The 55,815-nt window shown below is 72.9% G+C and carries 53 protein-coding genes and 1 pseudogene (2 of these 54 running past the window's edge); 26 read left to right on the forward strand and 28 right to left on the reverse strand.

All coding sequences use genetic code 11. The features are described from left to right. Positions 1–226 carry the start of a helix-turn-helix domain-containing protein gene (locus tag IE274_RS30975; RefSeq protein WP_229909921.1) on the reverse strand. 464 nt of this gene lie to the left of the window's left edge, so only the first 226 of its 690 coding nucleotides appear in the window; its start codon is at positions 224–226; its stop codon lies beyond the left edge, outside the window. Positions 227–359: 133 nt separating this feature from the next. Between IE274_RS30975 and IE274_RS30980 the strand changes: the two genes are divergently transcribed. Beyond that, positions 360–1,340, forward strand: coding sequence for an SDR family oxidoreductase (locus tag IE274_RS30980; protein WP_190119236.1), 981 nt, complete (start codon positions 360–362; stop codon positions 1,338–1,340). Positions 1,341–1,467: 127 nt separating this feature from the next. Here IE274_RS30980 and IE274_RS30985 read toward each other — a convergent pair whose 3' ends face one another. From IE274_RS30985 to IE274_RS30995, 3 genes are all read right to left on the reverse strand, one after another. Further along, entirely contained in the window at positions 1,468–2,304 is an 837-nt protein-coding gene (locus IE274_RS30985; protein WP_190119237.1) for an enoyl-CoA hydratase/isomerase family protein, read from the reverse strand. 65 nt (positions 2,305–2,369) lie between these two features. Beyond that, positions 2,370–3,128, reverse strand: coding sequence for a PIG-L deacetylase family protein (locus IE274_RS30990; RefSeq protein ID WP_190119238.1), 759 nt, complete (start codon positions 3,126–3,128; stop codon positions 2,370–2,372). Between the two features lie 60 nt (positions 3,129–3,188). Next, positions 3,189–4,490, reverse strand: a complete 1,302-nt coding sequence (locus IE274_RS30995) for an alpha/beta fold hydrolase (RefSeq protein WP_190119239.1) — start codon at positions 4,488–4,490, stop codon at positions 3,189–3,191. A 204-nt stretch (positions 4,491–4,694) separates the two neighbouring features. On the opposite strand from IE274_RS30995, the gene IE274_RS31000 reads away from it, so the two are divergent. The 4 genes from IE274_RS31000 to IE274_RS31015 are packed head-to-tail and all read left to right on the forward strand — an operon-like array spanning position 4,695 to position 8,849. Then, positions 4,695–5,450, forward strand: coding sequence for a (Fe-S)-binding protein (locus tag IE274_RS31000; RefSeq protein WP_190119319.1), 756 nt, complete (start codon positions 4,695–4,697; stop codon positions 5,448–5,450). Continuing rightward, entirely contained in the window at positions 5,447–6,982 is a 1,536-nt protein-coding gene (locus tag IE274_RS31005) for a lactate utilization protein B (RefSeq protein WP_190119240.1), read from the forward strand. Before IE274_RS31000 ends, IE274_RS31005 begins: the two co-directional genes overlap by 4 nt. Next, the gene (locus tag IE274_RS31010) at positions 6,979–7,635 is read left to right on the forward strand and encodes a LutC/YkgG family protein (protein ID WP_190119241.1); all 657 of its coding nucleotides are present in this window, start codon (positions 6,979–6,981) and stop codon (positions 7,633–7,635) included. The genes IE274_RS31005 and IE274_RS31010 overlap by 4 nt, the downstream gene beginning before the upstream one ends. Positions 7,636–7,685: 50 nt before the next feature. Then, positions 7,686–8,849, forward strand: a complete 1,164-nt coding sequence (locus IE274_RS31015) for an ABC transporter ATP-binding protein (protein WP_190119242.1) — start codon at positions 7,686–7,688, stop codon at positions 8,847–8,849. A 329-nt stretch (positions 8,850–9,178) separates the two neighbouring features. On the opposite strand, the gene IE274_RS31020 is transcribed toward IE274_RS31015, so the two are convergent. The 4 genes from IE274_RS31020 to IE274_RS31035 form a co-directional block, all read right to left on the reverse strand. Then, positions 9,179–10,081 carry an ABC transporter substrate-binding protein gene (locus IE274_RS31020; protein WP_229909938.1) on the reverse strand — a complete coding sequence of 301 codons (903 nt, stop codon included), beginning with the start codon at positions 10,079–10,081 and terminating at the stop codon, positions 9,179–9,181. 140 nt (positions 10,082–10,221) lie between these two features. Continuing rightward, positions 10,222–10,899 (reverse strand): ABC transporter permease, encoded by a 678-nt coding sequence (locus IE274_RS31025; RefSeq protein WP_190119244.1) that lies wholly within the window; start codon positions 10,897–10,899, stop codon positions 10,222–10,224. After that, positions 10,896–11,576, reverse strand: coding sequence for an ABC transporter permease (locus IE274_RS31030; RefSeq protein WP_190119245.1), 681 nt, complete (start codon positions 11,574–11,576; stop codon positions 10,896–10,898). The genes IE274_RS31025 and IE274_RS31030 overlap by 4 nt, the downstream gene beginning before the upstream one ends. A gap of 117 nt (positions 11,577–11,693) precedes the next feature. Next, a complete protein-coding gene (locus IE274_RS31035) occupies positions 11,694–12,059 on the reverse strand; it encodes a cupin domain-containing protein (RefSeq protein WP_190119246.1) in 366 nt (121 codons plus the stop codon). Positions 12,060–12,283: 224 nt separating this feature from the next. Here IE274_RS31035 and IE274_RS31040 point away from each other — a divergent pair, with 224 nt between their 5' ends. The 7 genes from IE274_RS31040 to IE274_RS31070 all read left to right on the forward strand — a co-directional run bounded on the left by IE274_RS31040 (position 12,284) and on the right by IE274_RS31070 (position 21,982). Then, positions 12,284–13,300: a peptidyl-alpha-hydroxyglycine alpha-amidating lyase family protein gene (locus tag IE274_RS31040; protein WP_190119247.1), complete on the forward strand. Its 1,017-nt coding sequence runs from the start codon at positions 12,284–12,286 to the stop codon at positions 13,298–13,300. Positions 13,301–13,454: 154 nt separating this feature from the next. Further along, complete coding sequence (locus IE274_RS31045) at positions 13,455–14,465, forward strand: LacI family DNA-binding transcriptional regulator (RefSeq protein WP_190119248.1); 1,011 nt, start codon at positions 13,455–13,457, stop codon at positions 14,463–14,465. Between the two features lie 228 nt (positions 14,466–14,693). Further along, positions 14,694–16,130 carry an extracellular solute-binding protein gene (locus IE274_RS31050; RefSeq protein ID WP_190119249.1) on the forward strand — a complete coding sequence of 479 codons (1,437 nt, stop codon included), beginning with the start codon at positions 14,694–14,696 and terminating at the stop codon, positions 16,128–16,130. Between the two features lie 9 nt (positions 16,131–16,139). Continuing rightward, positions 16,140–17,096 carry a carbohydrate ABC transporter permease gene (locus tag IE274_RS31055; protein WP_190119250.1) on the forward strand — a complete coding sequence of 319 codons (957 nt, stop codon included), beginning with the start codon at positions 16,140–16,142 and terminating at the stop codon, positions 17,094–17,096. A 12-nt stretch (positions 17,097–17,108) separates the two neighbouring features. Next, on the forward strand, positions 17,109–17,984 hold the full coding sequence (locus tag IE274_RS31060; RefSeq protein WP_190119251.1) for a carbohydrate ABC transporter permease: 876 nt from the start codon (positions 17,109–17,111) through the stop codon (positions 17,982–17,984). A 112-nt stretch (positions 17,985–18,096) separates the two neighbouring features. Continuing rightward, the gene (locus IE274_RS31065) at positions 18,097–19,710 is read left to right on the forward strand and encodes a glycoside hydrolase family 13 protein (RefSeq protein ID WP_190119252.1); all 1,614 of its coding nucleotides are present in this window, start codon (positions 18,097–18,099) and stop codon (positions 19,708–19,710) included. A 49-nt stretch (positions 19,711–19,759) separates the two neighbouring features. Next, positions 19,760–21,982, forward strand: coding sequence for a discoidin domain-containing protein (locus tag IE274_RS31070; RefSeq protein WP_190119253.1), 2,223 nt, complete (start codon positions 19,760–19,762; stop codon positions 21,980–21,982). Positions 21,983–22,039: 57 nt separating this feature from the next. Here IE274_RS31070 and IE274_RS31075 read toward each other — a convergent pair whose 3' ends face one another. Together IE274_RS31075 and IE274_RS31080 are read right to left on the reverse strand one after the other, a co-directional pair. Next, entirely contained in the window at positions 22,040–22,642 is a 603-nt protein-coding gene (locus IE274_RS31075; RefSeq protein WP_190119254.1) for a hypothetical protein, read from the reverse strand. A 76-nt stretch (positions 22,643–22,718) separates the two neighbouring features. After that, positions 22,719–23,708, reverse strand: coding sequence for a helix-turn-helix transcriptional regulator (locus IE274_RS31080; RefSeq protein WP_190119255.1), 990 nt, complete (start codon positions 23,706–23,708; stop codon positions 22,719–22,721). A 113-nt stretch (positions 23,709–23,821) separates the two neighbouring features. Between IE274_RS31080 and IE274_RS31085 the strand changes: the two genes are divergently transcribed. Continuing rightward, the gene (locus tag IE274_RS31085; RefSeq protein ID WP_190119256.1) at positions 23,822–24,613 is read left to right on the forward strand and encodes an NAD(P)H-dependent oxidoreductase; all 792 of its coding nucleotides are present in this window, start codon (positions 23,822–23,824) and stop codon (positions 24,611–24,613) included. Positions 24,614–24,671: 58 nt separating this feature from the next. On the opposite strand, the gene IE274_RS31090 is transcribed toward IE274_RS31085, so the two are convergent. Then, entirely contained in the window at positions 24,672–25,496 is an 825-nt protein-coding gene (locus IE274_RS31090; RefSeq protein WP_190119257.1) for a class I SAM-dependent methyltransferase, read from the reverse strand. A 76-nt stretch (positions 25,497–25,572) separates the two neighbouring features. Between IE274_RS31090 and IE274_RS31095 the strand changes: the two genes are divergently transcribed. Continuing rightward, positions 25,573–26,172 (forward strand): TetR/AcrR family transcriptional regulator, encoded by a 600-nt coding sequence (locus tag IE274_RS31095; protein ID WP_190119258.1) that lies wholly within the window; start codon positions 25,573–25,575, stop codon positions 26,170–26,172. Positions 26,173–26,270: 98 nt separating this feature from the next. On the opposite strand, the gene IE274_RS31100 is transcribed toward IE274_RS31095, so the two are convergent. From IE274_RS31100 to IE274_RS31110, 3 genes are all read right to left on the reverse strand, one after another. Beyond that, a complete protein-coding gene (locus IE274_RS31100; RefSeq protein WP_190119259.1) occupies positions 26,271–27,563 on the reverse strand; it encodes an aspartate aminotransferase type Ic in 1,293 nt (430 codons plus the stop codon). Between the two features lie 203 nt (positions 27,564–27,766). Next, positions 27,767–29,038 (reverse strand): serine hydrolase domain-containing protein, encoded by a 1,272-nt coding sequence (locus IE274_RS31105; protein WP_190119260.1) that lies wholly within the window; start codon positions 29,036–29,038, stop codon positions 27,767–27,769. Further along, the gene (locus IE274_RS31110; protein WP_190119261.1) at positions 29,035–30,594 is read right to left on the reverse strand and encodes an alpha/beta hydrolase; all 1,560 of its coding nucleotides are present in this window, start codon (positions 30,592–30,594) and stop codon (positions 29,035–29,037) included. The genes IE274_RS31105 and IE274_RS31110 overlap by 4 nt, the downstream gene beginning before the upstream one ends. 350 nt (positions 30,595–30,944) lie before the next feature. On the opposite strand from IE274_RS31110, the gene IE274_RS31115 reads away from it, so the two are divergent. Further along, a complete protein-coding gene (locus IE274_RS31115; protein ID WP_190119262.1) occupies positions 30,945–31,778 on the forward strand; it encodes a PIG-L family deacetylase in 834 nt (277 codons plus the stop codon). A 137-nt stretch (positions 31,779–31,915) separates the two neighbouring features. Here the strand turns inward: IE274_RS31115 and IE274_RS31120 are convergent, their stop codons facing one another. Beyond that, a complete protein-coding gene (locus IE274_RS31120; RefSeq protein WP_190119263.1) occupies positions 31,916–33,025 on the reverse strand; it encodes an FAD-dependent oxidoreductase in 1,110 nt (369 codons plus the stop codon). 71 nt (positions 33,026–33,096) lie between these two features. Here IE274_RS31120 and IE274_RS31125 point away from each other — a divergent pair, with 71 nt between their 5' ends. Both IE274_RS31125 and IE274_RS31130 read left to right on the forward strand, forming a co-directional pair. Further along, on the forward strand, positions 33,097–33,777 hold the full coding sequence (locus IE274_RS31125; protein WP_190119264.1) for a TetR/AcrR family transcriptional regulator: 681 nt from the start codon (positions 33,097–33,099) through the stop codon (positions 33,775–33,777). A gap of 173 nt (positions 33,778–33,950) precedes the next feature. Continuing rightward, positions 33,951–34,469 carry a cupin domain-containing protein gene (locus IE274_RS31130; protein WP_190119265.1) on the forward strand — a complete coding sequence of 173 codons (519 nt, stop codon included), beginning with the start codon at positions 33,951–33,953 and terminating at the stop codon, positions 34,467–34,469. Positions 34,470–34,516: 47 nt separating this feature from the next. Here IE274_RS31130 and IE274_RS31135 read toward each other — a convergent pair whose 3' ends face one another. The 4 genes from IE274_RS31135 to IE274_RS31150 all read right to left on the reverse strand — a co-directional run bounded on the left by IE274_RS31135 (position 34,517) and on the right by IE274_RS31150 (position 38,928). Next, positions 34,517–35,716, reverse strand: coding sequence for a GDSL-type esterase/lipase family protein (locus tag IE274_RS31135; RefSeq protein WP_190119266.1), 1,200 nt, complete (start codon positions 35,714–35,716; stop codon positions 34,517–34,519). A 112-nt stretch (positions 35,717–35,828) separates the two neighbouring features. Further along, complete coding sequence (locus IE274_RS31140; protein WP_190119267.1) at positions 35,829–36,416, reverse strand: TetR/AcrR family transcriptional regulator; 588 nt, start codon at positions 36,414–36,416, stop codon at positions 35,829–35,831. Between the two features lie 185 nt (positions 36,417–36,601). Continuing rightward, positions 36,602–38,047, reverse strand: a complete 1,446-nt coding sequence (locus tag IE274_RS31145) for a glyceraldehyde-3-phosphate dehydrogenase (protein WP_190119268.1) — start codon at positions 38,045–38,047, stop codon at positions 36,602–36,604. A 95-nt stretch (positions 38,048–38,142) separates the two neighbouring features. After that, positions 38,143–38,928, reverse strand: coding sequence for a helix-turn-helix transcriptional regulator (locus IE274_RS31150; RefSeq protein ID WP_190119269.1), 786 nt, complete (start codon positions 38,926–38,928; stop codon positions 38,143–38,145). A gap of 87 nt (positions 38,929–39,015) precedes the next feature. Between IE274_RS31150 and IE274_RS31155 the strand changes: the two genes are divergently transcribed. Further along, positions 39,016–39,423 (forward strand): nuclear transport factor 2 family protein, encoded by a 408-nt coding sequence (locus IE274_RS31155; RefSeq protein WP_229909922.1) that lies wholly within the window; start codon positions 39,016–39,018, stop codon positions 39,421–39,423. A 37-nt stretch (positions 39,424–39,460) separates the two neighbouring features. Here IE274_RS31155 and IE274_RS31160 read toward each other — a convergent pair whose 3' ends face one another. Continuing rightward, a complete protein-coding gene (locus IE274_RS31160) occupies positions 39,461–40,402 on the reverse strand; it encodes a chitosanase (RefSeq protein ID WP_190119271.1) in 942 nt (313 codons plus the stop codon). Positions 40,403–40,777: 375 nt separating this feature from the next. Here IE274_RS31160 and IE274_RS31165 point away from each other — a divergent pair. Beyond that, positions 40,778–41,608, forward strand: a pseudogene (locus IE274_RS31165) (formylglycine-generating enzyme family protein); the annotation flags it as partial. A gap of 58 nt (positions 41,609–41,666) precedes the next feature. On the opposite strand, the gene IE274_RS31170 reads toward IE274_RS31165, so the two are convergent. The 5 genes from IE274_RS31170 to IE274_RS31185 form a co-directional block, all read right to left on the reverse strand. Beyond that, complete coding sequence (locus tag IE274_RS31170) at positions 41,667–42,548, reverse strand: glycoside hydrolase family 19 protein (RefSeq protein WP_190119272.1); 882 nt, start codon at positions 42,546–42,548, stop codon at positions 41,667–41,669. A 256-nt stretch (positions 42,549–42,804) separates the two neighbouring features. Beyond that, the gene (locus tag IE274_RS39735; RefSeq protein WP_229909940.1) at positions 42,805–43,107 is read right to left on the reverse strand and encodes a P-loop NTPase family protein; all 303 of its coding nucleotides are present in this window, start codon (positions 43,105–43,107) and stop codon (positions 42,805–42,807) included. Further along, positions 43,068–43,481, reverse strand: a complete 414-nt coding sequence (locus IE274_RS39740; RefSeq protein WP_229909923.1) for an iron chelate uptake ABC transporter family permease subunit — start codon at positions 43,479–43,481, stop codon at positions 43,068–43,070. Before IE274_RS39740 ends, IE274_RS39735 begins: the two co-directional genes overlap by 40 nt. Before the next feature lie 6 nt (positions 43,482–43,487). Further along, positions 43,488–43,715 (reverse strand): iron chelate uptake ABC transporter family permease subunit, encoded by a 228-nt coding sequence (locus IE274_RS39745; protein WP_229909924.1) that lies wholly within the window; start codon positions 43,713–43,715, stop codon positions 43,488–43,490. A gap of 314 nt (positions 43,716–44,029) precedes the next feature. After that, the gene (locus tag IE274_RS31185; protein ID WP_190119273.1) at positions 44,030–44,632 is read right to left on the reverse strand and encodes a TetR/AcrR family transcriptional regulator; all 603 of its coding nucleotides are present in this window, start codon (positions 44,630–44,632) and stop codon (positions 44,030–44,032) included. Positions 44,633–44,764: 132 nt separating this feature from the next. Between IE274_RS31185 and IE274_RS31190 the strand changes: the two genes are divergently transcribed. Further along, positions 44,765–46,216, forward strand: coding sequence for an amidase (locus IE274_RS31190; RefSeq protein WP_190119274.1), 1,452 nt, complete (start codon positions 44,765–44,767; stop codon positions 46,214–46,216). A gap of 126 nt (positions 46,217–46,342) precedes the next feature. On the opposite strand, the gene IE274_RS31195 is transcribed toward IE274_RS31190, so the two are convergent. Together IE274_RS31195 and IE274_RS31200 are read right to left on the reverse strand one after the other, a co-directional pair. Continuing rightward, on the reverse strand, positions 46,343–46,924 hold the full coding sequence (locus tag IE274_RS31195) for a substrate-binding domain-containing protein (protein ID WP_190119275.1): 582 nt from the start codon (positions 46,922–46,924) through the stop codon (positions 46,343–46,345). Between the two features lie 103 nt (positions 46,925–47,027). After that, positions 47,028–48,179 (reverse strand): hypothetical protein, encoded by a 1,152-nt coding sequence (locus IE274_RS31200; RefSeq protein WP_190119276.1) that lies wholly within the window; start codon positions 48,177–48,179, stop codon positions 47,028–47,030. Positions 48,180–48,361: 182 nt separating this feature from the next. On the opposite strand from IE274_RS31200, the gene IE274_RS31205 reads away from it, so the two are divergent. The 3 genes from IE274_RS31205 to IE274_RS31215 all read left to right on the forward strand — a co-directional run bounded on the left by IE274_RS31205 (position 48,362) and on the right by IE274_RS31215 (position 50,935). After that, the gene (locus tag IE274_RS31205) at positions 48,362–49,108 is read left to right on the forward strand and encodes a DUF1838 family protein (protein ID WP_190119277.1); all 747 of its coding nucleotides are present in this window, start codon (positions 48,362–48,364) and stop codon (positions 49,106–49,108) included. 99 nt (positions 49,109–49,207) lie between these two features. Next, entirely contained in the window at positions 49,208–49,861 is a 654-nt protein-coding gene (locus tag IE274_RS31210) for a dihydrofolate reductase family protein (RefSeq protein ID WP_190119278.1), read from the forward strand. Positions 49,862–49,888: 27 nt separating this feature from the next. Further along, positions 49,889–50,935: a methyltransferase gene (locus IE274_RS31215; protein WP_190119279.1), complete on the forward strand. Its 1,047-nt coding sequence runs from the start codon at positions 49,889–49,891 to the stop codon at positions 50,933–50,935. A 56-nt stretch (positions 50,936–50,991) separates the two neighbouring features. Here IE274_RS31215 and IE274_RS31220 read toward each other — a convergent pair whose 3' ends face one another. Further along, positions 50,992–51,870 carry an alpha/beta fold hydrolase gene (locus tag IE274_RS31220; protein WP_190119280.1) on the reverse strand — a complete coding sequence of 293 codons (879 nt, stop codon included), beginning with the start codon at positions 51,868–51,870 and terminating at the stop codon, positions 50,992–50,994. An 88-nt stretch (positions 51,871–51,958) separates the two neighbouring features. Here IE274_RS31220 and IE274_RS31225 point away from each other — a divergent pair, with 88 nt between their 5' ends. From IE274_RS31225 to IE274_RS31235, 3 genes are all read left to right on the forward strand, one after another. Further along, positions 51,959–52,591 (forward strand): TetR/AcrR family transcriptional regulator, encoded by a 633-nt coding sequence (locus IE274_RS31225; protein ID WP_190119281.1) that lies wholly within the window; start codon positions 51,959–51,961, stop codon positions 52,589–52,591. 183 nt (positions 52,592–52,774) lie between these two features. Continuing rightward, positions 52,775–53,383, forward strand: a complete 609-nt coding sequence (locus IE274_RS31230) for a hypothetical protein (RefSeq protein ID WP_190119282.1) — start codon at positions 52,775–52,777, stop codon at positions 53,381–53,383. Positions 53,384–53,491: 108 nt separating this feature from the next. Then, positions 53,492–55,815, forward strand: the 5' portion of a protein-coding gene (locus IE274_RS31235) for a CHAT domain-containing protein (RefSeq protein ID WP_190119283.1). 1,045 nt of this gene lie beyond the right edge of the window; 2,324 of the gene's 3,369 nt are visible here — the first part of the coding sequence; it begins with the start codon at positions 53,492–53,494; its stop codon lies off the right edge, out of view.

Below are 55,815 nucleotides of genomic sequence, written 5' to 3' on the forward strand. Positions count from 1 at the left end.
GCCGGGACAGGGTGCTGACGGAGATGCCGGTGGCCTCGGAGAGCCCGGCGAGGGTGGCGCCGCGCTCCTTGCGGATCTTCCGGAGCCGGGGGCCGACGGCGGTGAGGACCTTGTCGGTGTCGTCGCCGGAGTCGGGGCCGGGAGTGGACCCGGCGGCGTCAGCGGCGTGGACGGTGTGAGCGGAGTGATGCGTGGCGGCGGCGTCGGCCTTCTTTGCGCTTCCCATGCCCCCATTGCAGAATCAGCAAGCCGATATGTCAATCCGGCACCTTCGGGACACGGAGGGCCACCCCCCCGCTCCCCTCGATGCCCCTCGATACCCCTGGAGCTTTGCGCCCCGCCGCGCTATCGATGCGCCCATGACGAGCGACGGCACACAGCGGCCCGCCCCCGGCCGGACACCCGCCGACGGCACCCGCACACCCCCACCCCCCGGCCTCCCCGCCCCACCCCCACCCGGCGCGAGCGCCCTGCCTCCCGGCACCTTCGACGGCACCGTCGTCCTGGTCACCGGCGGCGGCAGCGGCCTCGGCCTGGCGATCGCGGCCGAATTCGCCCGGCTCGGCGCGGACCTGGTGATCGCGAGCCGGAGTGCGCCCCGCCTGGCCGCGGCTCGCGCGGAGCTGGCCGCGCTGGGCGGGCGCGTGGCGACCGCGGTGTGCGACATCCGCGACCCGGCCCGCGTCACCGCCGCGTTCGACGCCGCCGAGTCCGCGTACGGCCTGCCCGGCGTGCTGGTGAACAACGCGGCGGCGAACTTCCCCGTGCCCGCGGAGGAGATGTCCCCCAACGCCTGGCGCGCGGTCCTGGACGCGACGCTCACCGGCACGTTCTTCATGACGCGCGAGTTCGCCCGCCGCCATCTCGCACTGGGCTGCCCCGGCTCCGTCATCAACATCGGCGCGTCCTACGCCTGGACGGGCGGCCCCGGCTTCGCGCACAGCGCGGCAGCGAAGGCGGGCGTGCGGAGCCTGGTCGAGACGCTGGCGGTGGAGTGGGGACCGTACGGCATCCAGGTCAACGGCCTGGTGCCCGGCCTGATGCCGCACGCGGACATGACAGCGGACATCCGCACCGGCCTCGGACCCGACGACGCCCTGGCCACCCGCCAGCCCGCCCTCCGCGTCGGCGCCCCGCGCGAACTCGGCTGGGCGGCCACGTTCCTGGCCTCCCCCTACGCCCGCTTCATCACCGGCCACACCCTGGTGGTCGACGGCGCGAACTGGCAGCGGCGGGCGCTGGTGAACCCGCCGGTGGTGCCGGTGCGGGAGCAGTTGGGCCGGACGTCCCCGGTCGGCCCGGCGTCCCCGGCCGACCGGGGCGGAGGCGCACCGTCCTGACACGGGACGGGACGCGCACCCTCCCGACACAGCGCGGGACGCACGCACCCTCCCGGCCCAGCGCGGGACGCGCGCACCCTCCCGACACAGCGCGGGACGCGCTCGCTCCCGACACCCCACAGCCCCCTCACTTCCCCCCGAACTCCGCCTCCCGCCCATCCGTCTTCGCCGCGAACCCCTCCCCCACGTCCTCCGACGTCAGCGTGACCGACGCGGCCAGCGCCACGCGGTCGAGCGCCCGGCCGAGGCCCGCGTCCGCGTAGGCGTCGATGTCGCGCTTGACGCCGCGTACGGCGAGGGGCGCGTTCGCGGCGATCTCGGCGGCCACCTCGCGGGCGGTCGGGTCCAGGTCGGTGCGGGGGACGACGAGTTGGGCGAGGTGGAGGCGTGCCGCCGTGGGGGCGTCGATGCGGCGGCCGGTGAGAGCGAGGTACTTGGCCCAGCCCGCGCCCGCCTCCCGGGCGATGCGCAGGTCGCCGCCCGCGTCGACGGTGACGCCGAGCTGGGCCTCGGGGAGCGCGAACACGGCGTCGTCGGCGGCGATCCGCACGTCGGCCATGAGGGCGAGTTCGAAGCCGAAGCCCAGGCAGTAGCCCTGCACGGCGGCGACGACGGGCTGCGGCAGGCCCGCGAAGGCGCGGAAGCGTTCGTGGGCCCAGCGGATGCCCTCGTAGTAGTTCGCGGTGCGCTCCGCGGCCGAGCGGCCCGTGATGGCGCCGCCCGGCGCGGAGATGTCAATGCCCGCGCAGAACGCCCGGCCCTCGGCCCGCAGCAGGACGGCGCGGATCGACGCGTCGAAGCGGATGCGGTCGGCGTACAGGCCGAGTTGGCGGGTGGACTCCCAGCTCCAGGCGTTGAGCCGGGCGGGGCGGCAGAGGGTGAGGACGCCGATGCCGTCCTCGACGTCGAGGCGCAGTCGGCGCTCCGCACCCTCCGGGATGTCCGTGCTGACGGTGTCGATCACCCGGTCCGACCTCTTCCCGCGCCGACGGTACGTTTCTGACGTACCGTCAGCCTACGGGCGGGGGCTCAGCGGCTGAAGACCTCGAACGCCACCGCGGGCCTGCCGCCGAAGCGCGGCGCGAGCTGCTCGGCGAAGCCGGTGAGGAACGTGCGGCAGTACTTCTCGGGGTCCTCGTCGGTGAGGACCTCGATGTACGCGCGGTGTTCGAGCAGGGACTGCACGGCCCGCTCCAGACCGGGTGTCGCGTCCACCGCGTGGGTCGGCGCGTTCGTGCCCGCGACGGCGACCCAGCGGACCCCGTTCCACGGTTCGAGGCCCTGCTCGGTCAGCTCGGGGAAGATCCAGCGGTTGCCCGCGTCGGACGCGGCGTCCAGCGTGGCGCGGCCGACGGCGACGTGGTCGGGGGTGTTCCAGGCGACACCGCCCCAGGTGTCGCGGTGGTTGAGGGTGATGACCAGCTCGGGCCTGTGCTTGCGGATGGCGGCGGCGATGTCGCGGCGCAGCGCCGTGCCGTACTCGATCACCCCGTCCTCGTGGTCGAGGAACTCGACGGTGTCCACGCCGACGACGGCGGCGCCGGCCCGCTGCTCCCGCTCGCGCAGCGGCGCCGCCTCGGCGGGCGCGAGGGTGTCGATGCCCGCCTCGCCGCGCGTCGCGAGCACGTACACCACCTCGCGCCCGGCGTCGGTCCACGCGGCGATCGCGCCGGAGCAGCCGTACTCCAGGTCGTCCGGGTGGGCGACGACGGCGAGGGCCCGCTGCCAGTCCTCGGGCATGGGGGCGAGCTGCGTGGGCTCGGCGGCACTGTGCTGCTGGTCCGTCATGGCCGCAGCCTAACCGTGCGCGCCGGGCTCCACGAGGTCGCTTCACCAGGTCACACGAGGTCAGATCTCGCCGCGCACCAGGCCGATGAGCCGGTCGAGGACCCTCGGCCCGCTCACCCGCAGCCCGTCGTGCTCGTACTCGTCGGTGACCCAGGTGCGCAGCCCCCGGATCGTCCGGGCGGTGCCCAGGGAGTGCTCGGTGTCGACGAACAGGTCGTCGTGGTAGACGGCCGCGGCCACCGGGACCTCGTTCGCGGCGAGCCGCGCCGGGTCGTACAGCGCGGGCCAGTCGACGCGTTCGGCCAGGAGGTCGGCCGTCTCGCGCAGCGGGCGCAGGGCGGGGTCGGAGTCGAACATCCAGCGCTGCACGGCCTCGCCGGTGAACAGCGGCGGGGCGCCGTCCGCGAGGCTCTTGCCCGCCTCGAAGCGCGGGAACTCGGCCCGCACCCGCTCGGACGACCAGGCGGTGGGCCGCCCGCCCTGGGCGTAACAGGCCTCGTGCAGCAGGGCGTACAGCGGCGCGGCGGCGTACGACAGGATGCCGAGGACGGCTTCCTGGAAGGCGTCCGACAGGGCGTGGCCCGCCGGGGTCCGCACGAAGGCGTCCTCCAGGAGGTAGTGCAGGCGGTGGGTGCCGTCGCCGGTGCCGAGCAGGATGCCGAGGGACTGGAAGGCCTCGATGGTGAACCGGTAGCCGCCGGGCAGGACGGGCTCGTGCTCGGCCACGTACTCGGCGACGCGGCGGGCCCGTTCGGCGTCCTCGGGGTAACGGGCGTAGTGGGCGAGGGACTTGCGCTCCATGCGCGGGTACGCGGCCCGGTACACGTCGTCGGCGTGGCCGTCGAGCGTCGGCAGGCCGCCGGTGAGCAGGGCCGCCGACAGTCCCTCGGGCGCGGTCGACAGGTAGTGCGTGGCGCAGAAGCCGCCGAAGCTCTGGCCGAGAACCGTCCACGGGGCGCCGCCGGTCACCTCGGCCCGGATCGCCTCGCAGTCGCGCACGATCGCGTCGGCGCGGAAGTGCGCGAGGTAGTCGGCCTGTTCGCGCGGTCCGCCGCGCAGCGGCAGCGTCTGGCGGTTGGCGGGGGTGGAGCTGCCGGTGCCGCGCTGATCGAGCAGCAGCACCCGGTAGTCGCGCAGCGCGCGCCCGAGCCACGCCTGCTTGCCGCTGAACCGGTTGGCGCCGAAGCCGGGCCCGCCCTGGAGGTACACCAGCCAGGGCAGCTCCGCGTCCTCGCGCCCCGCGGCGACACACTCCCGCGCGAACACCTCGATCCGCTCACCACCGGGCTCGTCGTGATCCAGCGGCACACTGAACCGCCGGTCGGTGAGCACGACTCCGGGCTGCCGATAGCTGACGCTCAACGCAACTCCTCCAATGTTCGGGTCGACGGTCCGTGCCGGGCGACCGTCACGGCCCGTCCGGCGATGACGGACGAGCCCTTGAGGCGATCACTTCAGCCCCGTCCGACGGGAAGGACAAAGACCAGGGCACCCCCTCCCCAGAGGCGCCCACGCCAGATTACGCTGCGGGGGAAAGCACCGATGATCTACAAGGAGGAACCAGCGTTGCGCGTCGCCCTCTTCCTGACGTGTGTCAACGACACGCTGTATCCAGACACGGGCCGCGCCGTGGTGAAACTCCTGACCAGGCTGGGTGTGGATGTGGACTTCCCGCTGGCGCAGACCTGTTGCGGCCAGGCCCACTACAACACCGGGTACCGACACCAGGCCGAGCCGCTGGCCCGGCATTTCTCCGATGTATTCGGTGAGTACGACGCCATCGTGACGCCGTCCGGGTCGTGCGGGGCGATGGTGCGGGAGCTGTATCCGCGGATGGGCGAGCGGGCGCGCGCCGAGGGGCGGGGCGACGGGCTCGCCCGGACGCTGGCGCCCGTGGTGCCGAAGACGTACGAGCTGACGGAGTTCCTGGTGGACGTGCTCGGCGTGACCGACGTGGGCGCGTACTACCCACACACGGTGACGTACCACCCGACCTGTCACGGCCTGCGTTCCCTGGGCCTCGGGGACCGGCCGACGCGGCTGCTCGCGGCGGTGCGGGGGCTCGACCTGGTGGAGCTGCCGGGGGCGACGGAGTGCTGCGGCTTCGGCGGCACGTTCTCCGTGAAGAACTCCGACGTGTCGGCGGCGATGGGCACGGACAAGGTGCGGGCCGCCGAGTCGACGGGCGCGGAGCTGCTGTGCGCGGCGGACAACTCCTGCCTGATGCACCTCGGCGGCACGATGGCGCGGCTGCGCACGGCGATGCGGCCGGTGCACCTCGCGGAGATCCTGGCGAGCACGGAGAAGGAGCCCTGGTCATGAGCGGCACGTATCTCGGGATGCCGGCCTTCCCCGCGGCGGCGCGCGACGCCGTCCGCGATCCGACCCTGCGCGCCAATCTGCGCCACGCCACCCACACCATCCGCGAGAAACGCGCGAAGGCCGTCGCGGAACTCGACGACTGGGCGCGGCTGCGCGAGGCCGGACGGCAGATCAAGGACCACACGCTGCGCCACCTCGGCGACCATCTGGTGCGCCTGGAGGAGAAGGTGACGGCGGCGGGCGGCACCGTGCACTGGGCCGCCGACGCGGACGAGGCCAACCGGATCGTCACCGATCTGGTCCGGGCCACCGGCGAGCGCGAGGTGGTCAAGGTCAAGTCGATGGCCACGCAGGAGATCGGCCTCAACGAAGCCCTGGAGGCCGCGGGCATCCGCGCCTACGAGACCGACCTCGCCGAGCTGATCGTGCAGCTCGGCGAGGACCGCCCTTCGCACATCCTCGTACCCGCCATCCACCGCAACCGCGGCGAGATCCGCGACATCTTCGCGCGGGAGATGGAACGCTGGGGCCGCCCCGCCCCGGACGGCCTGACGGACGCGCCCGCCGAGCTGGCCGAGGCCGCCCGGCTGCATCTGCGGGAGAAGTTCCTGCGCGCCAAGGTCGGCGTCTCGGGGGCGAACTTCATGGTCGCCGAGACCGGCACCATGGTGATCGTGGAGTCGGAGGGCAACGGGCGGATGTGCCTGACGCTGCCCGAGACGCTGATCTCCGTGGTCGGCATCGAGAAGGTCGTGCCGACCTGGCGGGACCTGGAAGTGTTCCTGCAGACCCTGCCGCGCTCCTCGACGGCCGAGCGCATGAACCCGTACACGTCGATGTGGACCGGTACGACGGACGGCGACGGGCCCGCCGCCTTCCACCTCGTCCTCCTCGACAACGGCCGCACCGACACCCTCGCCGACGACGTCGGCCGCCAGGCCCTGCGCTGCATCCGCTGCTCGGCCTGCCTGAACGTCTGCCCCGTCTACGAACGGGCCGGAGGGCACGCCTACGGCTCCGTCTACCCGGGCCCCATCGGCGCCATCCTCAGCCCCCAACTGCGCGGCACCGCCAGCGAGATCGACGCGTCGCTCCCCTACGCCTCCAGCCTCTGCGGCGCCTGCTACGAAGTGTGCCCGGTCGCCATCGACATCCCCGAAGTCCTGGTGCACCTGCGCGAACGCGTCGTCCAGGGCGGCGAGTTCACCCGCCACGGCGCGAAGACGACCCTCAGGCCCGCCCGCGGCCACGCGGCCGAACGGGCCGCCATGCGCGCGGCGGGCCTGGTCTTCGCCCGGCCCGGCCTGCTGCGGGCCGGGCAGCGCCTCGCCGCCCGCACCCGCCGCGCACACCCCCGGACGCTGCCGGGGCCCGGCCGGGCGTGGAGCGCGACGCGGGATCTGCCGACGGTGCCCAAGGAGCCGTTCCGGGACTGGTGGCAGCGCACCCAGGGGCATACCACGGGATCCGCGGACGCGTCCGGCGCGGCATCCGCCGAGGGACGCACCGATGACGGGAAGGCGGGCGCATGACCTCCAGGGACATCATCCTGGGCCGTATCGGGCGGGCCCTCGGGCCGGTCCCCGACGAGCCGTACGACACGGCCGTCGACCGGGACTACGCGCGCGTGCACGGCGAACGCACCGCCGAGCAGACCGTCGACCTGCTCGCCGAGAACCTCGCCGACTACCGGGCGCTCGTGCACCGCACGGACCAAGCGGGCCTGCCGGACCTGCTGCTGCGGCTCCTGTCCGGGCGCGGCGCCCGGCACGTCCTCGTGCCGCCCGCCCTGCCGCCGGAGTGGCTGGCCGCCGCCGATCCGGTCCGCGTCCACGACCGGGCCGCGGCCGGTGTCGACGAGCTGGACCGGGCCGACAGCGTCGTCACCGGCTGCGCGGTCGCCGTCGCCGAGACCGGCACCCTCGTCCTCGACGGCTCCCCGGACCAGGGCCGCCGCCGCATCACCCTGATCCCCGACCACCACATCTGCGTCGTCCGCGTACCCGGCCAGGTCGTCTCCTCCGTCCCCGAGGCCCTGGAGCGGCTCGACCCGCTTCGGCCCCTCACCTGGATCTCCGGTCCGTCCGCGACCAGCGACATCGAACTCGACCGCGTCGAGGGCGTGCACGGGCCGCGCACGCTGGAGGTGGTGCTGGTGAGCGGGAGCCCCGGAGCGGGCGCCTGAGCGGTCGCCGCGCGTGTGCGGGGACGATCACGCGCGGTTAGCGTGAGGGAATGATCCGGTTCGAGCAGGTGACCAAGCGTTACCCGGACGGCACCACGGCCGTGGACGACCTCTCCTTCGAGGTCGCCGAGGGAGAGCTGGTCACGCTCGTCGGCCCGTCCGGCTGCGGCAAGACCACCACGATGATGATGGTGAACCGGCTGATCGAGCCGACCTCCGGCCGCATCTACGTCAACGGCGAGGACATCGCCGCCGTCGACCCCGTACGGTTGCGGCGCCGCATCGGGTACGTCATCCAGCAGGTCGGCCTCTTCCCGCACCGCACCGTCCTCGACAACACGGCCACCGTGCCCGCCCTCGTCGGCTGGAAGCGGGCCAAGGCGCGGGCGCGCGCCGCCGAACTCCTCGACCTGGTCGGCCTCGACCCGAAGACGTACGGCACGCGCTACCCCGAGCAGCTCTCCGGCGGGCAGCGCCAGCGCGTCGGCGTGGCCCGCGCGCTCGCCGCCGACCCGCCGGTGCTCCTGATGGACGAACCGTTCGGCGCCGTCGACCCGGTGGTCCGGGAACGGCTGCAGAACGAGTTCCTGAACCTCCAGCGCACCGTCCGCAAGACCGTCCTGATGGTCACCCACGACATCGAGGAAGCCGTACGGCTCGGCGACCGCGTCGCCGTGTACGGGCAGGGGCGCATCGAGCAGTTCGACACGCCGGGCGCCGTGCTCGGCACCCCCGCCACACCGTACGTGGCCAGGTTCGTCGGCGCCGACCGCGGCCTGAAGCGGCTCTCGGTCACCGCGATCGAGGTCGACGACCTGGAACAGCCGCCCGTCGCCCGCCTCGACGAATCCGCCGCGCACGCCGCGGCCCGGCTGCGCGGGGACGACGCCCGCTGGGCGATGGTCCTCAACGAGGGCGGCGATCTGCACGGCTGGGTCGGCGTCGACGAGGTCGCCCTCGCCGGGGACGACGCCACCGTCGGCGACCTGGCGCACCGCATGAACGCCTGGGTGCCCGTCGGCGCACCCCTGAAGCAGGCGTTCGGCGTGATGCTCCAGCACGACGCCGGCTGGGTCGCCGTCGTGGACGGCGCCCGCTTCGTCGGCGTCCTCACCCCGGCGAAGCTGCATGAGGCGCTGCGGCGCTCGGTGGACGCGGATGCCCACGGCGTGGGGCGGGGGGACGTGGAGTTCGACTCGGTCGCCGACGCGTAGCGCCTGGCCGGCGCGGGGTGGGCGGGGGTCCCCTGCGGGGGGCTCTTGGCTGCGCCAGGGCTGGGGTTTGTCTGGTGGCTTTCGTTTTTTGGCTGCGCCATGGCTGAGGGGTGTTTGGCACCGCCGGAATGCTTGTGGGGGGGGTGTTCACCGTTGCGGCGGAGAAGGGAGCCCCGTCCGGGGAGCAGCGGCCAGCGGCCAGCGGGCAGCGGGCAGCGGGCAGCGGGCAGCGGGCAGCGGGCAGCGGGCAGCGGGCAGCGGGCAGCGGGCAGCGGGCAGCGGGCAGCGGGCAGCGGGCAGCGGGCAGCGGGCAGGCGTAACTGCGGGAGCTACAGCAGGTTCTTGGTCTCCAAGTACTTCTTCGCCACGTCCTCCGGCAGGCGGCGCCAGCTGTCCACCTGTCTGTTGAGGTCCGCCAGGTCCTTCGTCGTCAGGACCGTGTTGAGGCGGGCCAGGGCCCGGGAGACGCCCTTGCTGCCCGCGCGGGAGCGGTTGACCACCGGGACGATGTAGTCGGCGTTCTGGAGGTGCTTGTCGTCGGCCAGGAGGACCAGGCCGAACTCGTCGAGCGTGGCGTCCGTCGTCGTGGTGAGCACCATCTGGTCCTGGCCGCTCTCCACCGCCTTCTTGGCCTGGGTGGTGCCGACGCCCTTGGGGTCCACGCCGGTGACGTCGATGCCGTAGACCTTCTTCAGGCCCGGTTCGCAGTACGGGCGCTGTACGCATTCGTCGCCCGCGGCGAGCCGGACCTTCAGGCCGGACTCGCCGAGGTCGCTGAGGGACTTCAGGCGGTGCTCGCGCGCGTACGCCGCGGTGACGGCGAACGCGTTCTGGTCCACGGCCCGGCCGGGGTCGAGGACGGTGAGGCCGCGGGGTGCGGCGAGCTTCCGCAGGGCCTTCATGGTGGTGTCCAGGTCGGGCGAGCCGACGGGCTTGGCGTCGGCGCCGTTGACCTTCGCGTTGAGCCAGTCGGCGAACGTGGCGGCGTACTCGGGTACGACGTCGATCTGCCCGGACTCCAGGGCGGGTTCGTACAGTTCGCGGTTGGCGACGGACAGGATCTCGGTGCCGTACCCCGCCTTCCTCAGCAGCAGGGAGTACATCTGCGCGAGCAGGTCGCTCTCCGTGAAGCCCGCGGAGCCGACGACGAGGTGCTTGCTGTCGCCGGGCGGCGCCGTGACCGCGTCCTGGTTCTCCAGGGTCGGGCCCGAGTCGCAAGCGGAGGCGAGCAGCGCGGCGGCCGCGACGAGGACGCCGCAGCGGAGGCGGCGAGCCGGGCCGCGCCCGCCGCTCGGCCCGCGCGCACGACCCACACGGCCCACTCGGCCCACTCGGCCCACTCGGCCTATGGGGCTCACTGCCCTCACCCCACTCACCCCTTCCCCGTCTTCCGCGCCCACCCGGGCGCCAGCCGCTCGACGGCCTCGAAGACGCCCTCGACCAGGAGGGCGAACACGGCGACGAGCACCGCGCCCGCCACCACCTGCGGCGTGCTGGCCAGGTTGAAGCCGGCCGTGATGATGCGGCCGAGGCCGCCGCCGCCCGCGAGCGCGGCGATGGTCGCGGTGGCGACGAGTTGGACGGCCGCGATGCGGACGCCGCTCATGATCAGGGGCAGGGCGAGCGGCGCCTCGACCCGCCAGAGCATCTGCCGTCCCGTCATGCCCATCCCGCGCGCGGCCTGCACGACGCTGCGGTCGACTCCGCGCATGCCGACGTAGGCGTTGGTGAGGAGCGGTGGCACGGCGAACAGGACCAGGGCGACGACGGTGGGCCCCTCGCCCCACTTGCCGAGCGGGGTGAGGAGGAGCAGCACCAGGACCGCGAAGGTCGGCACGGCGCGGCCGACGTTGGAGATGTTCACGGCGAGCGCGCCGCCCCTGCCGAGGTGGCCGAGGACGAGGGCGACGGGCAGCGCGATGAGGCAGCTGATCAGGAGGCAGACGACGGTGAGGACGAGGTGCTGGCCGAGCCGGTGCCAGATGCCGTCGTCGCCCGCCCAGTGCGCGGAGTCGGTGAGCCAGTCCCAGGCGTCGGTGAGGGTCTTCATGCGCGGGCCGCCCTCGTCCAGGGCGTGAGCAGCCGTTGTACGCCGAGCAGCAGCAGGTCGGCGAGGACGGCGATGAGCACGCAGAGCACGGAGGCGGTGAGGACCTGGGCCTTGAAGTAGGTGTTCATCCCGGAGTAGATGAGGTTGCCGAGCCCGCCGAAGCCGACGATCGCGCCGACGGTGACGAGCGAGACCGCCGAGACGGTGGCGATGCGCAGGCCCGCCATGGCGGCGGGCAGGGCGAGCGGCAGCTCGACGGTCAGGAGCAGCCGGATCGGGCCGTAGCCCATGCCGCGGGCGGCCTGCCGGGTGTCCTCGGGCACGGCGCGCAGGCCCGCGAGGATGTTCCGGACGAGCAGCGTCAGCGAGTACAGGACGAGCCCGGCGACGACCAGCGTCGAGGAGAGGCCGTACACAGGAAGCAGCAGCGAGAACATCGCGAGCGACGGGATCGTGTAGAGGACCGTGGTGACCGCGAGGACCGGTCCGGCGGCGAGGCCCCAGCGGCGGGAGACGACGGCAAGGGGCAGGGCGATGACGAGGGCGATCAGGACGGAGACCGCGGTGAGCTCCAGGTGCTGGAGCACGGCGTCGGCCAGGATCTCGCGGCGGGTGCTCAGGTACTCGCCGCAGATCCATTCGTTGCGCGCGAGGCAGTCGTCCGGGGGCGCGGTCACCTGTCCATTCCAGCGGGCCGCACAGGGGACGGCACCTGGTACTGGACCGTACGGGGTGGGGCGCCGCCGGGGCCGTACGACTTAGCCGTACGACTTGGCCCTACGGCTTGCACGGAGCTACTCATCCGCCGCCTTCGCGTACTCCTGCGCCATGCCTCCCGCGAAGTCGTAGACCACGACCGGCTCCTCGCCCACGACCCAGGCATCGTGTCCCGGCGGGCAGACGAAGACATCGCCCGGACCGACTTCGCTCTCGCCGCCGTCGTCCATGCGCAGGTGCATCCGCCCTTCGACGACATAGCCGTTGTGGTGAATCCGGCAGCTCGCGGTCCCCGCGATCGGACCCACGGACTCGGACCAGCGCCAGCCGGGTTCGAAGGTGCCCACAGCGAAATCCAGCCCTGTGAGATGGACGGCTTCCAGGTGACCGCGCGGGAAATCACGCCGCTCATCCGGTTTCTCGACCGCCTTGACCTCGATCATGACGACTTCCTCCGCTCTGGGGACGTCACGTTCTCGGGCCAGTTGCCGCCGGGGGCTCCACGGCCGATGCCATCGCCAGCCGACCCCTTCACTCCATCGTCCGCCTGTCAACCCGGGGACGCCACCTGGGGGACTGCCCGCGGACGCGGTGAGCGGCCGCCGCCCTCTGTCGCCCGGCCGTGCGGCCGTCCTATGATCCGGACCCGCTCGTCCTGGGAGGACCCGTGGCTGTCGGACCCGCGACCGCTGAGACCGTCTACGAACCCGTGCCGTACTGGGCCAGGATCCCGCACGGAGTGTGGCTCAAGGAGGCCACCTCCGTCGCCGTGGACTCCGAGGACCGGGTCTACGTCTTCAACCGCGGCAACATGCCCGTCCTCGTCTTCGACCGGGACGGGCAGGTCGTCGACATGTGGGGCAACGACACCCCGTTCGCGGGGACCGAGTTGTTCGAGGACCCGTACGGCAACACGATGCCGCGCTGGCAGGGCTGCCGGTTCCAGCGCGCCCACGCCGTCACCGTCGACCACGAGGACCACCTCTGGCTCGTCGACGACATCGGCAACCGCGTCACCAAGACCGACCGGAAGGGGAACACGCTCCTGACCCTCGGCACCGGCCGCCCGGCGCCGTTCCAGAGCGGCGCGCCCTTCAACCGCCCCACCGACGTGGCGATATCGCCCCGGACCGGCGACATCTTCGTGTCCGACGGCTACGGCAACTCGCGCGTCCACCGCTACGACGCCGAGGGCACCCATCTGCTGTCGTGGGGCGGTCCCGGCACCGACGAGGGCCGGTTCAGCCTTCCGCACGGGGTAGCGCTGTTCGGCGACGACGCGGTGATCGTCTGCGACCGCGAGAACCACCGCGTCCAGGTCTTCTCCCTCGACGGCGGGTTCCGCACGTCCTGGCACGCCCACAAGGCGGTCGCCGTCTGCGCGGGCCGGGGCGCCGACACCAACGTGTACGTCGCCGAGCAGGGGCCACCGCCGGTGCAGCGGGGCGTGCCGGGCCTCGGCCACAAGATCCAGATCTACGACCGCGCGGGGCGGCTCGTCACCCGGTTCGGCGCCGAACTGCCCGGCGAGGCCCCGGACCAGTTCAACTGGCTGCACAGTGTCGCGGTGGACTCCGAGGGCAGTGTGTACGCGGCGGAGGTGTCGTACGTCGAGGTCGGCAGCAAGCTGACGCCGCCGCGGGAGCTGGTGAGCCTGCGCAAGTGGCGGCGGGTGCGGGGCTGATCCGCGGCAGGCGGTCCCGCGCGGCCCTCGCCACCGTGCACAGTCATACGCGGGCGCACGCCGCCGTACGCCGTCAGGACGCAGTCGTAGACCGCCGTACGCAGTCGGGCCGTTCACGCAAACGGACCGCAAGTCTTGCGCTAATCTTGCGCGCATGACGCGACGACTTGCTCAGGTGGCGAAGAAGGTCGGGGTCAGCGAGGCCACGGTCAGCCGGGTACTCAACAACAAGCCGGGGGTCTCGGAGTCCACCCGGCAGGCCGTCCTCTCCGCCCTCGACGTGCTCGGCTACGAACGGCCCACCCAACTGCGCGGCGAGCGCGCCCGCCTGGTGGGGCTCGTCCTGCCGGAGCTGCAGAACCCGATCTTTCCGGCGTTCGCCGAGGTGATCGGGGGCTCGCTCGCCCAGCAGGGGCTCACCCCGGTGCTGTGCACCCAGACCAAGGGCGGCGTCTCCGAGGCGGACTACGTGGAACTGCTGCTCCAGCAGCAGGTGTCGGGCGTCGTCTTCGCGGGCGGCCTGTACGCCCAGGCCGACGCGCCGCACGAGCACTACAAGCAGCTCGCCGCGCGCAACATCCCGGTGGTCCTGGTGAACGCGGCCATCGAGCACCTGGGCTTCCCCGCCGTCTCGTGCGACGACGCCGTGGCCGTCGAGCAGGCCTGGCGCCACCTCGTCTCGCTCGGCCACGAACGCATCGGCCTGGTGCTCGGACCCGCCGACCACCTGCCCTCGCAGCGCAAGCTGGCCGCGGCCCGCGCGCTGGCCGAGGCGGCGGGCGGGCCGCTCCCGGAGGAGCGGGTGGCGCGGGCGATGTTCTCGCTGGAAGGCGGCCAGGCCGCGGCGGCCCGGCTGCTCGACTCCGGTGTCACCGGCATCGTCTGCGCCAGCGACCCGCTCGCTCTCGGCGCCGTGCGGGCGGCCCGCCGCCGGGGTCTGGTGGTGCCGCGCGACGTGTCGGTGGTCGGCTTCGACGACTCCGCGTTCATGAACTGCACCGAGCCGCCGCTCACCACCGTCCGCCAGCCGATCGAGGCCATGGGCCGGGCTGCGGTCGAACTCCTCACCCTGCAGATCGCGGGCAGCACGGTGCCGTCGGGCGAGCTGCTCTTCGAGCCGGAGCTGGTGGTGCGGGGATCCACGGCACAGGCGGCGCGCGACTAGACGTGGCGCCCGGCTGATCCCGTAGACGTGGCGCCCGACTGATCCCGGCCCGATCCGAACCCCTCCTTCCTGACAGTTGAATATTTTCAATTTCTGCGCGAGATATTGCGGCCTCATGTCGGCGGTGCTTGAGTAAGCGCCGCCGCACAGCACGCCGCTGTGGGCTTCCCCAGCTCCCGCCATGCCCTGCCCGCACGGGCGGTGGCGCTGCCCCAAAGGGGTCCACCGATGAGAAGCACCGGGATACGCCGACCACGCGTGCGCCGCACGCGTCGCACCCACCGCACCACCGCGGCCGCACTCGCCACCACGCTCGCCCTCACCGTGCTCACCGCCTGCGGCACCAGCAGCAGCGCCGACGGCGGTGGCGACGGCGGCAACGCGGACGCGGCCGACGCGGCCTCCCCGCTGGACCCGAAGACCAAGGTCACGCTCACCATCGACTGCATGCCGCCGGCCGCGGAGAAGGCCGAGCTGAAGCAGTGGAAGGAGGACGTGAAGGCGTTCAACGCGACGTACCCGAACGTCACCGTCAAGGGCAAGCAGACCGACCCGTGCCTGGAGCCGCCCCGGTTCACGGCGATGCTGAAGGCCAAGTCCCAACCGGACGTCTTCTACACGTACTTCACCGACCTCCAGCAGGTCCTCGACAACGACGGCGCCACCGACATCAGCGCCTACGTCCACGACCGGTCCGTGCCCGCGCTCCGCGACATGGACCCCGACGTCCTGGACGTGCTGAAGAAGGACGGCAAGCTCTACGGCCTGCCCTACAGCAACTACACGATGGGCCTGCTGATCAACCGGCCGCTCTTCGAGAAGGCCGGACTCGACCCCGACGAGCCGCCCACCACCTGGGCCGAGGTGCGTACGGCGGCGAAGAAGATCGCGGCGCTCGGTGACGGCGTCGCCGGGTTCGGGGAGTACAGCGCGGGCAACAACGGCGGCTGGCACTTCACCGCCACCACCTACGGCCTCGGCGGCAGCATCGTCAACGCCGACGGCACCAAGGCCGCGTTCGACGACGACACCGGCAAGCGCATCCTCGACAACCTCAAGGCCATGCGCTGGGACGACGACAGCATGGGCAGGACGCAGCTCCTGAAGTGGGGCGACCTGCAGAAGCAGATGGCGTCCGGGAAGCTCGGCATGTTCCTCGCCGCGCCCGACGACATCACGTACATGGTGCAGAACCTCGGCGCGCAGTACGCGGACTTCGGGATGGCGCCGATCCCCGGGGGGAAGGCGACGCTCTTCGGCGGCAACGACTACATGATCAAGAAGGGCATCTCGTCCGACAAGGTCAAGGCCGCGATCGCCTGGATCAACTTCAAGTTCCTCACCCCCGGCAAGGGCCAGTTCGACTGGGCCCGCACCAAGGCGGACGGCCTGCCCGTGGGCCTGCCGCAGCCCAACTTCTGGACCGGCGCGGCCAAGACGACCGACGACAAGGCCCGCGCCGCCAGCTCCACCATGCCCGTGGCGAACTTCCAGGCCTTCACCGCCGACCCCGTCCAGGGCAGGCCCGAGCCGCCCAAGGCGCAGGAGATCTACAAGGTCCTCGACACCGCCATGTCGGCCGTCCTCACCAACGAGGACGCCGACCCGGGCAAGCTGCTCGCCACCGCGGCGCGGCAGGTCGACCAGATCCTGGCGAACCAGTAGGGGGACACCGTGTCGGCCCCCACCCTGTCGAAGCGGCAGGCCCCGCCGCCCGCCCCGGACCCCGGCGCCAGCCGCTCCCGCCGCCGACGAGCCGTGTTCCGGCAGGCGTTGAAGCACAACCTCACCGCCCACGGCTTCCTCATCGGCGCCGTGCTGTGCTTCTCGTTCTTCTCCTGGTACCCGATGATCAGGGAGTTCTTCCTTGCCTTCCAGAAGCGCGAGGACGGCAGGACGGGCTGGGCCGGTTGGTCGAATTTCACGTACATCTTCAACGATCCCGCGTTCTGGCAGGCCTGGCGCAACACACTCCTGTTCACCGGGCTCGCGCTGCTCCTCGGCTTCGTCGTCCCGTTCGTGGTCGCGCTGGTGCTCAACGAGTTCCGGCACGGCCGGGGCTATCTGCGGCTGCTCGTGTATCTGCCGGTGATGCTGCCGCCGGTCGCGTCGGTGCTGCTGTTCAAGTACTTCTACGACCCGGGGTACGGCCTGTTCAACCGGATGCTCGGCGCGGTCGGCCTGCCGGACCAGCAGTGGCTGCAGTCCACCGACACGGCGATGCTGTCCGTGGTGATCGCGGCGACGTGGATGAACATGGGCGGCGCGACCCTGATCTATCTGGCCGCGCTCCAGGGCATCCCGGGCGAGCTGTACGAGGCCGCCGAGCTGGACGGGGCGGGGATCCTCCGCAAGATCTGGCACGTCACGATCCCGCAGACCCGGCTCGTCCTGTCGCTGATGCTGCTCATGCAGATCATCGCGACGATGCAGGTGTTCGTGGAGCCGTTCCTGCTCACCGGCGGCGCGGGCCCCGAGGGCGCGACGCTGACCGTCGTCCAGCTCATCTACCAGTACGCGTTCACCTTCAACAACTACGGCAGCGCGGCCGCACTCGGCCTGGTGCTGCTCGTCCTCCTCGCCGCGTTCTCGGCGGCGTACGTCCGCCTCAGCCGCGCGAGCGAGGAGTGACGGGAGCCCTCGATGACGACAAGAACCCTGATCTCGCCCGCCCAACTGGCCCGCCCACGCGGCAGGTTCCTCTACTGGACGGCGTTCGCCCTCATCCTGGTGGTCTTCACACTGGTCTTCATCGGGCCGCTCTACTGGATGGTGACCAGCGGCCTGAAGTCCCCGCAGGAGTTCGCGCGGACCCCGCCGACCCTGGTCCCCGAGGACGCCCATCCCGGCAACTACGCGGACGCCTGGGGGGTGATGGACCTCGCGAAGCTCCTCGGCAACACCCTGTACTACGCGCTCGGCGCGCTCGCCTTCCAGCTGGTCTTCGACGTGGCGGCGGCCTACTCGCTGTCCAAGCTGCGGCCGGTGCTCGGCACCGTGATCCTCGGCGCGATGCTGGTCACGCTGATGATCCCGGCGGCCGTCCTCGTCGTACCGCAGTACCTGACCGTCCTCGACGTGCCCATCGTCGAGCGGAACCTCGTCAACTCGCCCTGGGTGATCTGGCTTCCGTCCGTCACCAACGCCTTCAACATCTTCCTGCTCAAGCGATTCTTCGACTCGATCCCGCGCGAACTGCTGGACGCCGCCGCCATCGACGGGGCCTCGCCGCTGCGCACCCTGCGCTCGGTGGTCCTGCCGATCTCCCGGCCGATCCTCGGCGTCGTGTCGATCTTCGCGGTGGTCGGGGTCTGGAAGGACTTCCTCTGGCCCATGCTCACCCTGCCCGACCCGGGCAAGCAGACCATCAACGTCGGGATCTACTCGCTGGCCGCGAGCGTCACCGAGAACTGGCTGCTCGCCGCCCTCGTCATCGCCTCCCTGCCCACCCTCGTGATCTTCCTGGTGTGCCAGCGCCACATCATGAGCGGCCTCACGGCGGGCAGCCTCAAGGGCTGACCGCCGGCCCGCCCCGTACCGCCTCCGCCCCTGAGCACTCCGCCGCCCTTCCCCTCGTCCCCCTCCTGCCGGGACCGGCGGCGGGGTCCCCCTGCCCGAAAGGACCGTCACCGTGGCAGCCACGCGACCGAACTCCCCCGACGCCGACTGGTGGCGCTCCGCCGTCATCTACCAGGTGTACGTACGCAGCTTCGCGGACGGCGACGGCGACGGCACCGGAGACCTAGCGGGGGTGCGCGCCAAGCTGCCCTACCTGGCCGAACTGGGCGTGGACGCACTGTGGTTCACCCCCTGGTACCTCTCGCCGATGGTGGACGGCGGCTACGACGTGGCCGACTACCGCGTGATCGACCCGGCCTTCGGCACGGTCGCCGAGGCCGAGAAGCTGGTCGCCGAGGCGCGGGCGCTCGGCATCCGCACCCTCGTCGACATCGTCCCGAACCACGTCTCCGACCAGCACGTCTGGTTCCAGGCGGCGCTCGCGGCGGGGCCCGGGAGCGCCGCCCGCGAGCTGTTCCACTTCCGTGCGGGCCGCGGCGCCCACGGTGAACTGCCGCCCAACGACTGGCCCTCGCAGTTCTCCGCGTCCGCCGGTGCGTGGACGCGGCTGCCGGACGGCGAGTGGTACCTGCACCTGTTCGCGCCCGAACAGCCCGACCTCAACTGGGCGCATCCCGCGGTCCGCCAGGAGCACGAGGACGTGCTTCGCTTCTGGCTGGAGCGGGGGGTCGCGGGCGTACGGATCGACTCCGCGGCACTGCCCGCCAAGGACCCCGCGCTGCCCGACTTCGTCGAGGGCCTGGACCCGCACCCGTTCCTCGACCGCGACGAACTGCACGACATCTACCGCTCCTGGCGGGCCGTCGCCGACGAGTACGGGGCGGTCTTCGTGGGTGAGGTGTGGCTGCCGGACTCCGAGCGCTTCGCCCGCTATCTGCGCCCCGACGAGCTGCACACCGCGTTCAACCTGTCCTTCCTGAGCTGCCCCTGGGACGCGGTCCGGCTGCGGACGTCCATCACGGAGACGCTGGCCGAGCACGCCCCGGTCGGCGCGCCCGCGACCTGGGTGCTGTGCAACCACGACGTGACGCGGACGGTCACCCGCTACGGCCGCGCGGACACCGCCTTCGACTTCACCATGAAGGCCTTCGGCACCCCGACCGACCTGGCCCTCGGCACCCGCAGGGCGCGGGCCGCCGCGCTGCTCTCGCTCGCCCTGCCGGGTTCGGTGTACGTCTACCAGGGCGAGGAGCTGGGCCTGCCGGAGTGCGAGATCCCGTTGGGGCGGATCCAGGACCCGATGCACTTCCGGTCGGGCGGCGCCGATCCGGGGCGCGACGGGTGCCGGGTGCCGTTGCCGTGGGTGGCGGGCGCGCCGCACGCGGGCTTCGGGTCCGGCGCGGAGCCCTGGCTGCCGCAGCCCGCCGACTGGGCGGCGTACGCGGCCGACCGGCAGTCCGGCGACCCGGCGTCGATGCTCGCCCTGTACCGGGCGGCGCTGCGGATCCGACGCACCGGGCCCGGCTTCGGGGACGGTCCGCTGACGTGGTTGCCCGCGCCGGACGGGGTCCTGTCGTTCGCGCGCGGCGATGGTCTGGTCTGCGTGGTCAACCTCGCCGCCGCGCCCTGCGCACCGCCACCGCACACAAGCCTCCTGCTGGCCAGCGGCCCCCTGGACGACGAGGGGCGGCTCCCGCAGGACACGGCGGCCTGGCTGCGGGTCTGACCCGCGGCGGGGCCACCGCCCCCCACCCCCCTTTGGAGAGAGGTATGTCATGCGCACCTCATGTTCGTTCCCAGGGCGCGCTCCGGCCCTACGCGTCGTACCGCTCGGCGCGGTGCTCGGTCTCGCGGCAGGCCTGCTGACCGCGCTCGCCCCGGCCGCGCAGGCCGCCGACGGCGCGTCGGGCGCCCGGTCGGCCGCCGCGGGCGCCACCGTCCCCTTCACCTCCGTCGAGGCCGAGAGCGCCACGTCGAACGGCACCCGCATCGGCCCGGACCACACCCAGGGCACGGTCGCCTCCGAGTCGTCCGGACGGCAGGCGGTCCGGCTCTCAGCGGGCCAGCACGTGGAGTTCACGCTGCCCGGCGCGGCGAACGCGGTGAACGTCGCGTACAGCGTGCCGGACGGCCAGTCGGGGTCCCTCGCCGTGTACGTCAACGGCGTGAAGCTCGACAAGTCGCTCGCCGTGACGTCGAAGTACAGCTATGTCGACACACCCTGGATCCAGGGTTCCAAGACCCATCACCTCCTGGACAACACGCGGCTGCTGCTCGGCCGGAACGCGGGCGCCGGGGACAAGGTCCGGCTTGAGGCGACCGGGACCCAGGTGACCGTCGACGTCGCCGACTTCGAGCAGGTCGCCGCCGCGGGCACCAAGCCCTCCGGGGCGGTGTCGGTGACCGACAAGGGCGCCGACCCGACCGGGCAGGGCGACTCCACGCAGGCCTTCCGCGAGGCGATCGCCGCCGCGAAGGGCGGCACGGTGTGGATTCCGCCGGGCGAGTTCAAGCTGGCACAGTCCCTCAGCAACGTCGACAACGTGCAGGTCCGGGGCGCGGGCGCCTGGCACTCCGTCGTCCGCAGCTCGCGCTTCATCGACCAGTCGAGCGCCCCGACCGGCAAGGTCGGCCTGCACGACTTCGCGGTGATCGGTGAGGTCACCGAGCGCGTCGACAGCAATCCGGACAACTTCGTGAACGGCTCGCTCGGCCCCGACTCGGCCGTGTCCGGGATGTGGTTGCAGCACCTCAAGGTCGGCATGTGGCTGATGGGCGACAACGACAACCTGGTGGTCGAGAAGAACCGCTTCCTGGACATGACGGCCGACGGTCTCAACCTCAACGGCACCGCGCGCGGGGTGCGGGTACGCGACAACTTCCTGCGCAACACCGGGGACGACGCCCTCGCCATGTGGTCGCTCAACACCACCAACAGCGACTCGGCGTTCATCGGCAACACCGTCTCGCAGCCCAACCTCGCCAACGGCATCGCGATCTACGGCGGCCGGAACATCACCGTCAAGGACAATCTGGTCCTCGACACCAACGCCCTCGGCAGCGGCATCGCCCTCTCCAACCAGAAGTTCCTCGACCCGTTCTTCCCGCTCGCCGGGACCATCACGGTGTCCGGCAACCACCTGGTGCGCACGGGCGCGATGAACCCCAACTGGCAGCACCCGATGGGCGCGTTGCGTGTGGACGCGTACGACAGCGCGATCGAGGCCACCGTCGACATCACCGATACGACGATCACCGACAGCCCGTGGAGCGCCTACGAGTTCGTCTCCGGCGGCGGTACGGGCAAGGCCGTGCGGAACGTGCACGTGGACGGCTCGACCGTGAACAAGGTCGGCACGGTCGTCGTGCAGGCGGAGACGCCGGGCGCCGTGCGGATGAGCGGCGTCAAGGCCACGGCGGTGGGTGCCGCGGGCGTCTACAACTGCCCCTACCCGTCCGGCTCCGGCAGCTTCACGCTCACCGACGGCGGCGGCAACTCCGGCTGGGACAGCGTCTGGGACGACTGCTCGACCTGGCCGCGGCCCGGCGGCGGCAACCCCGACCCCGACCCGAAGCGCAACCTCGCCAAGTCCCGGCCCGCCACCGCGACCGGCTCCGTCGACTCCTACACCCCCGGCAAGGCGGTCGACGGCGAACCGGCGACGTACTGGGAGTCCACCAACCACGCCTTCCCGCAGTCGCTCACGGTCGACCTCGGCAAGGCGGAGCCGGTCCGGCGGCTCGTCCTGAAGCTGCCCCCGCCCACCGCCTGGGCGGCCAGGACCCAGACCCTCTCCGTCCAGGGCAGCCCCGACGGCTCCGGCTACACCACCCTGGTCCCCGCGAAGGACTACCGCTTCGACCCGGCGACCGGCAACACGGTCACGATCGCCGTGCCCGCGTCGGCGCCCGACGTCCGCCACGTGCGGCTGCACGTCACCGCCAACACGGGGTGGCCCGCGGCACAGTTCGGTGAGGTGGAGGCGTACTTGAGCTGACCCCCGCCGTCAGGGGACCCGCGGGCGGGCCTGCCCGCGGGTCCGCTGACGATTCCGCTACGGGGTCCGCCCGGAGGCCAACGCCGCAGCGATCTCGGTCCGGGTCCGCTCGGGCCCCACCACCAGGTGGACGGTCCGCCCCTCGCGCACCCGCACCACGGAGACCGCTCCCCGGACGCCGGATGCCCGGCGGTGCTCCTTGGCGTCGTACGCGATGACCACGGCGCGCCGCGAGCACCACAACTGGGCGAAGGGGGCGCCGCGTTCGCCCTGCGAGAAGGAGCCGCTGCGGTAGGGGCCGCCGGGGAAGTCAGGGCTGTCTTCGCCCTCGTCCTCCGGCCAGCCTGACGTCAGGCCTGAGGTGCCTCCCTTCGCGCCGGTGACGAGGAGGCCGCATGCCGTGGGTTCGACATAGGGGACGAGCCGGTCGAGCCCGAGCCGGACTTCCGCGACGGGACGCCTCTTCACCTCACGCGTGCCGACTTCCAACTCGTCGATGACATGGCCGCTCACCCGGATCCCCGGGAGCTTCCGCAGCGGGGCGGACCGCGCTTCGGCCGAGGACGGGCTGCCGCCGTCCTTCTTCTCCGACGTGCAGGCCACGGCGGTCAGTGAGACGGCGAGGGCGACGGCCGCGGCCGTCCGGACAGATCGAATCACCGGCCCGACCCTATCGGGCCACCCTCTGACCTGCGCATTCACCTGCCCGGCGGCGCACCCCGCCCCGCCTGGCGAGCTACCCCCGCTCGGCGACGTACCTCGCCAGGCGCGCCAACGCCGCCGCCTCCTCGCTGCCCTCGTCCGCGCTGAAGACGTGCACCACGAGGCCCGTCTCGCCGGGCTCGGCCGGGACGTGCAGGGTTTCGAAGTCGAGGGTGAGGGGCCCGGTCAGCGGGTGGTGCAGGGGTTTGCGGCCGGCCTTGCACATCACGATCTCGCCGGTGCCCCAGATCCGGCGGAAGTCGGCGCTGTGCTCGGACAGTTCGGAGATCAGGGCGGCGAGTTCGGTGTCGTCGGGGTAGCGCCCGGCGGAGACCCGGAGCTGGCCCACGGCCTCGGCGGCCCGGCCCTCCCACTCGGGGTGCACGGTGCGGGACGCGGGGTCGAGGAAGAGGAACCGGGCGTTGTTCGGGTCCCGGCGGCCGCCGTCGCCGAGGCCGCCGACGAGCTCGGCGCCCAGCGCGTTCCAGGCCACCACGTCGAGGCGGTGGTTCGTCGCGAACACCGGGAAGCCGGTGAGGGAGTCCAGGACGCGCTGGAGCAGCGGGCTGACCCGGGCCTTGGGCGCGGTCCCGCGCCGGGTCCCGGCGAGGGTGTCGAGGTGCTTGCGCTCCGCCGGGTCGAGGCCGAGCGCTCCGGCGAGCGCTTCGAGGACCTCGGGGGACGGCTGGGTGGCCCGGCCCTGTTCGAGGCGTACGTAGTAGTCGACGCTGATCCCGGCGAGTTGGGCCAGCTCCTCGCGGCGCAGCCCCCGGACCCGGCGGCGGCGACCGCCGGAGATCCCGACGTGCTCCGGCGCGACGCGCCCCCGGCGGGCCCGCAGAAAGCCGCCGAGCGCCCGCTCGGCGTCACCGACCCCGTCGATCCCGTCCAGACCGCCCCGCCCCCGCCCCCCGCTGCTGCCGGTGCTCCCGGCGCCCGCCGCACTCACGGCGTCCACGCTCGCCCCCGCTTCGCCACCGTCGGCCTCCGCACCGCCACGGACCCTTTCCCCCACCCTGTTCATGCGATCAAGTATGCGCGCCGCGCCCCAAGGTGGTCCTCCCAGTACCAGGACAGCGAATCCGCCGGCTGAACAGGGTTCTGGCTGCCCCGCCCGGCCCGGGGCACCGTGGCCTCATGAATGAAACCACCGCGTCCTCGCCCAAGAAGATCCTCGTCGTCAGCGCCCACCCGGAGGGCGACTCGCTCAACGCCGCCCTGACCGACTTCGCGGTGGGCCACCTGCGCGCGGCGGGCCACGAGGTGCGGCTCTCCGACCTGTACGCGATGAAGTGGAAGGCGGCCGTCGACGCCGACGACTTCCCCGACCACGGCGCCGACGAGCGGCTGCACGTGATGGCGGCGTCCGAGACCGCCACGCTCGCGGGCCGCCTCTCGGCGGACGTCGCGGCCGAACAGGAGAAGGTGCGCTGGGCGGACGCCGTCGTCCTCCAGTTCCCGATGTGGTGGTTCAGCCCCCCGGCCATCCTCAAGGGCTGGATCGACCGGGTCTTCACCGCCGGGTTCGGCTACGGCCCCAGGGTGCCCCCGCCCTACAGCGAGGGCGTCCTCGCGGGACGGCGCGCCCTGGTGTCGGTGACGGCCGGGGCCCGCGCGACGGCGTTCTCGGACCGGGGCATCCACGGCAGCATCGCGGACCTGCTCTACCCGGTGCAGCACGGACTCTTCTGGTTCACCGGCATGCAGCCCCTGGAGCCGTTCGCGGTGTTCGGCGCCAACGACCTCCCCGCAGAGCGGTTCGAGGCCGCGCGCCAGGAGTACGCCCACCGCCTCGACGGCCTCTTCACGGACGAGCCGGTACCGTTCCGCTCCCTGGTGGGCGGCGACTACGACCACGACATGCGGCTGCTTCCGGGGGTGGAGGCGCCGGGGACGAGCGGCCTGGACCTGCACGTCCGGTCGAGCTGAACGGCGCGAGGCCACCACTCCGTGCGACCCGCCGCCGGTCAGCCGTGCGCCGCGCCGTTCAGGCCGAGTCCGTTCGCGCGGCCGTGACGACCACCGTCGCGTACCCCATCGTGAAGCCGCCCCCGAACGTGTCGATGACGGTGCCGATGCCGGAGAGCAGGTCGGCGAGCGTGGCCGGGGGGAGCCGGCCGGTGCCGCCGTGTGTGGGCAGTTGGTCGAGCCACTGGGCGCGGGTGTACGCGCGCTGCCAGTCGAAGCGCCACTGTTCCGGCGGGTCGAAGGCGGCCGCCTGCCGCATTCCGTCGGCCGCCTTCGTGGACAGCGGTTCGTACGCGTCGAGGGGGCCGAGGGCCCAGGGGTTGAGCGGTGCGTCGGGCAGGACCCTGCGGTGCACGTCGGCGAAGGCCTCGCGGAGGTCGGGGGCGGGCATGAACACGTTCCAGAAGACGGCGAGCCGGCCGCCCGGGCGCAGCACCCGCGCCGCGCCCGCCGCGCCCGCGACCGCGTCCACCCAGTGCCACGACTGGGCGGACACCACCGCGTCGAAGGTCCGCCCGGCCGGGTCCCAGGTCTCGAAGGGCGCCACCTCGGCGTCGACGCCGGACGCCCGCGCCACGTCGGCCATCCGCGCGTCGACGTCCACGCCGAGCACCCGGCAGCCCGCCGCCTGGAACTGCCGGGCGGCGATGCCTGTGCCGACGCCCACGTCGAGGACGTCGGTTCCCGGGCTCTCGGCGACGACGCGGTCCACCAGGGCCTGGGGGTAGTCGGGTCGGGCCCGGTCGTAGCGTCCGGCGTCCGCGCCGAACGACTCGGCCAGTTCACGGTCCTGATGGGGCTCGTCGTCGGAGTGCGGCGTGCCTGACGACGGTAGAGTGGGCATGCGCCCACTCTGAGTGGGCACATGCCCACTCGTCAAGGGGCGGCAGGCGGGAGCAGTGCGCGAACGAGGAGGAACATTGCCTACTGGGGTGGCCCTGCGCGACGCGCGCGAGCAGCTCTTCGACGCCGCCGAGCGCATCCTGCTCCGGGACGGCCCGAGCGCGCTGACCAGCCGGGCGGTGACCACGGAGGCGGGCTGCGCCAAGGGCGTCCTGCACCGGCACTTCGCCGACTTCGACGCCTTTCTCGCCGAGCTGGTCCTCGACCGCGTCGCCCGCGTCGGCGCGCAGGCCGACGCCCTGCGCGCGCGTGCCGGTACCGGCACGGTCGTCGACAACCTCACCGGCGCCCTGACGGAACTGTTCGGGTCGGTCGCCGTGGCCGTCGTCGGCCTCGTCACCTCCCGGGACGAGCTGCGCGCCCGGCTGCGCGCGGCCCGGCCGACCGGCGTCCCGGTCCTGACGGAGGCGGCCGGCATGATCGCCGCCTACCTGACCGCCGAACGGGACCTCGGCCGCGTCGCGGCGGACGCCGACGTGGACACCCTCGCGCCCACGCTGATCGGCGCCGCCCACCTGCTGTTCGCCGACCGGAAGGGGACGCCGCCCGACGACGCGGCCGTCCGCAAGGTCACGGCCGCGGTCGTCGCCGGGGTGGTGCGGGAGCGGCGGAGCTGACGGGCTCAGCGCGCCCCACGGCGGCGGTCACTTCACGGCTGCGACGAGCACTCCGCGACAGCGAGCACTCCGCGACGCCGCTCACTTCACGTCGGCCGTCACTTCGCCGCGTCCGCCACCAGCTTCTCGTACCCCACGAGACGGACGCACGTCGCGACCCCGCGAATGATCTGCTCGACCTCCTCCAGGTCCGGGTAGCTGGGGCTGATGCGGATGACGCTGTCCTTGGGATCCTGCCCGTACGGGTGCGTGGCGCCCGCGGGCGTCAGGGCGATCCCGGCCTCCTTGGCGCGGCGCACCACCTCGCCGGCGCAGCCGTCGGGGACGTTCAGGACGATGAAGTAGCCGCCCTTGGGCGTGGACCAGGTCGCGAGGCCGGTGTCCCCGAGCGCTTCGGCGAAGCCGCGCAGCACGGCGTCGAACTTGGGGCGGAGCACCGCGCGATGCTTGCGCATGTGGGCGCGCACGCCGTCGGCGTCCCGCAGGAACAGGGCGTGGCGAAGCTGGTTGATCTTGTCGGGGCCGATGGAGCGCTTGGCGCTGCGGCCGCGCAGCCAGGCGATGTTGGCCGGGGACGAGCCGAAGAAGGCAACGCCCGCACCAGCCAGGGTGATCTTCGAGGTGGAGCCGAAGACGAACGCCCGGTCCGGGTTCCCGGCCTCGGCACAGGCGGCGAGGACGTCGGCGACCTCGGGCTCCTCGTCGGTGAGGTGGTGCACCGCGTAGGCGTTGTCCCAGAAGATCCGGAAGTCCGGTGCGGCGGTCCGCATCGAGGCGAGCCCGCGCACGACCTCGTCGCTATAGCAGGTGCCGTCGGGGTTGCTGTACTTGGGCACGCACCAGATGCCCTTGATCGCGGGGTCGGCGGCCACGAGGCGCTCCACCTCGCCCAGGTCGGGACCGGCGTCCGTCATCGGGACGGGGATCATGTCGATGCCGTAGCGCTCGCACAGCGCGAAGTGCCGGTCGTAGCCGGGGACCGGGCACAGGAACGCGATCCGCTCCTCGTCGGCCCAGCGCCGCTCCGCGCCGGGCAGGGTGCCGAGGAGCGCGTGGATCAGGCAGTCGTGCATCAGCTCCAGGCTGGAGTTGCCGACGGCGAGGAGCTGGTCGACCGGCGCCTGAAGGAACCCGCTGAAGATATCCCGCAGTTCGCGCAGTCCGTCGGGGCTGCCGTAGTTGCGGCAGTCGGTCCCGTCGGCCGCGGTGTACCGGTCGCCGGGCAGGCTCAGCAGGTCGGCGGCCAGGTCGAGCTGCCGGGCGGAGGGCTTGCCGCGCGTCAGGTCCAGCTTGAGCCCCTGGCCGAGCAGGTCGGCGTAGTCGCGCCGGGCCTCCTCCAGTCGTACGGCCGGAGGGACGGAGTCGGCGGGCACCTGCGCGGTCGTGGTCATGCGGACTTCCTTAGGGACTGGCGTACGGCATCGGGGCGGAGCAGGCAGCGGCGGGTCCAGCAGGGCCCGTCGGTGCAGCGGAGAGAGCCGGTCTCCGCGGGCGCCGTCCGCGCGGACGGCGCCCCTCGTCGCCCCCATGATGACCCCTGTCCGGCACGGGCGGACCCACGTTCCAAGGGCCGGACGCCCCGGCCGACCGGCCCTCATCGGCGCAGCGCGCGGTCCACCAGCCGGAGGGCGGCCTTGGCCTGTGTGTCCCCTCGTTCGTCGGTCCGCAGGGTGAAGATCGCGGCGGTCGCGGCGCGGCTGCCGTCGGCGGTGACACCGCTCTCCGAGACGACGCCGAGGTGGGTGCCGCCGTGGAACCAGACACCCGTGTCCCCACGGCCCACGGACCCATCGCCTCCCGGCCCGTCGCCGCCGGACCCACCGCCCCGGGGTCCCCCACTGCCGGGCCGCCACGCGATGCCAAGGCCGTAGCGCACCCCCTCGGCCTGGATCCAGTCCGGTGCCGCCACGGTCCGCTTCATGGCGGCCAGTTGGGCGCGGTGCAGCAGCCTGCCGCCGAGCAGGGCGCGCAGGAACACGGCGAGGTCGTGGGGCGTGCTGATGATGCCGCCGTCCGCGCCGCCGCCGGTGGCGAGGGAGGTGTCGGTCAGCCGGGTGCCGCCGGGGAACTGGGTGTACGCCGTCGCGGTCGGCTGCGGTACGTACGCGGAGGTGCCGGGGACGAGGGTGTGCCGGAGCCCGAGCGGGGCGATGACGCGTTCGTGGATCTCCTGGGCCCAGGGGTGGCCGGTGACCTTCTCGATGACGAGGCCGAGGAGCACGTAGTTGGTGTTGGAGTAGCCCCAGCGCTGTTCGCGTGCCGGGTCGGCGGCGTCCGGCAGCCACAGCGGCGGACGGCTCACGGCGGCCGCCACCTGCTGCCGGGGCGAGGTGACCCGGAAGCGTCCCTTCAGGTAGCCCTCGGGCGTGAAGTCGTCCCCGCCGCCCGCGACGGCGACGTAGTCGTTGAGCCCGCTGGTCTGGCGGAGCAGGTTGGTGAGGGTGATCCTGCGGCCGTCGTTGCCGTGGCCGTGGACCAGGCCCGGCAGCCAGCGGTCGACGGTGTCGTTCAGGCCGAGGCGGCCCTCCCCGGCCAGTTGCAGGACGACGGTGGCGGTGAAGGTCTTGGTGTCGCTGCCGATGCGGTAGTACGCGTTCCAGGGCACGGGCCGCTCGCCCGTCAGGTCCGCCGCGCCGGCCCGGGCGACGAGGCGGCCGCGCGGGCCCTGCACCTCGGCGAGCACGCCGGTGGCCCCGGTGGCGCGGATCGCGTCGACGTCGGCCTGGAGGGCGTCGCGCCCCCGGGTCCGGTCCGTGGCGGGCTGCGCGGTGGCGCCGGTGCCGGTGCTCGCGAGGACGGCGGTGGCGGCGGACACGACGGCGACCATGCCGCCGCGCCTGCTGAACACCGGCCCCTGGGCGCTCATCGGGCCGCTCCCTCGGGGGCGCAGGTGAGGTCGCGGGAGGGCAGGGTCCCGTCGCGGAGGTAGTCGTTGACGGCGTCGTCGGCGCACGGGACCGGCCGGTGGCCCTCGCTGCCGCGCCCGTACACGCCGTGCGACCGGATGTCGGCGGTCACCAGGCGTGATCCGGTGAGCTTGCGGTGCAGGGCGAGGGCACCCTCGTACGGGACGTTGTTGTCACGGGTGGCCTGGAGCATCAGGACGGGCACCTTGTTGTGGATGGCGGTGCCGGGCTCGCGCGGCGGCGACTTCCAGAACGCGCACGGCGCGATCATGCCGTTGACCACCGGTCCGAAGACCGGCTGCGTGGCCCGGCTGCGGACGGTGTTGCGCCAGTACGTCTCGGGGTCCTTCGGCCAGCCTCCGGCGGGCCAGCCGCCGTCACCGCACATGAACAGCGCGCCGCCCACCATGCTGTCCCCCAGGTCCGGCGAGTTCAGCAGCTCCAGCAGGGCGGCCAGCTCAGGACCGGGCTCGCCGAGCTTCCCGGCGGCGGCGTCGACGAGGTCGCGCACCACGGAGGCCAGGGCGGGGTCGCTCTCCTGGTGCTGCACGAGCTGGCGCAGGAGCAGCCGCATGACCGGGGCGTTCATCCGCTGCCCTGCGACCTCCACGGGTCGGCGTTCGGCGCCGTCGAGCAGCTTCTGCACGGTCGCCCGCACCTTCGCCCCGGTCCGGCCGAGGCCGTACCGCTCGTGCTGCCGGGCGGCCCACGCGGCCCACTCGTCGAGCCCTTCCTCCAGCGGGCCGCCCGCCCGCTGGAACAGCTCGTACTGGGTGGCCGCCGGATCGGTCGAGGAATCAATGATCACGCGGTCGGCGCGGCGGGGGAACAGCTGCGTGAACACGGCCCCGAGGTCGGCACCGTAGGAGACGCCGTAGTACGACAGCCGGGGTTCGCCGAGGGCGGCCCGGATCGCGTCCATGTCCCGGGCCACGTTCCGCGTCGAGGCGTGCGGCAGCAACTCGGCGTTGTCCCCGTGCTCCTGGCAGCGCCGGGCCGTGTCCCGCGCGGAGGCCACGGACGCGTCGAAGTCGGCGCGCGGCGTGGTGACGGGGCCGGGCGGGCGCGGGGGTCCGGCCGGGGCGCAGCTCACCGGCGTGCTCTCGCCGAGGAACCGCGGGTCGAACCCGATCAGGTCGTACCGCTTCGCCACATCCTTCAACGCCGGGCGCAGCGCGAGGGTGTTGGCGAGCCCGGTGCCGCCCGGACCGCCGGGGTTGGACAGCAGGATGCCGCGCCGCTCGGACGGGGACGCGGCCTTGATCCGCGAGATCGCGATCTGGATGGTCCGCCCGCCGGGGTCGGCGTAGTCCAGCGGCACGGCCACCTCGGCGCACTGCGCCCCCGCCTCGTTCAGCTCTTTCTGCGCCGCGGAACAGGGGCCCCACGCCAGGTGCTGACGCTGCGGGGCGATCTCGCGGCCGACCGGCTGCTGCGGGCTGGCGGCGGCGGGCACGGCGGCGGTGAGTAGTCCGGCCAGACCCAGGCCGAGGCCGACCGTGGACGGGATGCGCATGGTGCTCCTCGTACTCGTACGGAACGCGACTGCGGAAGGCGACTGCGGCCCCCGGCTGCGGGCCGCGACTGTCGGTCACGACGCTATGAGCGCACCCGGCACGGGACCATGCGGCTGCCCGGCAGGCGCTTCGTGGGGTGGACGGTATTGACAGCGAACGAACGCGCGGCCCGGGTACCGGGAACAGCCGGTCCGGTCGGCACTGTTGCATCGACCGAGAGACCGGCGGCGCACGGGCGGGGAGCACGGAGACCACGAGGTCGTCCGCCCCGGCCGGATCCGGGCCCCTGAATCAGGGAACGCCCGCCGTGCACGTGGACCCATCCGTATTCCTGCAGGAGGACTGCTTCATGACTGACCGGCCCTTGACGCTCATGGCCGTGCATGCCCACCCCGACGACGAGGCCACCGGAACCGGCGGGGTCCTCGCGCGGTACGCGGCGGAGGGCATCCGCACGGTGCTCGTGACGTGTACCGACGGCGGTTGCGGTGACGGAGCGGGGGGTGCCAAGCCGGGCGATCCCGGGCACGATCCGGCGGCCGTCGCCTCGATGCGCCGCCACGAACTGGAGGCGAGCTGTGAGGCCCTGAAGATCAGCGATCTGGAGATGCTGGACTATGCCGACTCCGGAATGATGGGCTGGCCGAGCAACGACGCCCCCGGGGCGTTCTGGCAGACCCCGGTGGCGGAAGGCGCCGCCCGGCTCGCGGAACTCATACGGCACTACCGGCCCGACGTGGTCGTCACCTATGACGAGAACGGCTTCTACGGCCACCCCGACCACATCCAGGCCCATCGCATCACGATGGCGGCGCTGGAGCTGACCACGCTGACGCCCAAGGTGTACTGGACGACGATGCCCCGCTCGATGATGCAGCGGTTCGGGGAGGTCATGCGCGAGCTCGATGCGGACATGCCGGAGCCGGATCCCGCCGAGGCCGCCGCGATGGCCGAGATCGGCCTGCCCGACGACGAGATCACCACGTGGGTGGACACCACCGCGTTCAGCGGTCAGAAGTTCGACGCGCTGGCCGCGCACGCCAGTCAGGGCGAGAACATCTTCTTCCTCAAGATGGGCAAGGAGAAGTTCGGCGAGCTGATGGGCATGGAGACCTTCGTACGCGTCCAGGACACCACCGGCGCGGCGGTGCCCGAGAACGACCTCTTCGCCGGACTCCGCTGATCCGACCGTCCGGCACGGGCCGGGGAGGGCTCTCCGGCAGCCCGCGCCCGCCTGGCGAACGCACAGGTGGGCGCGGGCTCCCGCTGGAGGTGAGGAGCGCGCTGTGCGACCGGTTTCCCGGTCGTACGCGGCCGCCTTCAGCCGGGCTGGAAGAACGCGAGTAGTCTCTGGGCGGCGTCCGGCGACATCAGCAGTTCCTGCATGTCCGCGGACATGCGGGCGGCGGCGCCGGTGCGTTCGAACATCTCGCGTTCGTACGCGGCGACGGCGGCGGGAGAGTCGTCCGGGTGCGCGGCCAGCGCGAGGCCGAGCAGGGCGCCGTCGAGCAGCGCCATGTTGGCGCCCTCCCCCACCGGCGGCATCAGGTGCGCCGCGTCGCCGAGCAGCGTGACGTCCGGCCTCGACGGCCAGGTCAGGCCGGCCGGGAGCGCGCTGATCGACCGCGGCACGACCGTGTCGTCGCAGGCCGCGATGAGCGCGGTGAACCGTGCGTCCCAGCCGGGGAGAAGCTCGATCAGCCGCGCCCGGGCGGCGGCCGGGTCGTCGAAGGGGATCCCGCTGGTGGCGAACCAGTCCTCGCCGGTGTGGTAGAAGCTGAGGCCGATGCGGACGCGGCCGTCGCCGTTGCGCTGCGCCGCCAGCGACATGCCGTCGCCGAGCACCCAGTAGTTGCCGCGCCCCACCATCGCCGCGAGGTCGGGGTGTGTGCGGTCGATGTCGGGGATGCCGACCTCGACGACGTTCTGGCCGAGGTGTGCCGGGCGGGCGTCGGTGAGCAGCGGCCGGACCCGGGACTGGGCGCCGTCCGCGCCCACCAGCAGGTCGTACGTCGCGCTGCCGCCGTCGGCGAAGCGCAGCAGGCCGTCGGCGGCGGAGGCGAACGCGTGCCCCCACCGCACCACGCCGTCGGGGAGGGAGTCCAGCAGCAGGGCGCGCAGATCGGCGCGGTCGACCTCGGGCCGGTCGAGCGGCGCGTCGTCGGGTGTGTCCTCCTGGAGCAGCAGGGTGCCGTCCGGCTCCAGAAGACGCATGTCCTGGCCCTCACCCCGGGCGATCGCGTGGAACTGGTCGATCAGACCGGCCTCGCGCAGCGCCCGCTGGCCGGAGTGGATGTCGAGCATGCCGCCCTGACCGCGCGCACCGCGGGCCGCCTCACGTTCGTACACGACGGCGTCGATGCCGTGCACGTGCAGCACCCGGGCAAGGGCCAGACCGCCGAGGCCGGCTCCGACGATGGCTATCGTCATGGCTGTCGCTCCTTCGATACACCGTACTGATCGATACACTGTATCGCCCGATGCGATGTATTGTTTGCCGCATGTTGGTGTGGGAGAGGCCGGAGCCACCGAATCGACCCGTGACGGCCCCGCTGAGCCGGGAGCGGATCGTGCGAGCGGCGATCCGGTTGGCCGACGCGGACGGCCTGGAGGCGGTGTCGCTGCGCAAGGTCGCCGCCGCGCTGGGCGTCGGCCCCATGCGGCTGTACGGCTACATCGCCGGCAAGGAGGAGTTGCTCGACCTGATGGTCGACGCCGTCCACGCCGAGATCCGGCCGGACGGCAACGGGTGGCGGGAGGTGCTGGGGTCTCTGGCCGAAGCCACTCGGCAGGCCGCGCACGAGCACGAATGGCTCGCCGATCTCCTGGGCGGCCGACCCCAGCTCGGGCCGCACGCGCTGGCCACCGGGGAGACCGTGATGGCCGCGCTGGGCGACGTCGACGTGGACGCCGTCATGCCGGTCGTCTCCGCCGTCAACGCGTACGTGATCGGCGCCGTGCGTCGGGAGATCGCCGAGCGGCGTGCCGAGCGGGCCACCGGGATGGACGAGAAGCGCTGGCAGGCGTCGCTCGGGCCCTATCTGGAGCGGACCTTCGCCACCGGCCGATTCCCCGCGCTGGCCACGGTGGTGCACGATGCCGCCCACCTCGACGCCGACCAGACCTTCCGGATCGGCCTCGACTTCCTGCTCGACGGGATCGAAGCCCGCATGTCGAGGTGACGCGCGGCCGAAGGACCGTACCCGCGGGGTTGCGTGGGGCCGAGCCCCGGCTGCGCCTTCGGACTTAGGTCTCTGGCCCCCTTCCGGGGTCCACCACGATCGTCCGGAAGCCCGATGCCGCCTCCTCGGGGCGGGAGCATCATGCCCGTGGAGACCTGCCGAAGGAGCGCATCATGTCGTACCCGGAAGACCTCATCTACCCGGCACCTCGCTACCACGGCGACAAGGGCGAAGTGAACGCCTCGTTCCGCCCGGCCGACACCCCGCCGGACATCTCCTCGCCCGGAGGCTCGACCCACTACCTCGCCACCAACGAGTCGACCGGCGGCGAATTCGGCCTCTACAAGGTGGAGTTGGGGGCGCGGTCCGCCGGCGCCAAGACCCACTTCCACAAGGCCATGTCGGAGTCCTTCTACGTCCTCTCGGGCGAACTGGAGCTCTACAACGGCGAGAAGTGGGTCACCGGCCGCGCGGGCGACTTCCTGTACGTACCGGTCGGCGGCCTGCACGCGTTCAAGAACGTGACCGACGAGCCCATGTCCATGCTCATGCTCTTCTCCCCCGGCGCCCCGCGCGAGGAGTACTTCGAGCGGGTCGCCGCGGTGTCACAGCGCGGCAGCGAGGAACTCAAGGAGTTCCGTATCCGGCACGACAGTTACTTCGTGGAGGACTTCGACGCGGGTACGGAGTGACGGAGCGGTCGGGACCCGTGCCCGCGCGGTGAACCGACGAGGCGGCCTCAAGCACCGTCACCGAACGGGCCGCCCGCGGCGAAGGCCCGGTCCGCGAAGCGTTCGCCCATGCGGCGGTGGGTGGCGGCGTCCGGGTGGAGTTCGTCGGGCAGCGGCAGTTCGGCGAAGTCGGCCTCGCCGTAGAGGTCGCGGCCGTCGAGGTAGTACAGGTTCGGGTCGTCGGCCGCGCGCTGTTCCACGATCCGGGCCAGCTCGTCCCGGATGACGCCCAACGTCAGCTTTCCGCCGGCGCGTTCCGCCGGGTCGCCGGTGGCCACGAAACGCAGTCGGCCTTCGCTCACGCTGCTGAAGTCCGGGGCGCTGGGGCCGGGGGTGTCCTCGTGGATGGGGCACAGGATCGGCGAGACGACCAGGAGCGGGGTCGTGGGGTGGCCCTCGCGGATGGTGTCGAGGAAGCCGTGGACGGCCGGGGTGAAGGCGCGCAGCCGCATCAGGTCGGCGTTGACCAGGTTGATGCCGGTCTTGACGCTGATCAGGTCGGCGGGGGTGTCCCGCAGGGCGCGGGCCGTGAAGGGGTCGAGCAGGGCGCTGCCGCCCAGGCCCAGGTTGATCAGGTCCACGCCCCCGAGGGAGGCGGCCAGGGCGGGCCACGTGGCGGTGGGGCTCGCCGCGTCGGAGCCGTGGCTGATCGAACTGCCGTGGTGCAGCCACACCTTGCGGCCCCGGTCCGGTATGGGCTCGACGAGGGCGTCGGTGCGCAGGGCGACGAGTTCGGCGGTCTCGTTGTACGGCAGCCAGATCTCGACGTCCTTCAGCCGCTCCGGCAGCCCGGCGAAGCGCAGGGTGCTGCTCGGTCCCGGCCGGTGCTCGGCGCTCCCGGCCGTCATGTCGATGGTCAGGGTGTTGCCGCCGGTCGCACTGGCCTGCCGAGCGAGGCGGCCGTCGACGAGCAGGTCGTACACGCCGTCCGGGCGGGGCGGCGCGCCGACGTACACGCGCTTGGTGGGCAGCGTGTCCAGTTCCACGACGGTGGCGCGGGTGCGGAAGGCGAGGCGGACGCCGGAGGGCTGGGACTCGGCCATGGCGAGCTGGCCGTCGACGTTCTGGGCGCGGGCCGAGGCGGGCAGCCGGTGCGGCAGCACGCCGTGCGCGGTGCGCTCCAGGTCGAGGGCGCCGCGCAGGAGGTCGGCGGTGATGAGGGTGGACAGGGGCGCGGTGGCGGGCGTGGGGGTGTGCTCGGTGGTCATGATGTCTCAGCCTGTTGATCTGGGTTTCGGGCAGGAAGGGCAGCGGGAGAGGCCCCAGGAGGCCTGGCCGGAGCGATCAGGGCGCGGGCGCGGGCCGGTTCCGCGGCAGCGGTCAGTACGCAGACACGGACGCCGACGCGGGCCAGTGCCGCAGCAGCGCGTCCAGCGACTCCACGATCCGCGACCACGACTCCTGGGAGTCCGGCGCACTGTGACTGAACGCCCCGGCGGCCTCCAGGCTCACGTAGCCGTGGAAGACGCTGCCGAGGAGCCGGACGGCGTGGGTCTGGTCCGGCTCCGTGAGGTCGTAGCCCCGCAGGATCGCCCGCATCATCTGGGCGTGCCGGGCCCCGGCGCTGGCGGCGGCCACCTCCGGGTCGAGCCGGAACCGGGCCGCGGTGTAGCGGCCGGGGTGCTCCTGGGCGTAGTCGCGGTAGACGTCGGCGAAGGCGGTCAGGGCGTCCTTGCCCGCACGCCCGGCCAGGGCGGTGGCGCCGCGGTCGGCCAGTTCCGCCAGGGCGAGCTGGGCGATGCGGGTCTTCAGGTCGTGGGAGTTCTTCAGGTGCGAGTACAGGCTCGCGACCTTGACGTCGAACCGGCGGGCGACCGCCGAGACGGTCACCTGCTCGAAGCCGACCTCGTCGGCCAGCTCGGCCCCGGCCTGCGTCAGCCGCTCCACGGTCAGTCCTGCGCGCACCATAACGCTCTCCCCTTTCGGCATAACCGATTATGCATCTACCTAATAGCTTTAGGCAAATGAGGAGAAGATGAAGGTGATGACCTGGAGGGCTCGGCGGCTCCCGGGTACGGAAAAGTCCCGGGCGGGTGGTCGGCTCGCGCCTTCCACCCGCCCGGGACTCCGGACGCTCAGCTGTGTCCGCGGACTCAGACCGCCACGGCCGGGTACGTCGGGTACTCCACCCCGGAGACGTGCTGCACGACCCGGATCACCTGGCACGAGTAGCCGAACTCGTTGTCGTACCAGAGGTAGAGGATCGCGTTGTCGCCGTCGACCTTGGTGGCGCCGGCGTCGACGATCGACGCGTGCCGCGAGCCGATGAAGTCGTTCGAGACCGCGTCGGGGGCGCTGGTGAAGTCGATCTGGCGGCGCAGCGGGGAGGTCAGCGAGACGTCGCGGAGGTGGTCGAGGACCTCCTCGCGGGTGGCCTCACGGCCGAGCCGCAGGCTGAGGATGGCGATGGAGACGTCCGGCACCGGGACCCGGATCGAGCTGCCGGTGATCGGCGCCTTCAGGTCGGGCAGCGCCTTGGCGACGGCGGAGGCGGCACCGGTCTCGGTGATGACCATGTTGAGCGGCGCCGAGCGGCCGCGGCGGTCCGCCTTGTGGTAGTTGTCCAGGAGGTTCTGGTCGTTGGTGAACGAGTGGATGGTCTCCACGTGGCCGCGCAGCACGCCGTACTCGTCCGCCATCGCCTTCAGCGGCGGGACGATCGCGTTGGTGGTGCAGGACGCGCAGGACAGGATGCGCTCGTCCGGCTTGATCATGTCGTGGTTGACGCCGTGCACGATGTTGGGCACGTCGCCCTTGCCGGGCGCGGTCAGGACGACCTTGTCGATACCTGGGCGCAGGTGCTGCGAGAGGCCCTCGCGGTCGCGCCACTTGCCGGTGTTGTCGATGAGGATGGCGTCCTTGATGCCGTACGCCGTGTAGTCGACCTCCGAGGGGTCGCCCGCGTAGATCACCTTGATCTCGTTGCCGTTGGCGATGATCGTGCTGTTCGCCTCGTCGACGGTGATCGTGCCCTGGAACTGGCCGTGGATGGAGTCACGGCGCAGCAGCGAGGCCCGCTTGACGATGTCCTGATCGCCGCCCCGCCGGACGACGATGGCGCGCAGCCGAAGCCCGTTGCCGGAACCGGCCTTCTCGATGAGCAGCCGGGCGACGAGGCGGCCGATGCGGCCGAAGCCGTACAGGACGACGTCGCGGCCCTCGCGGCACTCGATCTTGTTGGCGCCGGTGGCACCGGCGACGGCCTCGGCGGTGAACTCCGCCACCGACAGGCCCCGGTCGTCGGCCCGGTACGTCTCGGCCAGCATGCCGATGTCGATCTGCGAGGGGCCGAGGTCGAGCGCGGTGAGGGCCTGCAGGAACGGCAGCGTCTCGGTGACCGAGAGCTCCTCACCGGCGATCTGCCGGGCGAATCGGTGGGTCTTGAGGATGCTGACCACCGACTTGTTCACCAAGGAGCGGCTGTGCAGCAGGACCGTCACGTCCTGCTCGCGGTGCAGCTTCCCGATGATCGGGATCATCGACTCCGCGATCTCCTCGCGGTGCTTCCAATTGGTGAACGAGTCGTCATTGACAGTCACAGGAGTATCTTTCGAGCTAGGCGGCGCTCATATGCTAACCCGACGCAAGTTCGACCTTCCATCGGGTGCCGCAGGTGCCGGTCCGGCAGGCCGCCCTAGCGCCCGCCCCGCCGCGTCGTGAAGTACGCGGCGCTCTCCGCGTCCGCCGGGTAGTAGGACTCGATCGCGACCTCGTCCAGGGTGATGTCCATGGGCGTGCCGAACGTGGTGATGGTCGAGAAGAGCCGCAGTTCGCGGCCGTCGAAGCGGATGACCATCGGGATCAGGACGTCGGACTCGACGTGCGGGCCCGTGCCCTCGGCGTCGGCGTCGGTGCCAGGTGCCAGTAACTCCTCGTAGAGCGCGGTGAGTTCCGCGTCGGGGGCGGCGGCGAGCTGGCGGGTGACGCGGGTGCGGAACGCCGCGCGTACGTCGGTCAGGTTGACGACGTACTGGGCGAGGCCGCGCAGGTCGAGGCCGAGGCGGATCAAGTTGACAGGCGGGCGCAGCAGTTCGGGGGCGACGCCCGCGAGGAACGGGTCGACGGCGCGGTTGGTCGTCACGATGTTCCAGCGGCGGTCGAAGACCAGCGCCGGGTACGGCTCGTGCGCGCGCAGCACCCGCTCGACCGCGTCCCGGGCCGCTGCCAGCGCGTCGTCGCCGAGCGGGCGCTCCGCGTACCGGGGCGCGAACCCGGCCGCGAGCAGCAGCCGGTTGCGCTCGCGCAGCGGCACGTCGAGCCGGTCAGCGAGCCTGAGGACCATGTCGGCGCTCGGGCGGGACTTGCCGGTCTCGACGAGGCTGACGTGCCGGGCCGAGACGTCGGCGGCGAGCGCCAGATCGAGCTGGCTCAGTTGCCGACGCCGCCGCCACTGCCGCAAGAGCTCCCCGACCGTGTGCACGGTCGTCGAGGCTACGTCCCGGTGGCGCCGCCCGCCATGACATCGGAGTTCATCGACAGCCCGCGCGACGGTGGCAACACTGCGGCCATGACGACGCCGAACACGAACAAGCAGAACACGGACAACAGACTCATCGTCCAACAGGCACTGGCCGAGCTGGTCGGCACGGGCGACGTCGACGCGCTCGCGAAGGTGCTGAGCGACGACTTCGTCCATCACCGGCCGGACGCGACCTCCCGTACGAAGACGGAATGGCTCGACGCCGTGCGGGCCTCGCCGCTCGCGGACATGCGGGTCGACATCCTGCACCTGCTGGCCGACGGCGACCACGTCGTCATGCACGCACGGCGCCGCCACCCGGGCACCGGCGCCGAGATCACCGGAGTCGACATCTGGCGCTTCGACGACGGGCTGATCGCCGAGGCCTGGGAGATCCTCGAACCGGCGGCCGAGGCGGCGGCGCATCTGGTGTGGTGGGAGCCTGCCGCGCGCTGAAGGGCCCAGCTCTGTCCACCCCGCCCCGGCCCGAGGGTTATTTGATGGTGTAGCTGCTGCCGAAGGCGGTGACGGTGAACGGGCCGTCGAGCGCCCGATGGCCGCCCTCGGCGAGCCGCCGCAGCGCTTCGACACGGTCGACGGACGTGCGCCACTCGTCGGCCGTGTCGGCGTTCACGGGGTGGGTCAGATCGTGGACGCGGACGTCGAAGAAGGCGTTCAGCCACGCCTTCTCACCTGCCGCCGCGGGGGTGCCGACCTTCGCCGTCGTCCGCCGGACCAGCGCGGGCAGGCCGTCGCCGTCGGAGCCGTTTCCGTGCTGGATCGAGGCGTCGTACAGCTCGGCGACGGCCAGCGGGCTGCTGAGGCCGGCCTTGTCGGCGGCCCGCAGGGCGGGGGTGAAGTAGCGGTCGTCGACCTGGGCGTCCTGCACCTCGCGGAAGGCGGGGTCGGCGGCGGCGCGCTTCCAGGCGGCGATGTAGTCGGCGTCGGCCAGGGCGCGGGGGCGGGGGCCGTCCGAGCCGCCCGCCTCGGCCCCGTCCGACCCACCGGCCCCGTCCGCCCCTTCCGCCCCGTCAGCGCTCTCCCCGTCGGCCAGGCGCTGGAGCGCGGGGATGAAGCGGGCGAGCGGGTTGTCCGGCTTCTTGTCGGTATAGGCGCGCAGCACCTCCAGGGCGTCGCCGTCGTTGGTGGTGAAGCCCGCCCGGCCCGCGGTGACGCCCCGGCCGTCGTCGAGGTTCTCCGCGTACGCGTACTGGATCTTGGTGGTGCCGTTTTCGAAGACGCTCACCAACTGGTCCGCCCGGCGGCGCTGATCGGCATTGAGGCCGCCGTCCGCGATGTCACGTGCGCCGCCCCGACCACCGCTGTCCGCGTCATCGCCGCTGGTGAGGGTCACGCCGAGGAGCACGGCGACGACAGCGAGGAGAGCGGCGGCGGCCAGGGCGACGGGACGCGCGGGTGGGGCGGGAGCTTTCATGCGAGGAGCCTAGGCCGTACCTCCCGGCGTATCCCGACCTTGCTCCCACCGCGGGCTCCGCCCCTGTTGCCCGAGGCCCGTCGCCCGGCCGATCGGGCCGCCCTGCGCGTCGACGCCGGGTGGACCCGGGCCGACGCCCCGCCGCCGGGAACGACAGGCGTGGAGCTGACCCTCGTACGCAACACTGGGATCACCAGCACCAGAGGAGGACCCGTGCCTGCCCCAGAGCCGCATCCCCGCAGTTGCTGCGCCCCACGAGGTGCCGCCGCACCGGGAGATGCCGCCGCCCGGCTCCCCGCACCCGCCGTGCCGCCGCCCGCCCTCGCTGCGCCCGCCTCCTCCGTGGCCGTCCCCCACGACCCCGGCGCGGACCGCATGGTCACCTTGCCGGGAGGCGAGTTCCTGATGGGGGCGGACGACGCCGAGGGGTTTCCCGAGGACGGCGAAGGGCCGGTGCGCCCGGTCCGCGTGGACGCGTTCGAACTCGACGCGTACGCGGTGAGCAACGACCGCTTCGCGGCCTTCGCCGAGGCGACCGGGTACGTCACCGACGCCGAGCGGATCGGCTGGTCGTACGTCTTCGCGGGCTTCCTCCGCGCCGAGCTGCGCCGCGTCTCGCCGCGGCCCGAGCACACGCCGTGGTGGTGCGGGGTGGACGGCGCGAGCTGGCGTGCGCCGGAGGGGCCGGGCAGTTCGACGGACGGGCGCGGCGGCCACCCGGTGGTGCACGCGTCCTGGAACGACGCGCGGGCGTACGCGAGGTGGGCGGGCAAGCGGCTGCCGACCGAGGCCGAATGGGAGTACGCGGCCCGGGGCGGCCTGGAGCAGCGGCGCTATCCCTGGGGCGACGACCTCGACCCGGGCGGGGAGCACCGCTGCAACATATGGCGCGGCACCTTCCCCACGAAGAACACCGCCGCCGACGGCTACCGGGGCACGGCCCCCGTCGACGCCTTCGCACCCAACGGCTTCGGCCTGTACCACATGGCGGGCAACGTCTGGGAGTGGTGCGCCGACTGGTGGTCCACCGACCACGCCACCGCGCGCCCCGCCCACAACCCCCAGGGCCCGCCCACCGGCACCGCCAAGGTCATCCGCGGCGGCTCCCACATGTGCCACGCCTCGTACTGCAATCGGTACCGCGTGGCCGCCCGCACCGCCAACACGGTCGACAGCGGCGGCGGCCACACCGGCTTCCGCTGCGCGCGGGACCGGACGGGCCCGTGGGATGGGGATCGGGCCCGCCCGGCGCAGCCGCGCGACGTCAGCAGCTCAGGTTGGAGCCCGGCGTCGTGCCGAGGAGCTGGGTGAAGGCCTTGTACTTGTCGATGCGGCTCTGGACCTGGGCGGGGTTGCCGCCGTTGCACTCCAGGGCGCCGTTGATGGAGCGGATGGTCTCGCCGAATCCGGCGCCGTTGACCATGGCGTTGTGCGGGGTCATGGTGCCGGGGCCGTTCTGGGTGTTCCAGTACCAGAGGCCCGTCTTCCAGGCGATGGCCGGGTTCTGCTCCACCAGGTACGGGTTGTTCAGCAGGTCGATGCCGAGCGCGTCACCCGCGGCCTTGTAGTTGAAGTTCCAGCTGAGCTGGATGGGCCCGCGCCCGTAGTAGGCGGCCTGTCCGGCCGGGCAGCCGTAGGGCTGGGTCTTGTCGCAGTAGTGCGGGTAGTTGGCCTGGTTCTGCTCGACGACGTACTTCAGGCCGCCCGTCTCATGGCTGACGTTGGCGAGGAACGCCGCCGCCTCCTGCCGCTTGACGGTGTCGCTGCCGGTGTTCGTGAAGCCCGGGTAGGCGCCGAGCGCGTCGGTCAGGCCCTTGTACGTGTAGAACGAATTCCGGTTCGGGAACATCTGGTTGAACTGCGTCTCGGTGACGATGAAGCCCGACGGGTCGGGGTTGCCCCCGCCACCGCAGGCACCCTGGTCCGCCCACACGTCCGAGCGGCCCGGCGTCTCGTTCTGGGTCCACCACTTCGCGGTCCAGTTGCGCCCGTTGTACGAGGCCTGCTTGCCGCCCGTGTACACGGACGAGGAACTCCACGGCGCGGCGCACTCGGCTGCGGACGCCGTGGCGGCACCCGGACCCAGGACGATCAACGCGCCGATCGTGGCCACCGCGGCCATGAAGCTGGTGATGCGTCTGATCATGCCAACTCTCCTTACGTGCGGAGCGGAAGGCGAGTCCCGCCCCGCCATCGGGGGTGCCGCGACTCAAGCGAAATGGTCTGGACCTGTCAAGGTCTAGACCAAACTGAGGGGGAAATTCGCGGAAACCGTCCAGCATGCGGACGATTCGTGGGGGTGCGGGTGGACGAGCGGGCAGTCAACTCGCGCCGCACAACGGCCAGTTACCGGGCACCGCAACCCCGGCGCCCGGCCTGACAGCCGGCCCGTCGCACGGCCCTCACGACGACCGGACGAGCACCGACCCCTCGTCCAGGTGGACCACCCGGGGCAGGCGCTTGATGGTGGACTCGCGGTGGGCGATGACGATCAGGGTGCGGTCCGCGCGGAGGGTGTCGATGGCTGTCTCCAGGCGGTGGGCCGTGTCCGGGTCGATGTCGGCGATGGCTTCGTCGAGGACGAGGGCCGCGGGGACGGTCAGGCACGCCGCGTACCGCCGCCGCGCGTGCGGCATCCCACAGTCGGGCGCGCCCCGCCCCGCCGTCAGGCCCGCCCGGTCCCCCGGCGCCGGAAGAGCACCCACGCGAGATACACGCCCCCGAGGACCGCCGTGGTGACGCCGACCGGAAGCTGGTTGTTGCGCTGGGAGTGGTCGACCAGGGCGAGCCAGCCGACCCGGTCCCCCACCCAGGCGAGCACGGTGAAGAACTGGCTCGACGCCAGATGGGCCGCCGCGAGCAGCGCGGCACCGACCGCTCCGGCGGCCAGCACGCTGACGCCCGGGCCGCGCGTCAGCATGGTGGCGATCTGCGGCGCCGCAAGCGCCACGAAGGCAATGGGCCCCGCGCTCGCCACGGCCACCCCGCACAGCCCGATGCCCAGCACGAGCAGCGCGATCCGTACGCGGTCCACCGGCACCCCGAGGCCGCTCGCCAGCTCGTCGCCCAGCTCCAGCATCCGCAGCTACCGCCCGAGCAGCACGGCGGCGGGCAGCAGCACGAGCAGCGCGAGCGCCATCATCCGCACCGAGCTCCAGCCCCGGCCGTTCAGGGTGCCCACCAGCCAGACGTGGGCGCTCTGGGCGTTGTTGAGGCTGGAGCGGGTGAGCAGGTAGGAGTTACGGCCCGCACCGCGCTCCTCCTCGCCCTGATCGGACTCCGGGGCCGGGGTGAGCGCGGCGGTCCCGGTCATCGGGCCGCCTCCCGCCCCCGACGACGGGCCATGACATCCCGCATCGCGCGACTCTCCCCGTTCAGCCGTGTTCCAGCCGTGCGCGCGCTGGGCGCACGTGGTCAACCGCCCCATGCCCACAGGGCGGTTGACCACGCGAAAGCCCCAGCCCCACATCGAAAGGTAAGCCCAACCTTGCTGATGCCGTGGCGGGCTGGGTCAACGACCGCCGTCGGAGCCCCGGGGGAAGTTGCGCACGACCGCGCCCGGACCGCCGATCCAGGGCTCGAAGCCCGCCTGGACGCACGGCGCGGGGCCGGGCACCAAGCCGCCGCTCAGGGCCCGTGCCAGGCGATCACCGCGTCCACCAACGCGACCACCCGCTCACCGACGCGCGCCACGCTCCCGTTCTGCACGCTGACCTGCGCCCCCTCCAGCGCGAACGTGATCTCCGCCGCGGCCTCCTCGGGATCGGCCAGACCGGCCCCGACGCACATGGCGGTGAGGCGGCGCAGTTGCCGCGCCTTGTGCGCCTCGATCACCTGGCGCGCCGGGTGCGACGGATCGGGCAGCTCGGCAAGGGAGTTGACGAAGGGGCAGCCGCGGTGCGAGAGCGCCGACAGACCGTCGGCGACGAACGCGGCCACGCCCCTGATCTGAGCCCGGGGGTCGTCCCGCCAGCGCTCCTCGATGCCGTCGAAGGCGGACGCGTACTCGGCGGCGACGATCAGCAGCCACTCCGCCACCAGCGCGTCCTTGGTGCCGAAGTGCCGGTACAGCGCGGCCTTCGTGGTCCCGGCCCGGTCCGCGACGGCCTGGACGCCGACGCCCCTGATCCCCTCGGAGTGGAACAGCTCCTCGGCCGCGTCGAGGATGCGCTCGCGAGGGGGCAGCTTCGCCACCCGCTCCGCCCGGCCCGGCCGCACCGTGTCCGTCATGACCCCATCCTCCCGTGCCGTTCCCGGCCCATCGAGCCGCACGGACCCCATGTTACGGTACCGACCAGTCCCACACGATACCGAGCGGTATCACCTGGGACTCATCGGTTCCGCAGAGTCGGAGGGGTTCGCATGAAGCTGTCGGAGTACGTGACGCATGACGCCGTCGGGCTCGGGGAGTTGGTCGCCCGGGGCGAGGTGACGGGCGCCGAGCTGGAGAAGGTCGCGCTGGAGGCGGTGGCCGCGGTCAACCCGCTGGTCAACGCGGTGGTGGAGACGTGGCCCGTGGAGGTGGGCGCGGCCGGGGGCCCGCCGCGCGAGACCCCGCTGGCCGGAGTTCCCTTCCTCCTCAAGGACCTGGGCGTCACCATGGCCGGCCGGCGCACGGAGCTGGGCAGCCGCCTCGCCGAGGGCAACGTCGCCCCGGCGGACTCGCACCTGATGCGACGCTTCCGTGCGGCCGGTCTCGCGACCTTCGGCCGCACCACGACCCCGGAGTTCGCGTACGGCATCACGACCGAGGCCGTCCTGTACGGGCCGACCCGCAACCCCTGGGACCTCGACCGCTCGGCGGGCGGCTCCAGCGGCGGTGCGGCGGCGGCCGTCGCCGCGGGCATCGTTCCGGTCGCGCACGGCACGGACGCGGCGGGCTCGATCCGCATCCCGGCCGCGAGCACCGGCCTGTTCGGCCTGAAGCCGACGCGCGGCCGGGTGTCCATGGGCCCCGATGCCGACGAGATCTTCAACGGCCTGGCCGTCCAGGGCTGCGTCAGCCGCACGGTGCGCGACAGCGCGGCGCTGCTCGACGCGATCCGGGGCCCGGAGGTGGGCGACCCGTACTTCGCCGCGGAACCCGACCGCCCCTACGCCGAGGAGATCACCCGCGACCCGGGCCGCCTCCGCGTGGGCGTCATCACCCACGGCGACGGCCGCCGCCGCACCGAGGCCCCGGTGGCCGACGCCGTGTCCCGCACCGCGGAACTCCTCACCTCCCTCGGCCACCACGTCGAGGAGGCCACGCTGGACATCGGCGTGCGCTGGGACGAGTTCGTCCTGGCCAACGCCCGGCTCTGGACGGCCAACCTGGTCCCCTGGCTCGACGCGCTGGCCAGCGCCCTCGACCGGCCGATCAACGCCGCCACCGTCCAGCCCGAGATGCTCGCCAGCCACGCCTGGGGCCGCCAGGTCACCGGCGCGGAGTTCGTCGGCGCGCTCGGCGTCCGCAACACCGTGGCCCGCAGCCTCGGCGACCGCTTCACCCGGTACGACGTGCTGCTCACCCCCACCCTCCCCGAACTGCCGCCGCTCCTGGGCGTCTTCGCCGACGGCGTCGAGGACCTGGACGGCCTCGGCTGGGTCGACCGCCTCTTCGACCGCTCCCCCTTCACCGCCGCCTTCAACGTCGCCGGCACCCCCGCCATGTCCGTCCCCCTGGCGACCGACCCCACCACGGGCCTGCCCATCGGCCTGCAGTTCGCCGCCGCCTTCGGCCGCGAGGACACTCTCTTCCGCCTCGCCGCCCAACTCGAACAGGCGGCACCCTGGTCCCACCGCGCGCCCGCCGTCCGGGCCGGTTCCCACTGATGGGGACCTGACGTCCTGATGGGGACCTGGCGTTCGAGGCCGCCGATCGAGGCCCGGGAGCGGGAACGCTCCCGACGACCGACCGGTATCCCCGCGGCCCACCTGACGCCATCAGCCAGGACCGCGTCAGAGCTGCGCTAACACCGCCTGGATGCGTGGCAGTTGCTCCCTGCCGCGCCGGGCCGCCAGGCAGATGGCGTTGCCAACGGGCCGCTCGGGGGTGTGGAGGATCGCCAGTCCCCCGGCGTCCAGGCCCGCTTGGGCCAGATAGCGGGGCACGACGCCCAGTCCCGCACCGGCCCGGACCGTGGCGACGGCGACGCGCATGTCGGCGATGGTGAGGGCCGGTTCCGGCGGGAGCGTGTCCCAGCAGGAGCGGAAGTAGCGGCGGGCCATGGGTATCGCGCGGGAGTAGCCGATGAAGGGGCGGGCGTCCCGGGCATGGCGGTAGGGCGCTTCACCGGGGCGGCCGATCAGGACGAACTCCTCGTCGCAGAGGTGCCGAAGGTACAGCCTCCCGGTGGGCGCTCCCTCGATCTTCGTCACCACGGCGAGGTCGAGATCGTCGTCGAGGAGGGCTTCGGTCAGTTCGGGCGAGAGGCCGATGTGGCAGTGGACCGTGTGGGCTCCGGTGGCCAGGAGCGGGGCCAGATGGCGTCGGTCCTGACGATGGCGGGCGGCCGCGTGGTCCACGCGGCCGCCGAACACGCGGCGCTCAACCCGCCGTTGCCGCCGGTGCGGCCGTCGTACTCGCCGCTCCTGACGGGAGCGAACGCGCCCTGACACCGGTCGACCCCGCCGACGTGCCGCCCTACTTCTTCGGGTCCCGGAAGCGCCCGAACGCCTTCGAGAAGGCCTTCAGGGGCGAGCCGTCCGCCTTGGCCGCCCCCGGCGCGGGCGGCAGGCCCGCGCCACCGCCACCGCTCACCTCGGCGAGCGCGGCCTGCGCGGCCTCGGCCGCCTCGCGGTACAGGTCACGGGACTTCGTCATGGCGTCGAGCGCCTCGGCGTACTTGGTGACCATGCCCTGGGCGTGGATCAGTTCCTCGTCCGGGGTGAGCAGGTGCCAGCCCTGGCGCAGCCGGGTCAGGGCGCGCTCGGCCTCGGCGGGCAGGGGGCGCGGCAGGGCGGCGAACTCCCGGATCCGGTCGAGGAGCTCGGCGGGTTCCGAGCCGTCCAGGAAGACGCTGCGCACGGTGAAGCGCTCCGCGTCGTAGTCCGCGCTCGGCGGCTCCGCGGCCAGGACGACGGCGCCGCCGCGCGGCATCCGCACGCCCAGCTCCCGCTTCATCGCGAAGTCGGCGATCTGGGCCTGCTCCGGCGTGCCCCGGTGCTCGATCACCCGGTGCCGCAGGCCCGGCGGCAGGAACGCCGCGATCGGCTCCTGCCCCGCCGCGTCGGGCGTCATCGCCTCGTGCACCACGACGTGGATGAACCAGCTCTGCCGGGTGCACTCGCGCAGTCGGCGGCGCAGCTCGTCGTCGTCCTTCGGCAGGTGGTTCGCCGCCCGCAGCCGTACGTCGGGCACCGTGTCGTGGTCCCAGGGGACCTGCTCGCTGTCGGGCCAGAACATGGTGGCGGGCGAGGGCCACCGCACGTCCCAGGCCCGCTCCGCCTCGGCGGCGAGGATCCAGGTGACGCCGTCGCCGTCCTTGCGGCGGCCCTCGGGGTCGTACGTGGTGAGCTGGGCGCGCACCGTGACGTCGTCGTCCACGCGCCAGCGGGCCTCGAAGACACGCCGGGCCGAGGGGCCGGGGTCGGCGGACTCGTCCCGCGGGTGCAGGACGGTGGCGCGGGCCGCCTCGGCGGGTTCGAGGTCCAGGAAGTCGTCGAGGACCCCGGCCGCCTTGAGGGCGATCAGGTTGCGCCGGACGTCCTGCTCGGGCTCGGGCCCGAGGTGGCGCCCGCGCCCCAGCCACGCGGTGTCGGGGGCGGTGGTCGATGAGGTGGTGTTTTTGGCCATGGAATCGTTCTGTGGGTGGTCGGGGCCCGACCAGTATGGTCCGTGAACGCTTGAGTCTCCCACTCATGGAGTCGGCCCTGCGGGTCGCGGGCAGGCGCCTCCTCCCCGGAATCCCCGCGTCCGCCCCGGCCGGGGTGGCCCCGGCTGCGCCCGCCCGGCCGCGACCGCGCACAGTGGTCCGTATGACGACACCCGCAGAGCTGCTCCGCTCCTTCGCCCGCACGCGCGCCTCGCTCGACGGCGACGAGGTCACGTACTGGTGGTCGGGAGACGTGTACTCCTGGGCGCCCGACGAGCCCTATCAGCGCGTCTTCGGCTTCGAGGGGATCAACGTCGCCCGCCTGGTGCCGGACGCCGAGGCGGGCCCGGACGCGTATCGACTGCTCACCCGTGAGGCCGCCTTCTTCCTGGACCCCGGCACCCGCGAGATCCTCGAGACCTGGCAGGACCTGCCGGTGACGCACATCTGGAACGACCCGGCGAACCAGAAGTGGCGCCCCTTCCCGATACCGACGACGGAGCTCGGCGGGCAGGTCTGCTTCAGCCTGGAGATCCCGCTGTCCTACCCCTCGCCGCTGCCGGTGGCCCAGTACCCCCGCCACTCGGCCGGTGACACGTACCGGGCCCTGGAGCTGTTCCAGTTCTTCGCCGACCGCGCCGATCTCGCGGGCCCGGCGCCCAGCGTCCCGGCGAGCATGTCGTGGTCCCGGATGTCACCGTGGCTCCCGTGGATGGCCCGCGGCCGGCGGCCCGGCGGTCTCACCTTCCACTGCCGGGGCCGCAAGCTCTCCTCGTACGCCGAGGTCCCCGAGCGCACCCGGGACTACATCGCCGGCCATCACCCGGAGTTCGCCCACGCCCCGGAGAAGTGGAGCGAGCCGAACGAGACCAGCTGGACGTACTTCCGCAAGCTCAACCCGCCGAAGTAGCGGCCGGTCCGCCCGCGCCGCCGGGTGGTCGACAACGGTGCTGCGTAGGGTCGCGGCAACCGAGGAAGTCACGGCAGCCGAGGGAAGGGAACACCGGCCATGTCACTCGCCCGCGTCCAGCACATCTCCATCTCGCTCGACGGTTTCGCGACCGGCGAGGGGCTGAGCCACGAGGCTCCGTTCGGCCACGCCGGCGAGCGGTTGCACGCATGGGTGTTCGCCACCCGGTGGGGCCGCGGGCTGCAGGGCAAGGCGGGCGGCTCGGGCGGCGTCGACGACGCCTTCGTGCGGATGTTCGCTCCCGGGATCGGCGCCGAGATCATGGGGGCCGGGAAGTTCGGCTACCCCGGGTGGCACGAGGGCCCGGAGTGGAAGGGGTGGTGGGGTCCCAATCCGCCGTTCCACACACCGGTCTTCGTGCTCACTCATCGCCCGCGCCCGTCGATCGAGATGGAGGGCGGCACGACGTTCCACTTCCTCGACGCCTCGCCCGCGGCGGCGCTCGCGGCGGCCCGCGAGGCGGCGGGCGGCCTGGACGTACGCATCGGCGGGGGTCCCAGCACGGCCCGCGACTTCCTCGCCGCCGGGCTCGTCGACCATATGCACGTCGTGGTGGTCCCGATCCTGCTCGGCCGCGGCGTGCGCCTCTGGGACGGCCTCGAGGGCCTGGAGCAGGACTACGACGTCGAGTCCGTCTCCACGCCCAGCGGCGTCACCCATGTGACGTTCACCCGTACGGGCTCCGCGGGCTGAACGTTCCCGCCGGGTATGGGTGTGATCATGACTGCGACGAGCGCGTCCGTACCCGGCACGACCACCCGCACCCCCGCTGTCGCCATACTGCGGCTGCTCGGCGGGTTCCAGATCTCCCAGGCCCTCTACGTCGCGGCCCGGGCCGGGGTCGCCGACGAACTGCGCGCCGGACCCCGGCCGGTCGGCGCGGTGGCCGAGGCCACCGGGCTCCGGTCCGACCTGCTGCGCCGCCTGCTGCGGACCCTGACCGTCGAGCGGGTCTTCCAGTACGACGAGGAGCGGGACTCCGTGGCCCTCGGGCCGCTGGGGCACACCCTGTGCAGTGACACCGACGAGTCCGTCCGCGACGTCGCCCTCATGTGGATGGAGACCCACTACCGGCCCTTCGACCGGCTCTGGTCCACGCTGCACGACGGAGTGCCCGCCGCCGAGCGGGAGTTGGGCAAGCCGTTCTTCGACTGGCTCGGCGAGGACGCGGACCGGGTCGCGGGGTTCAGCTCCGCCATGGGCGACATGATGCGCGCCATCCGCCGGGACGCCATCGACGCCCTCGACCTGAGCGGCGTCGGCCATCTGGTCGACATCGGCGGAGCCGACGGGACGGGTCTCGCCACCCTCGCGGTGCGCCATCCGCGGCTGCGGGGCACCGTCTTCGACCTGCCTCATGTCGTACGGGCCGCCGAGGGCACCCTGAGCCGGGCCGGAGTGGCCGACCGGGTCGACACCCGGGGCGGCGACTTCTTCGAGGCCGTGCCGGAAGGCGCCGACGCGTACCTCGCCTGCTTCATCCTGCACGACTGGAACGACCGGAAGAGCACGCGCGTCCTGGAGCGCGTCCACGAGGCGGCGGCCCCCGGCGCCCGGCTCCTCCTGGTCGAGACCGTCCTCGGCCGAGGTCCCGCACCCGAGATCGCGACGATGCTCGACCTCACCATGATGGGCATGCTCGACGGGCGCGAGCGCACCCTGGAGGACTGGCGCTCCCTGCTCGCGGGCGCCGGGTTCCGACTGGACCGGATCGTCGAGACGGCGGGGCCCATGTGCGTCATCGAGGCGGTCAGGGTGGATCGTTGACGCCCGACGATCACTGACGGCGGCCAGTCGCCCGCCCTCGGTGTGCGGCCGGCGCGTCAGCCCGTCAGGAACGCGCGCAGCGCCGTGATCAGCGCGGCCGGGTTGTCCTCCTGCACGTTGTGTCCCGCGTCCGGCACCACCACGAGTTCGCCGTCGGGGATACGCGCCACGAGGCGTTCGGCGGTGGCCTGCGGGAGGACCCGGCTGCGCTCGCCGCGCACGAGGAGCACCGGCAGGCCGGTGAGGTGCGCGGCGAGTCGTTCGATGGCGGTGAGGATGGCGGGGAAGTCGGGCGGGCGCGGGTCGCCCTTCGGCACCCACTCGCCGCCGGGCGCACGGCGGAACAGCGCACGCATCCGGTAGGCGACGCGCGCGCGGTCGGCCCGCGGGTTCACCAGCAGCGCGGCGTCGATCACCGCGTCGAGTGCGTCGACCGGGCCGAGTCCGGCCATGAAGTCCCGTACCCGGCCGGTGCTCTCGAAGTCGACGCCGGGTGCGACGTCGATCAGCGCGAGGCGCTCGACCCGGCCGGGGCGGGCGTCGGCGACGTGGGCGGCGACCACACCGCCGAGCGACATCCCGACCAGCCGCACCCGGTCGAGGCCGAGGTGGTCGGCCGCGGCGATGGCGTCGGCGGCCATCGTGGCGATGCGGTAGTCGTCGGACCAGTCGCTGTCACCGTGGCCGCGCAGGTCCAGGGCGACGAGGCGCGCGGCCCCGCGCAGGCCGAGGCAGACGAAGTCCCAGGTGTGCGCGCTCAGCCCGCCGCCGTGCAGCAGGAGCACGGCGGGGCCCGTTCCGCCCCAGTCGAATCCGTGCGACCGGCAGCCCGCGCGGGTGTACGAGAAGTCGCGCGGCGGCGCCGGATCGTGGATCCGGACGCCGAGCGACGCCGCCAGGTCGGTCATCGACGGGACCGTGGTCCGTCCGTTCACCGCGACATCCTCCTCCACCGCGACACCCCCTTACCTTGGCCCTCCAAGGTAAGACCCTTACCTTGGCCGGTCAAGGTAAGCTGGACGAGTGGCGACCCGTAGACGACGCACTCCCGACGAGGCCAAGCGGCTGATCCTGGAAGCCGCGGGCGAGCTGCTCGCCGCGGGCGGTCCGGCGGCCGTACAGGTGCGGGCGGTGGCCGCCGCGATCGGCGTGTCCGACGCCGCGGTCAACCACCACTTCGGCAACCGCGAGCAGTTGCTGTCGGCGCTGCTGCGCTTCGGCGGAGCGAAGCTCAAGTCCGAACTGCACGCCGCCCTGGGTACGTGGACCGACGGCCCCGCCGACCCGGCCGAGCTGGTGCGCGTGCTGTCCGCGCTCTACGCCGACGGGTACGCCGAACTGGCGCTCGCGCTGCATCAGTCGGGCTGGCGGGACACGGGCAGCGGGCTGCTCGACGAGGTCGTGGACCACCTGCACGCACAAGCGCAGGCCCGTTGCGCGGCCGGCGGCCGGACGCCTCCCACCCGCGAGGCCGTCCAGCTCACGGTGGCCGCTCTGCATCAGGCGCTCGCGCTGGAGCCGCTGTTCGGCGGCGAGTTCCGCCGGAGCGTCGGCCTTGACGCGGCCGCGCGTGAGCGGGTGCTCGACTGGTGGACCGAGACGCTGCGTACGACCGTCGCCGGAACGGGAGCCGCGCGCGCCGAACAAGATCGGTGAGGGGCGGCGGGGGTCGGTGACCACCGGCGGCGATCGGGCGCGGCTCCCGGCCGGACGGCGCCTGGTGCGGAGCGCGGTCGGGCGGGCCCCGGGCGAAGGTCGGGTGGTCCTCGGTCGTGGGGTTCCCCCGGAGGGGCGGCTCCGGTTCGCTGGAGGTGGGGCGGCGACACGGGGGTGCGGGCGATGGACATCAATGGCGCGGGTGCGCCGATCGTGGCGGTCGTCGGTGTGGTCGGGACGCTGCTGTCGGCGCTGCTCACCCAGCGGGCGGCGGAGCGCAGTCGGCAGCGCGAGCAGGAGCGGGCGGAGCAGACCCAGGCGTGGGCGCGGGAGGCCATGGAGCGGCGTGCCTGCTGCATCGCCCTCAACACCGCCGCCCGGCAGTATCTCGCCGCCCTCACCGACCAGTTGCACGCCCTGATCCGCGCCGAGGACCCGCGCGCGGCACGGCAACGCCTCACCGAGGCCCGCGATCTGCACCGGGACGTGTACGCGGAGGCCCAACTGCGGCTCCCCGACCCGGTGCTCTCCCTCGCCGGTGAGCTGACGCACGCCCTCGGCTCTCTCTACGGCCGGCTCCGGCGCCTGGACGACGGCATCCCGCAGCCGGGCGACTCGCTCGACGCCGCGCAGGCGGAGATCGACGCGCTGTGGGAACGGCTGCGGGAGCTGCGGAGCGGGATGCGGGCCGACCTCGGGGCCTCGGGACTCGCCCGACCGGGCCCGTCGGCCCTCGAACCGCACCGTCCGCACACCGGTCCGGGCGCATCCCGGGCGAGTTCGGGGCGTTGATCGGGCGCGGCCCGAAAAGCTCGGCGATCGGGCCTCGTCGTGGCTGACATCTCGTCATCATGGAGACCGGAAAGGTCAGTTGCTGACCTCGGAAGATGAGGAGAACCGGTGGGGGAAGAAGCGGAGAGCGGTGGCGTCCAGGCGGTGCGGGCCTGGGCCGGTGAGGCCGTCGAGCGGGCGAGGGCACTGCTGCCGGATCCGGGCACGGCCGCCCGGCCCCTGCGCGCCCATGACGAGTCGGTCGCCGAACTCGACGCGCTGTCCCACCTGTTGGACCACGATCCGGAGCTGCGCGGGTCGGTGACCGTCTGGCTCGGTGGTGCCCTCACCCTGCGCCACGGCGTCGGGGGCGGGACGCCCGCGGACCGGGAGCGGGCGCACACGCTGCTGCGGGACGTACGGGACCCGGCGACGCGGGTCGGCGCGTCGGCCCGCGCCGAGGACCGGCGTTGGGCCGCGTTGTTCCTGCTGACGCACGCGCTGCCGCTGCAGGACATGCTGGGCGGTCTCGCGCCGGAGCCGGACGCGACCGCCTTCTTCGACATGATCATGCGGGCGGGGCCGAGCGGGGTGGCCGCCTTCTCGGCCGAGGTCCAGGAGCTGGTGGCCGAGGCGGCCGAGCTTCCGCTGCCGCCGGAGACCCGCACCCACCTGCGGCAGGTCCGCGACCTCCAGGCCCAGCCCTCGGCCGAGGGGCTCACCGAGCTGTTCACGAACCTCATGCCCGACGACGGAGCTCCGGGCAGCGATCAGCTGCGGCAGATGATGACGAAACTGCTGGGGGCGATGGGCGGTGCGGCGGGTCCGAGCGCCGGTGCGGGCACGGCGGCCCGCGCCGACACGGGTACGCGCGACGTACCGAACCCCGGCGAAACGGCCGGGGCCAGCGCCCCGGGCCCCGCGACCGCCGCCCCCGTCGGCGGCGACACCCCGCCCGCACCCCGTACCCCCGAGGACTTCCGTCGCCTCCTCGCCGCCTGGCAGGCCGTCAACACCACGTCCGTGGACTTCGTCAACCATGCCGGTGGCGGCGACCCCGCCGCCCTCAATCAGCAGCTCAAGCGGTTGCGCGAGGCCCAGGACGGGCTGCCGGACGGCATGCAGGACCAGGACGCCCTCGAAGGACTGATGTCGATCCTGCTCAGCGTGGCCGACGGCGCCGGTGGCACCCTGCAGGACCAGGCGCTCGGTCTCGCCCACACGCAGACGGTCACCGACTACCTGCGGCGCAAGTCGGAGGGCTCGTTCCCCAGGGCCGACCTCTTCGCGACCATGGCTGACGCGACGGCCCTGATGGCGGAGATCCGCACCGCCGGGCAGGCCGAGGACGTGGACCGGCTCCGCGCCCTGCTGCCCAGGGCCGAGGCCCTCGCCGACGCCGTCCCCGAGGACCACGACCTGCGTGCGGTGGCCGTCCTCACCCGCGCCATGGCCCGCTTCCTGCTCGCCCAGTCCACCAAGGACAAGGAGCTGCTCCTCGGCGGCCTCGACGACTTCGAGGCCGCCAAGGCCGCCGCGGCGAACAGCAGCCTCCCGTTCGGGGGCGAGGAACTCACGGCCCTGGCCCCCGACATCGACACCCTGCGTTCCTGTCTCACCGGCGACCCGGCCGGCATCCCGGACCGGGTGGTACCGCCGCCGGACGCGCCCGCCGACCAACTGCACTCCGCCGCGAACCGCCTCGACATGCGGCACCACCTCACCAAGGACCCGGCGGACCTGGACGCCGTCATCACCACCCTGGAACGGCTCCGCGAACACATCCGGGACGGCCGCGCCCCGCGCGTCGCCGCGTCGTCCCTGTGGTCGCTCGCCGACTCCTACCGCGCCCGCTGGTACCGGGAGCACAGCGAGTCCGACGCGGACGCCGTCACCGACACGGCGAACGAGGCGATGGCCACCCTCGCCGCCGACGTCCTCCTCCAGCACGGCGCCGAACACCGCCTCACGACCGCCCGCAGCGGCGCCTCCCTCGGCGTACAGGCCGCCCTGTGGGCCGCCGCGCACGGGCGGGTCGCCGACGCGGTCACCGCCCTGGAACTGGGCCGCGCGCTCGTGCTGCAGGCGGCGGCCACCTCCCGTGCCGTGCCGGACCTGCTCACGGAGCGCGGCCATCCCGAACTCGCCGCCGCCTGGCGGAAGTCCGGCGCCGCCGACAGCGCCGAGCTGCCCGCCGAACTCCCGAGCACCCTGCGCCGACAGGCCCTGGAGGCCCTCGGCTACCGGCAGGACGGCGGGCTCCTCGACACCCCCACCCTGCGCGAACTGGCGGACGGCGTGGGCGAGTCCGGCGCGGACGCGCTGATCTACCTGGTGCCGGGCAGCGACGGCGAGGCGCCCGGCATGGTCCTTGCCGTGGGCCCCGAGATCGGCGTCGGCGTGGGCCCCCTGCCCTCGCTGTCCGCGGCGGCGAGCGCCCCGCTGGAGCGATA

Source organism: Streptomyces flavofungini, assembly GCF_014650815.1.
GTDB classification, from domain to species: Bacteria; Actinomycetota; Actinomycetes; order Streptomycetales; family Streptomycetaceae; genus Streptomyces; species Streptomyces flavofungini.

What these genes read in the sequence shown, in the direction of transcription:
- IE274_RS30980 (WP_190119236.1), top strand. Translation starts at nt 360, where the DNA reads ATGACGAGCGACGGCACACAGCGGCCCGCCCCCGGCCGGACACCCGCC.
- IE274_RS30990 (WP_190119238.1), bottom strand. Translation starts at nt 3,128, where the DNA reads ATGACGGACCAGCAGCACAGTGCCGCCGAGCCCACGCAGCTCGCCCCC.
- IE274_RS31005 (WP_190119240.1), top strand. Translation starts at nt 5,447, where the DNA reads ATGAGCGGCACGTATCTCGGGATGCCGGCCTTCCCCGCGGCGGCGCGC.
- IE274_RS31010 (WP_190119241.1), top strand. Translation starts at nt 6,979, where the DNA reads ATGACCTCCAGGGACATCATCCTGGGCCGTATCGGGCGGGCCCTCGGG.
- IE274_RS31015 (WP_190119242.1), top strand. Translation starts at nt 7,686, where the DNA reads ATGATCCGGTTCGAGCAGGTGACCAAGCGTTACCCGGACGGCACCACG.
- IE274_RS31025 (WP_190119244.1), bottom strand. Translation starts at nt 10,899, where the DNA reads ATGAAGACCCTCACCGACGCCTGGGACTGGCTCACCGACTCCGCGCAC.
- IE274_RS31035 (WP_190119246.1), bottom strand. Translation starts at nt 12,059, where the DNA reads ATGATCGAGGTCAAGGCGGTCGAGAAACCGGATGAGCGGCGTGATTTC.
- IE274_RS31045 (WP_190119248.1), top strand. Translation starts at nt 13,455, where the DNA reads ATGACGCGACGACTTGCTCAGGTGGCGAAGAAGGTCGGGGTCAGCGAG.
- IE274_RS31050 (WP_190119249.1), top strand. Translation starts at nt 14,694, where the DNA reads ATGAGAAGCACCGGGATACGCCGACCACGCGTGCGCCGCACGCGTCGC.
- IE274_RS31060 (WP_190119251.1), top strand. Translation starts at nt 17,109, where the DNA reads ATGACGACAAGAACCCTGATCTCGCCCGCCCAACTGGCCCGCCCACGC.
- IE274_RS31070 (WP_190119253.1), top strand. Translation starts at nt 19,760, where the DNA reads ATGCGCACCTCATGTTCGTTCCCAGGGCGCGCTCCGGCCCTACGCGTC.
- IE274_RS31080 (WP_190119255.1), bottom strand. Translation starts at nt 23,708, where the DNA reads ATGAACAGGGTGGGGGAAAGGGTCCGTGGCGGTGCGGAGGCCGACGGT.
- IE274_RS31085 (WP_190119256.1), top strand. Translation starts at nt 23,822, where the DNA reads ATGAATGAAACCACCGCGTCCTCGCCCAAGAAGATCCTCGTCGTCAGC.
- IE274_RS31090 (WP_190119257.1), bottom strand. Translation starts at nt 25,496, where the DNA reads ATGCCCACTCTACCGTCGTCAGGCACGCCGCACTCCGACGACGAGCCC.
- IE274_RS31100 (WP_190119259.1), bottom strand. Translation starts at nt 27,563, where the DNA reads ATGACCACGACCGCGCAGGTGCCCGCCGACTCCGTCCCTCCGGCCGTA.
- IE274_RS31105 (WP_190119260.1), bottom strand. Translation starts at nt 29,038, where the DNA reads ATGAGCGCCCAGGGGCCGGTGTTCAGCAGGCGCGGCGGCATGGTCGCC.
- IE274_RS31110 (WP_190119261.1), bottom strand. Translation starts at nt 30,594, where the DNA reads ATGCGCATCCCGTCCACGGTCGGCCTCGGCCTGGGTCTGGCCGGACTA.
- IE274_RS31115 (WP_190119262.1), top strand. Translation starts at nt 30,945, where the DNA reads ATGACTGACCGGCCCTTGACGCTCATGGCCGTGCATGCCCACCCCGAC.
- IE274_RS31120 (WP_190119263.1), bottom strand. Translation starts at nt 33,025, where the DNA reads ATGACGATAGCCATCGTCGGAGCCGGCCTCGGCGGTCTGGCCCTTGCC.
- IE274_RS31125 (WP_190119264.1), top strand. Translation starts at nt 33,097, where the DNA reads ATGTTGGTGTGGGAGAGGCCGGAGCCACCGAATCGACCCGTGACGGCC.
- IE274_RS31130 (WP_190119265.1), top strand. Translation starts at nt 33,951, where the DNA reads ATGTCGTACCCGGAAGACCTCATCTACCCGGCACCTCGCTACCACGGC.
- IE274_RS31135 (WP_190119266.1), bottom strand. Translation starts at nt 35,716, where the DNA reads ATGACCACCGAGCACACCCCCACGCCCGCCACCGCGCCCCTGTCCACC.
- IE274_RS31140 (WP_190119267.1), bottom strand. Translation starts at nt 36,416, where the DNA reads ATGGTGCGCGCAGGACTGACCGTGGAGCGGCTGACGCAGGCCGGGGCC.
- IE274_RS31155 (WP_229909922.1), top strand. Translation starts at nt 39,016, where the DNA reads ATGACGACGCCGAACACGAACAAGCAGAACACGGACAACAGACTCATC.
- IE274_RS31160 (WP_190119271.1), bottom strand. Translation starts at nt 40,402, where the DNA reads ATGAAAGCTCCCGCCCCACCCGCGCGTCCCGTCGCCCTGGCCGCCGCC.
- IE274_RS31170 (WP_190119272.1), bottom strand. Translation starts at nt 42,548, where the DNA reads ATGATCAGACGCATCACCAGCTTCATGGCCGCGGTGGCCACGATCGGC.
- IE274_RS39740 (WP_229909923.1), bottom strand. Translation starts at nt 43,481, where the DNA reads ATGCTGGAGCTGGGCGACGAGCTGGCGAGCGGCCTCGGGGTGCCGGTG.
- IE274_RS39745 (WP_229909924.1), bottom strand. Translation starts at nt 43,715, where the DNA reads ATGACCGGGACCGCCGCGCTCACCCCGGCCCCGGAGTCCGATCAGGGC.
- IE274_RS31185 (WP_190119273.1), bottom strand. Translation starts at nt 44,632, where the DNA reads ATGACGGACACGGTGCGGCCGGGCCGGGCGGAGCGGGTGGCGAAGCTG.
- IE274_RS31190 (WP_190119274.1), top strand. Translation starts at nt 44,765, where the DNA reads ATGAAGCTGTCGGAGTACGTGACGCATGACGCCGTCGGGCTCGGGGAG.
- IE274_RS31200 (WP_190119276.1), bottom strand. Translation starts at nt 48,179, where the DNA reads ATGGCCAAAAACACCACCTCATCGACCACCGCCCCCGACACCGCGTGG.
- IE274_RS31205 (WP_190119277.1), top strand. Translation starts at nt 48,362, where the DNA reads ATGACGACACCCGCAGAGCTGCTCCGCTCCTTCGCCCGCACGCGCGCC.
- IE274_RS31210 (WP_190119278.1), top strand. Translation starts at nt 49,208, where the DNA reads ATGTCACTCGCCCGCGTCCAGCACATCTCCATCTCGCTCGACGGTTTC.
- IE274_RS31215 (WP_190119279.1), top strand. Translation starts at nt 49,889, where the DNA reads ATGACTGCGACGAGCGCGTCCGTACCCGGCACGACCACCCGCACCCCC.
- IE274_RS31230 (WP_190119282.1), top strand. Translation starts at nt 52,775, where the DNA reads ATGGACATCAATGGCGCGGGTGCGCCGATCGTGGCGGTCGTCGGTGTG.